This window comes from Ureibacillus xyleni (assembly GCF_900217795.1).
Lineage (GTDB): Bacteria > Bacillota > Bacilli > Bacillales_A > Planococcaceae > Ureibacillus > Ureibacillus xyleni.
Window position 1 is genome coordinate 1 of sequence record NZ_OBMQ01000014.1, and the last position, 57,671, is coordinate 57,671.

Here is a 57,671-nt window from a genome sequence, read left to right on the forward strand (position 1 = left end):
GTATCTAAAAAAAGTATGTCAAGGTTCTTATTGAAATCGAGAAGAACCAAATAGCATCAACTATTGAACCTAATTATTTATGTGCGAAGTTTGAGTTATTTAGAATATGACGAACATCAATATTTTGACGAAGCATTAAGTGAGTTAACGGAAGGAATTAAACTCTTCGAAAAAATGGAAGCTGAAAATCGATTAGAAGAGGTCAATTTTTATCCAATTGCATTAAATAAAAGAGCCGATTTGTTAATAGAAAAACAATTAGTTATGGAAGCCATGCAAGATTTTAGTCATTCAATGTATGTTCAGAAAAAATTTGCGATTAATGGTGAAATTAAAAATAAACTTTGTTATTTTTCAGCTTTAGATGGATATTTTGAAATTCTAAGCCAAATCGAAAATTATGAGCATGTGTTACTAGATATTTGTAATGAATTAATATATATTGTTGATCAATTGATTGAAGATGGTGAATTCAGTATTGAAGATGGTATCATTGATAAAATGTATATTCGACGATACATTATCAATCGGGATGTAGGCGATTTTGAACGAGCATTAATAGATATTAGTGCTGCTATTAATATTCAAAAATTACGATTGGATAAAGGAGTTTTGAGTGTAAAATCCTCATTGGCAGAACTATTCCGTTATAGAGGAAAATTACTCCATATTGAATTCAGAGACCTCGAACATGCTATAAATGACTTTACTGAAAATATTTATTTAGAAAGAACTTTAGATGAACCGAATTTATCTGAATTATGCTACGATTATAGAATACGCGCCAACCTTTATTGGGAACTAGAACAATATGAGAATGCAATTCAAGACTATACAGAAATTATTACAATATGCTTAGATTATTATCAAAAGGAAAAAGAGTTTAATTCAATTTTTTTAACAGAGAGTTTGAATCGTCGAGCAAATTACTATAAAAGTCAAGGTAGAATAAAAGAAGCAATAAATGACTATAGTTTATTGATTAATATTATAAGAAAAAATATCGAAAATAATGATTTCACTGATCTCAATCTTCTTTTAAAAAGCCTGTTAAATCGAGGAAATAGTTTTATGGATTTGGAACGATATCAGGATGCATTTGGAGATTATAGTGAATTGCTTGAACTAGTTTCTGATAATTTATATGAAGAAAATGAAGCAATAGATGATATTTTTGATGTAACAATTCGAGCACTATTAGCTCAAAGTCATGTTTTAGAAAAAATGCAACGACTACCTGAAGCAGTTAAGGTTTTAGACGAGCTAATTGAACTAGTATTGGATATAAATGAAAAAGATCGTCTTAAGGAACTTTTCATTCCATCGTTTAAAAAAGCAGCAATTTTGGAAGAACTAGGCGAATATGCTGAAGCATTAGCCACGTATAATAATTTTATTGAAGCTGTTATTGATCAGGTCACAGAAGATTTGGATTGTTTAAAAGATATAAGCTATATAATTCATTATAGAAGTGCTTTACTTTATCATATAGACGACTTTGAAAATGCTTTAAAAGGAGCATTAAGAGCGGATAAGTATTTCCACTATTTATTAGAAAATGATATTCACATTGATATGGAGATGATCGAAGCGAATCAAGAGATTATCGATAATATTAAAGATTTATCCAAAAAAACAAAGAAGAAAAAGTTTTTATTCTGGTGATTAGCGCGCAATGTACAAGATGCTTTTTAGTCTTGTATGTTGCGCTTTCTTTCGTTTTTGATGATAAAATAGAAGTAATATTAAATTTTTGAGGTTTGGTGATTGGATGAACATTTCTGTAGATGAGTTTACAAGAGTAAAAGAAGAAAACACAAAATTAAAGCAACTAGTAAGAAAGTATCAAAAAAGAATCGCCAATTCAGTCGACAAAAAAGAAGTTGAGTTTATTTTAAACAATCTTATTCCAACTATGGACGAAGAGGTAGCTGGGTACTATGAAATTTTCTCTGAGATGAGCTGTCCTAAATTAACTTATCTTGAGCTGATCAAATTAATTACGCTTTTATTTAAAACTAATAGGGCAGACCTTGCTACTTTTTACTGCCAACAGTACATAACGGAAAAGAATTTAGACGAGGTGAAAGAGATAACTGAAGAGATGCAGGAAGAGTATCAAAAAGTTTTAACTGGGTTAAGTAAAGAGGTTTTAAAAAAGAACTCTACAGAAGTTCATCTAAAAATCTATTTTGAAATCTTCTCCTATCAGCCAAATTTAAAATTAAGCTTTGTTATCTTCCCCCAGTTATTGGAACAAAATATTTACAATCTAACGAATAAGATTTTTGATCTTCGTAACGACTACTGGTTATTAAAACTATTTTTTATTGTTAGTTATTATTGTCCTAAACTGATACAAGAATATTTGGATTACTTAGCGAGCCATTGGGATATAATCAATCGTTGGGTTAAGGAAGAGAATTTACCAACTTGGGAGTTCTATGTAAACCTTGCAAACCACACACAAATGAAGAAAAAGGTAACTGCACTCAAAGAATATTATCAAGCGAAAAGCAATGGTCTAAAATCTCCAGCATTGATTGAACCGGAGCCATCAATATCAAATAATCAGATTGATACAAAGCAATGGGAAAAATGTAGTGAAGTCAGAAAGTATGGATATGAACTTAAAAACAAAACAATAGAACAGCGACGAGTAGCATTACAAACTGCAATGAAACATATCCCACTATCCAAAATCCAATCGCATATTCATTGGCTACTCCAAAATTCCTATAAGAAAAACGGAGTACATGGAGATTTTAGCAAAGCAATCAATGCTTATGAAATGGACTTGGAATATCTTCAAAAATTCTTTTATAAGGATTTATAATAGTTTTTGAATACTTTAAAACTATAGCTTTGGAGGAGAGCAAGAGCATAGGATTTAGTAACGCCGTTCAAATGTGGACGGTGTTTTCTTTTTGTCTTTTGGGAAATCGGACACTTTTATTGGGAAATCGGACGCTTTTGCTGGGAAATCCGACACAATCATTGGGAAATCCCACACTTTAAAATTTGACGGGTAGACTCGGCAAAAAAGGAAACACTATTTTTTTAAGGAAATCAATTTTGTCATACAAAAAGGTGGCTTATTTATGATTTACACAGTAACCCTAAATCCATCCATTGATTATGTCATTGAAGTTGACCAAGTGCATTTAGGTGGTTTAAATCGGACGAAAACCGAAGAAAAGCTCCCAGGTGGAAAGGGCATTAACGTTACGCAAGTGCTCCATCGTTTAGGTGTCCACAGTACGGCACTTGGGTTTATTGGTGGTTTTACAGGAGACTATATCGAACGCTTTTTACAAACGCAACATCTTTCAACAGACTTTATCAAAGTTCATGAAGATACAAGAATTAACGTGAAACTCAAATCCGAAACGGCAGAAACAGAAATCAATGCAAAAGGCCCAACGATCACACCAGAAAATTATGAAGCATTAAAGGGCAAAATTCATAACTTAACTAATAACGATACGCTCGTTTTATCCGGGAGTATCCCGTCTTCATTGCCACCTTCTACATATGAAGAACTTGTAGAAATTTGTTCACGCAACAATACCAGATTTGTCGTTGATGCAGAAGGGGAACTGCTTAAAAAAACGCTTTACTTTAAACCTTTTCTGATTAAACCAAATCATCACGAGCTCGGGCAGTTGTTCAATACAAAGATAACGTCAATCGATGAAGCTGTCCCACATGCCAAGGAGCTCATTACTATGGGGGCACAAAATGTAATTGTGTCACTTGCTGGGGGTGGCGCTGTTTTTGTAAATAACTCGGCAGTATACACAGCAAGCGCACCAAAAGGCGAAGTGAAAAGCTCAGTTGGCGCAGGAGACTCCATGGTGGCAGGTTTTCTTGCAGCCTATGAGCAAACAAAATCAATTGAAGAAGCTTTCCGTTTTAGCATTGCTTCTGGAAGTGCCACGGCTTTTTCCCTCGGGTTATGTACAAAAGAAAAAGTTGAAAGCCTACTACCACAAGTAAAACTGGAAAAAGGAGACTAGCATCATGAAAATCACAGAATTACTCACAAAAGATACCATCGCCCTTTCATTAAATAGTCAACAAAAGGAACCGGTTTTAGAAGAATTAACGAATGTCCTATATTCTGCTGGGAAACTAACAGATAAAGAAGAGTTCAAAAGTGCAATTTTAGCAAGGGAACAGCAAAGTACAACAGGGATAGGAGAAGGGATTGCCATTCCTCATGCGAAAACAAAAGCAGTAAAAGAAGCGGCCATTTGCTTTGGGCGCTCTAAAGATGGAGTCAATTTTGAGTCCCTCGATGGACAACCTGCTTATCTGTTCTTCATGATTGCGGCCCCAGAAGGAGCAAATAATACCCATCTTGAGGCTTTGTCACGACTATCTTCTATCTTACTAATTGAAGATGTTCGCAGACAGCTGTTAGAAGCATCTTCCGAACAAGATGTAATCGACATTGTGAATCGATACGACACGGAAGACGAAGAAGAAGACCAAACGATGGAAGGGAAGCAAAAGTTTATTGTTGCGGTTACGGCGTGTCCAACTGGGATTGCCCATACGTACATGGCAGCGGATTCATTAAGGGCAAAAGCCGCTGAAATGGGAGTAGACATCAAAGTAGAGACAAGAGGTTCGAGTGGTGCGAAAAACGTTCTAACACAACAAGAAATACAAGAAGCTGTGGCGGTTATTGTTGCGGCCGATACAAACGTAGGCATGGACCGTTTTAATGGAAAACATGTCATCGAAACTCCAGTGGCTGATGGAATTCGTAGACCACAAGAATTAATTGAACTGGCATTAAACCAAGACGCTCCTGTATATAAAGGCAGTGGAAATACAACGAACAATGAAACAACGGAGGGCAGAAGAGGAATTGGTTCTACCATTTACAAACATTTGATGAATGGTGTTTCAAACATGCTTCCATTTGTTGTAGGTGGTGGGATTTTAATTGCCATTAGCTTTATGTTTGGGATTCACGCAGCAGATCCGAATGACCCTACCTACAATCCATTTGCTGAGGCATTGAACAAAATCGGTGGAGGTAGTGCTTTTGCTTTAATGATTCCAGTGCTATCTGGTTTTATCGCTAGTAGTATTGCCGATCGTCCGGGTTTTGCTCCTGGTATGGTGGGAGGAATGCTTGCTGCAAGTGGCGGTGCGGGCTTTTTAGGTGGTCTTGTTGCCGGATTTTTAGCTGGATATTTAGTGGAAGGATTAAAAAAACTACTTTCTGGTTTACCTTCATCTATTGAAGGGATAAAAACGATATTGCTTTATCCATTGTTAGGGATTGCACTAACCGGTTTAATTATGTATTACGTCATCAATAAACCAGTAGGCGCATTAAACACAGCGATTTCGGAATGGTTAGCCGGATTAGGAACAGGTAATGCTGTGTTACTTGGAATCGTGCTCGGTCTCATGATGGCATTTGATATGGGTGGACCAGTAAACAAAGCCGCTTATGTATTTGGTACAGGCCTTTTAGCAAATGGTGTATATGAACCAATGGCGGCAATTATGGCAGCTGGTATGGTTCCTCCGTTAGCCATCGCGATTGCAACTACTATTTTTAGAAGAAAATTTACAAAACAAGAACAAGAAGCAGGAAAGGTCAACTACATTATGGGGTTATCCTTTATTACAGAAGGTGCGATTCCATTTGCAGCAGCAGACCCAATTCGTGTCATCCCGTCTCTTATGGTTGGTTCCGCAATAGCTGGAGCACTGTCGATGATGTTTAGTATCGGTTTACGTGCACCACATGGAGGAGTATTTGTTATCCCACTAGTAGAAGGCGGTTGGTTGCTGTATTTACTAGCAATTGTCATAGGCGCAATTGTTTCAGCTATCATTTTAGGAATTGTGAAACGACCAACTGTTGCGAAATAGGAATGAACGATTGTATCCCTGTCGATTATGATATAGAACTTAAAAAATTGGAGGAATCAATATGACTGAAAAAAACTATACCATCACAAGTGAACAAGGAATTCATGCTCGTCCTGCAACGGTAATTGTTGGGGCATTAACAAACTTTAAATCAGATGTCAAAATAGAATATAGAGGAAAACAGGCCAATTTAAAATCAATTATGGGGGTCATGGCACTTGGAATTCCAAATGGGGCATCCATTAAAATTACGGCTGATGGTGAAGACGAAGCACAAGTGATTAAAACAATGGATGACATTATGAAAAAAGAAGGTCTTGCTGAATAAAGGAGAAATTCAATATGTCGATTATGATTGAAGGAATTGCAGCTTCTCCCGGAATATGCATTGCCAAAGCGTTCAAATTGCAACATCAAGAACTCCATGTAGAGAAAAAAAGTATCATAAATACAGCGGAAGAAATACGTCGCTTTGAAATGATGATGGACAAAACAAAAACTGAACTTGAAGGGATTAAAGCAGAAACGAGCCAAAAGCTGGGGGAAGATAAAGCTGAAATTTTTGCTGCACATCTTCTTATTTTAAGTGATCCGGAGTTTATACAACCGATTAAAGATAAAGTGACGAATGATTCGGTAAATGCTGAATTTGCTCTTAAGGAAGTGGCTGCCATGTTTATCGGGTTGTTTGAAAATATGGATAATGAATATATGAGAGAACGGGCAGCAGATATTCGGGATGTTACAAAGCGACTTACTGGACATCTTTTAGGGCAACAGGTAGCTAGTCCAAATATGATTTCAGAAGAAGTGGTCATTATTGCAGAGGACTTAACCCCATCCGATACTGCACAACTAAATCGCCAATATGTGAAAGGGTTTACAACAAATATTGGAGGTCGTACCTCTCATTCTGCCATTATGGCGCGTTCCATGGAAATCCCAGCTGTCGTAGGAACGAAAAACGTGATGGCACAAATTGAAAATGACATGCTCGTGATAGTAGATGGCCTTGAAGGAAAAGTGATTGCAAATCCAACAGAAAAAGAAATCGCATTATACGCAAAGAAAAAAGCGGCATTTGAAAACCAAAAGATAGAGTGGGCAAAATTAAAGAATGAAAAAACCATAACAACAGATGGTCATCAAGTAGAACTTGCAGCAAATATCGGCACCCCAGCAGATGTGCAAGGTGTTCTCGAAAACGGTGGGGAAGCAATTGGACTTTACCGTACTGAGTTTTTATACATGGGACGCTCACAATTACCTACAGAAGAAGAACAATTTAAAGCTTACAAAACGGTGTTAGAAAGTATGGAAGGTAAACCAGTTGTTGTCCGCACGTTAGATATTGGTGGCGACAAAGAACTGCATTACCTTGACTTACCGAAAGAATTGAATCCTTTTCTCGGTTTTCGTGCAATCCGTCTTTGTTTAAGTATGCAAGACATGTTCCGTACCCAGCTACGCGCACTGCTTCGTTCGAGTGCTTACGGAAATTTAAAAATTATGTTTCCAATGATTGCAACATTAGATGAGTTTCGTGATGCAAAGGCAATTCTTTTAGAGGAGAAGGAGCAACTTCAACAAATGGGTGTTCAAGTTGCGGAAAATATTGAACTAGGAATCATGGTGGAAATCCCTTCAACAGCAGTCATGGCAGATGTGTTCGCCAAAGAAGTTGATTTCTTTTCAATTGGTACCAATGATTTAATTCAATATACATTAGCAGCGGACCGAATGAATGAAAGGGTTTCTTATTTATATCAGCCATACAATCCAGCCATTTTACGTTTAATAAAAAATGTAATTGATGCCGCGCACAACCATGGCAAGTGGGTTGGAATGTGTGGAGAAATGGCTGGAGATGAAGTAGCCATCCCGATTTTATTAGGACTCGGACTAGATGAATTTAGCATGAGCGCAACGTCCATCTTAAAAGCAAGAAGCCAAATTTCAACTTTATCTCGTGCCGATATGATGTCAATCGCAGAAAAAACTTTAGTAATGAAAAATGCGGAAGAGGTTAAACAATTTATAACATCCAATGTGTTAAGGGGCTAAAATACAAGAAAGAGAGTACAATTCTCCTGCATTGTGCTCTTTTTCAATTTGTTGGGGAGTATTCCTATTAAACTAATTATGTTAAAATAGATATGGAAGGAAAATACAGATGAGTATTTTCTTATAAATTGACTAGCGGCGGTGAAATTTTAGACAAAGGGAAAGAGGGGATCTAATGAATGCAAAACTAAAAGCAGTAGTAGACGCAATCGATACATACCAACTAACTTATCCTGAAGATGCTTGCGTACTTATTTTCGATACTGAGAAAGTAGTAGGATATAAAGCGGGGAAAACAGTAGATTTAAAGATTAAAGTTGGGGAAACTGTCGAACAACACATAAATACAACAAGTGTCCATGCATTAAAAAGTGGAAAGCATATTCGTGAGGAGCGTGGCCCGGAACTTTTTGGTTTTGCTTATATCGCATCTGCTGTTCCTATTTTCGATAATGGACAAGTGGTTGGTGTGTGTACGGGTGTCATTTCCAATGATACGATTAACGAATTACGACATGTATCGAACGATCTATCTGCTTCTGTTGCAGAAATGTCCGTTACAACTGAGGAATTAACAAATGCAAGTGTTAATGTTTCAAAACAATTAGAGGAACTTTCTCATTTAGCTGAAACTGCAACCCATGACATTCAACAAATTAACTCCATTGTCAAATCCGTAAAAGACATTGCACAAAAATCAAAAATTTTAGGGCTTAATGCAGGAATCGAAGCAGCTCGTTCAGGGGTTCATGGTAGGGGCTTTGCAATTGTAGCAAATGAAATTCAAAAAATGGCTCAAGACAGTAACCAAAGCGCCGACACCATCACGAAAGAACTGGAAAATATTAAGCATTCAATTGAATATATTAATAACTCAACAGCCCAAATTTCATCCTTCACACAGGAATATACAGCCAACATGCAACAAATGAGCCACACATATACTAGCCTTAACATTGTTGGGCAAAAGCTAATGAATCTGAGTAATATTAGAAAATAAAAAATTCCATGTACAGCTACTTTTTAATTTTGGTAGCTGTATTTTTAATGAACCAATGCAAAACCTTTACAAGAAATCCATATCACAGTAGATAAGAATACGAGTAAAACGGAAAAGGAACGCATGTAGGGGGTAACATGCGTTCCTTTCAACGATTTATGCTGCTAAAGATAATGTTGTGTAAGAAATGATTGCTGGTTGAGTTGTTGCTTCAAGTGCTTTTTCAGCTTCTTCTTTAGTTTCAAATTGGAACATACGAACATTGTCATTTTCAAAAATTGTTAGTACCCACATAGTATAGCCTCCTAATATTGTTTAATCTCCAAATCTATTTTGTAAAGGAAAGAATGGCAGAACCTTTGACACTAGCTAGCATATTGTTAGCCTCTGTTTTGCTTACGAATTCAAACATACGAACCGTGTTTTTCTCAAAGATTGTCACTACCCACATTTTCACTCTCTCCTTAAAATGCATACTTTTTGTTATATAACACGTGTTGATTATCAACGTTTGTACTATCTGTGTTATATATCACTTGAGACCATTGTACACCCAAAAAATCGAAAAAGAAAGAGTTAGTGAATTAATTCACATATCGTTCATAATGATTACGTTTCCATAAATTTTTACAAAAACGCCACAATATTTTGTGTGTAGGGAAGATTCGTGGTGCTGGTGTATAATTACTTTAGAATGGGGGCGAATTTATGGCAGGTAAAACTTTAGCTCAAGGATTAATGGCCGCAAGTGGGGAACAATTACGATTAATTTATGTTCTTGCAATGGATACAGGAATTTTAAATATGATCGCAAATAAAACAAAGGATCTTTTCGATAAGAAGGTTGATCATTCGCAACAACAATTGGAACAGAAAATTGATGAACTAAAACATGTGGACGATAATAAATTGCGTTTAGAATTGTTTTTACATATGACGAGAGAATTCGATTTAGCAGGATCACACTACAACACATCTTATGAAATTGAGAATAAATGTGGGGAAGTTTTACAAAAAGCACATGCCTATCAACTAAAGAAAGACAAAAACTATCACAGCTTTGTATCTCGTAATGAAAATTTGCCTGTTGATAGTCAATTAGCATTGTATCAAATGCAAAAAATATTTGAATCGATTGGTGGGGAGCTTGGTAATCTAACTCCCGACCAAGAAGATACTTTTGCGGATCAAATTGAAAAGTTTATTGAATCTCTACCTATAGAGCAGCAAGAAAAAATAAAAGACAAATTAAATATTGATGCTGTTACAAATTCCACGATCAAAAAGGTCATTGCTACACAAGGTAGTGCCGTGTTGTTAGCCGTAATTGTAGAGATTGCTGGATTTGCAGCTTATACAACGTTAACATCTCTAATTGCTGGTACTGCTAGTTTAATAGGGTTAACTTTACCATTTGGCGTTTATATGACGGCAACTTCTGTATTGTCGGTTATTACAGGACCTATTGGATTGATGTTAATTGGTGGGGCAAGTGGAGTGATGATGTTCACACAAAGTAATAAAGTGAAGAAAACATTACTTCAAATGGGGATTGTCCAATTAATGCTCCCCATTTTATTAGACGATTCAAAAGTGTATGGGTATGATTCTTTCATTCAGGAGTGGGAAAAACATTATCATAAGCAAAATCGATTAGTAGAAACTATATCAAAGTATCAAAATGAACATACAAATATGTCCGAAACTTTAAAAACAACTGAAAAAAACATAGCTGAATGTAATCAACAACTTTTGCAGTATAACAATATATATGATCGAATCGTAAACAAAATAGCCAATATGTTAACTCTTGTAAATGAACATGAAATGACGGAATCCTATAAAAATCGAAAATTGCACATCGAGAATTTAGAGTCTGAAATACGGGATAAACAAGATTCAATAAGAAGAAACAAACAGAAGAATGCATTTTTTGATAAGGTAAGCGGCATGTTTTCGAATCTCTCCCATGAAAGTGACATAAAAAAATGTAATAAACAAATCCAACAGTTTAAGATACAACAAGCAATTGAAGTTATTACGATTCGTCCAGAGAATTTGAAGAAAGAATGTAATGAAGCGCAGACGATTATGGGTGAGAGAAAGGCGATTGACGAAAAACTTACTAAGTTAAGAGATCAGAAAATGATTTTAGAAGAGGAAGTATCAAAAACAAATACTCTACTTCGCCAAAATGAACAGGAATTACGTGTTCTTCAAAAAGACATTTATGGTTTAGGTGATATTGTATGATTCAAAATGATCAGTTTTGGAATCATTGGAGGAATGGTGAATTTGAACAGGCTTTAGATTGCTCAGTAAGCAATAAAAAGAAAAGAAAAGGTGCAAAATTATTTGGAAATATTCATCAATCAGAACAAACGGATCTTATTGCTGGAATTAGTGCTGGAGAATTTTTATATGACTTTATCATGATTAATCCAGTGGTAGTTGAAGGTATCGATTTTGCACGTAGCGAGGATTTAAGTTCGCTTTTTTCACTTTCTCAATTTGCAAAATCAATCGACATTGATTTAGCTTCAGGGGATATGGCGCAATTACAAGGATATGTGGCAGAACAAATGATTGCGCAAAAATTAGAAGCAGCTGGATACGATGTGCAGTTTCCCGAGACATCAAATCAAGCGGGTTGGGATATATTGGTTGACGGTGAAAAGTTCCAAGTGAAATGTGGAAGTAATAAAGGGATTGTTGATGAACATCTAGAGCGTTATCCGGATATTCCGGTTTATGTAAATGACGAGTTGATTAAGCATTATGCAGATAACCCAAATGTTTACAGTGCTGGTGTGACGAGGGAAGAAGTAATTGATGCAACAAAATCTACCTTATCCCATGCAGAGGACATGCTTGATTTTGAGCTACCTTGGATTTCAGCAGGCGTTAGTTCTTTCTATAATTTAAGGCGCGTTGTAAAAGAGCAACTACCTTTGCAACTAGCAGCACGGAATGTAGTGATTGATACAACGAGTCGCGCATCATTAGCCGCAGCTGGACAAGCAGCTTTCACATTTGCAGCGAGTGCAATCTTTTCTTCAGGAGCTTTTGTTGTCGTGTTGCCTATTGTAGGAGCTTATGTTGGGCTAAAACAAAGTACACGTGTAACAAATAAAATAAAGAAATTACTCGCAAAACATGAATTTCAACAGTTTGAAACAAGTTTATCTGATTTAGTTGTTGTGATGAAACGACAATTGAATATGAAAACGGCGATTAAAGAAGAAAAGTGGCGGGATGTTCTCCAAAAAAGTAAAAACAATAAACCAATAGAATGTTTGGAAAGTTTTCACCAAGAAAAACTTCAATTTATGCACAATATGAATAAGGAATTAACATCCATTGAGCATGAAATAAAGAAAGATCCGATCCGTACTTTTGAAAGATTAATTGCGGTCTTAATGAAGTCAGGAATTCATGGATACAGCATACAAAGTGAACTGTTAAGCGTTGAAAAAACGATGAGGGAACTGCAGAAGAAGCTATAATACTGTATGAGGATAAATATGTTAACAAATTAGAACACTTGTTTCGTTTTTGTAATTGTTATATAATTCAAATAAAAAGGAACGCATGTACGAATGACATGAGTTCCTTTATCTATTACGCCAACGCATGTAACGAGTGACATGAGTCAAGCGTATCTTTATCTATTAATATATACATTATGGCAAACGATTATACCAATTGTCAAGAAAAGTAGGTGACATCCCTTCCATGAACCCTGACATAACATCATCTGAATTAATCATTTGCTTTGATGAAAGTGGGAAGCAGAGTAGTTAAGAAAATAAATTACAGCCTTTTCTAAAAAATCTACGGGTGTTTGAATTAAAAGATTCAAATAATTTAGAAGAAGTAAATGTTGAGATGAGTAAAAAGTTATTTATAGCAAATAACTTTAATTATTATACAAATTTATAGTTGGTTTTAATACATATGAAAAAATAGATACAGAAAAACACCGTCTTTTTGGAACGGTGTTTTTAGTCTTTTATTGTTCTACGGAAACTTTTATTTTTCGCTTTTATGCAGCTAAAGATAAAGTCGTGTAAGAAATGATCGCAGGTTGAGTTGTTGCTTCAAGTGCTTTTTGAGCTTCTTCTTTTGTTTCAAATTGGAACATACGGACATTGTCTTTTTCAAAAATTGTTAGTACCCACATAGATGGTCTCCTCCTAAAATAGTAATTTATCATCAAAACAAAGTGTTATTAGAATTATTTTGTAAAGGAAAGAATGGCAGAACCTTTAACACTCGCTAACTTTTTGTTTGCCTCTTTTTGGCTTAAAAATTCAAACATACGAACCGTGTTTTTTTCAAAGATTGTCACTACCCACATTTTTATTCTCTCCTTAGAATTGGCCTATTTGTTATATAACACAATAGGCTTTTTAATGGTTGTTTCATCTGTGTTGTATATCAACTTGAGACCATTGTACACCCAAAAAACAGAAAAGGAAATAGCTAGTGAATGATTTCACATATCGTTCATAATGATTACGTTTACATAAATTTTTACAAAAACTCCACACATTTTGGTTAAAAATCTATCGTGACGAGAATTATTGGGCAATTTTTGAATGCATTCAAAACAATCAAAAGGGAAAAATAAAATTTTAACACTGTAACAATATTGGTTTGCCGATTTTAGGAGGTTGATGTCATGTTTGCAGGATGGGAAGGTTTTAAAAAAGGTAAATGGAATGAAGAAGTCGACGTTCGAGATTTTATTCAAAAAAATTATACCCAATATACTGGGGACGATACTTTTTTAGTTGGTCCAACAAGTGCTACTAAAGAGTTATGGCAAAAGGTAATGGAATTGGCTAAAAAAGAACGTGAAAATGGTGGGGTTCTCGATATGGATACAAAAACTGTATCGACCATCACATCTCACGGGCCAGGTTATTTGAATAAAGAAACTGAGAAGATTGTTGGTTTTCAAACAGATCAACCATTTAAGCGATCACTTCAGCCTTTTGGTGGTATCCGAATGGCAGTAGACGCTGCAAATTCATACGGGTTTGAAGTGGACAACGAAATGCAACATATTTTTACGGAATATAGAAAAACCCATAACCAAGGTGTTTTTGATGCCTATACGCCAGAAATGAGAAAAGCTAGGCATGTTGGAATTATTACAGGCCTACCAGACGCTTATGGACGAGGACGAATCATCGGAGACTATCGTCGGGTTGCGTTATATGGTGTGGATTTTCTAATGGAAGAAAAACAAAAAGACTTTAATAACACGTCAAATATTATGTCCAACGATATTATTCAGCTTCGGGAAGAAATGAGTGAGCAATATCGAGCGTTAAAACAATTAAAAGAAATGGCAAAAAGTTATGGATTTGACATTTCGCAACCTGCTACGAATACAAAAGAAGCATTCCAATGGCTTTACTTTGCTTATTTAGCCGCAATCAAACAACAAAACGGTGCAGCTATGAGTTTAGGAAGGGTGTCAACATTCCTTGACATTTATATCGAAAGAGACTTGAAAAACGGTGTTATCACAGAAGAAGAAGTTCAAGAAATTGTGGATCATTTCGTCATGAAACTGCGATTAGTGAAATTTGCAAGAACGCCCGAGTATAACGAGTTGTATAGTGGAGATCCAACGTGGGTAACAGAATCGATTGCCGGTATGGGGAACGACGGAAGATCCCTTGTTACGAAAAACTCTTTCCGCTTCTTGCATACGTTAAGTAATTTAGGTCCTTCACCAGAGCCGAACTTAACTGTTTTATGGTCAGATCGTCTTCCAGAAAACTTTAAAAAATATTGTGCAAAAATGTCCATTGAAACAAGTTCGATTCAATATGAAAATGATGAGATTATGCGTCCTGAATATGGGGATGATTATGGAATTGCTTGTTGTGTATCCGCGATGAAAATCGGAAAACAAATGCAATTCTTTGGTGCCCGCGCAAATCTAGCAAAAGCGTTGTTATATGCAATTAATGGCAACATCGATGAAAATCATAAAATACAAGTTGGTCCTGAAACCGCGCCTCTTACTTCAGAGGTTTTAGACTATGATGAAGTAATGAAAAGATTTGAACAAACAATGGAATGGTTGGCAGGGCTGTATATTAATACACTTAACATTATCCATTACATGCATGATAAATATTCTTATGAAAGCATTGAGATGGCACTACACGATACGCAAATATTGCGAACAATGGCAACCGGAATTGCTGGGTTAAGCTCGGTGGCGGATTCACTAAGTGCTATTAAATATGCAAAAGTAAAACCAATTCGTGATGAAAATGGCTTGGCAGTTGATTTTGAAGTAGAAGGAGATTATCCGAAATACGGAAACAATGATGATCGTGTGGATAGCATTGCAGTACATCTTGTGAAATCCTTTATGACAAAATTGCGCAAACATAAAACATATCGAGATTCCGTTCATACGTTATCAATTTTAACGATTACTTCAAACGTTGTATATGGTAAGAAAACCGGGAATACCCCAGATGGCCGTCGTGCTGGAGAACCATTAGCACCGGGAGCAAATCCGATGCACGGACGTGATACGAAAGGGGCATTAGCTTCTCTATCAACTGTGGCGAAAATCCCTTATGCTTATGCGATGGATGGAATATCGAATACTTTCTCTATTGTACCGAAAGCATTAGGGAAAGATTCGGAAGCTCAAGTGAATAATTTAGTATCAATGCTTGATGGCTATACAAAACAAACAGGTCACCATTTAAATGTGAACGTGCTTAATCGTGAAACGTTAATTGATGCAATGGAACATCCGGAAGAATACCCTCAATTGACGATTCGTGTATCTGGATATGCGGTGAATTTCATTAAGTTAACTCGTGAACAGCAAATCGATGTGATTAATCGTACGTTCCATGGAAGTATGTAAATTAGGGAGCGATGTTGGTGATTGGACGAATCCATTCAATTGAATCTTTCGGTACAGTAGATGGACCCGGAATACGATACGTCATTTTCATGCAAGGATGTTTACTACGCTGCCAATTTTGCCACAATCCTGATACTTGGGATACTAAGGGCGGAAAAGAAATCGAAGTAGATGAATTAATGGCGGATATTCAAACCTATTTACCATATATGGAAAGTTCAAATGGGGGCGTAACAGTAAGTGGTGGAGAGCCACTTCTTCAAATGGACTTTTTAATTGAATTATTTACGAAGTGCAAAGAATTAGATATTCATACGGCAATCGATTCATCAGCAGGATGTTTTTCGAATACACCATTTTTTATGAAGAAATTAGAGAAGTTGCTGCAATTAACGGATTTAATTTTATTAGACTTGAAACAAATTGATAATGACAAGCATAAGAAATTAACAGGACTCCCAAATACGCATATTTTAGAATTTGCCCGTATTTTATCTGACCGGAATGTACCTGTTTGGATAAGACACGTACTTGTCCCAGGAAAAACCGATAATCCAGAAGATTTAAAACGACTATCCGCTTTCATTCAAACGTTGAAAAATGTCCAAAAAATTGAAGTGCTTCCTTATCATAAGCTAGGCGTTTATAAATGGGAAAACCTCGGCCTCAAATACCCACTTGATAATGTAGAACCGCCAAGTGAAGAAGTCGTTAGGCGAGCAATTGACATTTTAAATGCCACACAGTAATGATGAAGCAGGAGATTCGCGTTTTGCGGTCTGCTGCTCTTAATATTTAATGATGTAAATTTATACTTTTTATGTAATAATTACTTTGTAAAAGATATTTATACGTAGCGAAAGTGGGGATCATCATGGCAACAGGAACACATACAGTAGAAATTCCAGTAGAGGTACAAGCAGTTTGGGATTATGTCAGTGATCTTGAAAAATGGGCAACAGCAGTTCCAGCCTATAAAGAACATAAAATCATCAATGACAAGCAATCAGTTTGGACATTTGAAGGTAGCGTAAAAGGGATTAAAAAAACAATCCAAGCACAAGTGGATATTACTGAGTGGAATGAACCTTCAAATATCAAATTTGCATTAAAAGGGTTATCCGATAACTTTACAGGTAGTGGCCATTTTACTGCAGAAGAAGTGAATGGGAAAACAACAATGACTTGTACGGTGGAAGTAAATGCAGGCGGGTTATCTGGGGCGGTTTTAACACCAGTTATTAAATGGGCTGTTCCGAAAGTAGCATCACGTTTAACAGAATCTATCGCGCGTAAAATTGCGGTATTCTCATAGTTATTTAATAATCAAGGGAAAGGGGCTGTTCAAAAATGGACAGACCCTTTCGTTTTGGGTGGCAAGTGATAGCATATACGTCTTTCAAAGCTTCTTTTTCTTCCTTATCAAGACTGGTAGCTTTCTGAATTGTTTCTATATCAAAATTTAAAGCGAGTAAATCCTTAGCTTTAAGACGGGATAGGTAAGCGATTACCTCTACTATAGACATACTTAATTCTTCCCAGACATTAAAAACTTCCGATAAATCGTTATCTTTCGCCGTTCATTTCTAGTTCCTTTGATATCTTTTTGATTTGCTCTAAAGATAAGCCTGTAAGTATAGCTAGGGTTTCAAAGGGTACTTTATTTTTAATCCCTGTATGAATTATTTCTATGGTTCTTTCCTCTGCACCTAGCTCAATGCCTTGTTCAATTCCTTGTTCAATCCCTTGTTCAATGCCTTTCTCAATCCCGATTTTTTCACCCTCATGTCTGGCATGATCATATTTTCCTTCTTCATCAAGAATGTATTTAAGTCGGGATTGATAAGCAATAACATCTTCTTTCGACATACTTAATTCTTGTTTAATAAATTCCAATGAATCATTATTTTTCATCATGTAATTCTAGTTCCTCTGATATCCTTTTGATTTGCTCTAAAGATAAGCCTGTAAGTATAGCTAGGGTTTCAAAGGGTACTTTATTTTTAATCCCTGTATGAATTATTTCTATGGTTCTTTCCTCTGCACCTAGCTCAATGCCTTGTTCAATTCCTTGTTCAATCCCTTGTTCAATCCCTTGTTCAATGCCTTTCTCAATCCCGATTTTTTCACCCTCATGTCTGGCATGATCATATTTTCCTTCTTCATCAAGAATGTATTTAAGTCGGGATTGGTAAGCAATTACTTCTTCTTTCGACATACTTAGTTCTTCCCATACATTAAAAACTTCCAACAAGTCTTTATCTTTCATCGCTAACTCCTCCAATTCTTGATAAATTTCTTCATATACTTTTTGTTTCCGCGCATCGACCATTCCAAGTAATAACAACCATCTTGCCAGTATATCATCTAACGGATTTAATTTTTCCTTATACCATAGAGTTAAAAATTTATTCATCTCAATGAAGTGAACTTCTAGTACATTATCATCAATTGGAACAGGTGTCTTTGTTTCATCTTCATATAAATGGAAAGTATTATGGTAGTTTTCTAGCTCATGAAAGACTGTATAGTTACAAATATTAATGGTAATAGTAGGGAGCAACCTGTGATAACCCATACCTCGAACCATTTGTGATGCGTACAATCTCGACCAATAATATAATGTTCTTTTCACCATATTATGCTGATTTGATAATTGAATTTCAACATTAATGAGTTCGTCATTTTGCGTTTTCACGATAATGTCTAATCGTGATTGCTTATCATTTTCATGCTCCCCACTAAATTCAGTGTTGATGAATGATACTTCTTTTACAGTATTGCGACCTGTGCGCTGTAAAATGGCATTTAAAAATACAACGGTAATATTTTTATTTCGTTCGCTGCCAAATAATTGCTTGAATGCATAATCTACTTTTAAGTCCATTAATTTGTCCAAAGGTATTTTTCGTAACGCTTTTTTACTCATCATTTAGATCACCTCGTATACTATTAATGTAGTTAGTAGTAAATTCTCGAAGTCAATTATTCGTTTACTATATTTTACAAAAAACTGGTGTATCCTGGAATATTTTTTAATGGGGTCAGAGAGGAAAAATTTACAGGCCAAAAATGAATATTGACCTGTAATAAATTAGAACATTTTCATCTGTTCAGATTTAGATTGAGGAAGTGATTTTGTTTCTTTTGTAACGTAGCCCATCGATTGATAGCCTTTCATTCTTTTTTCAAACATGGTTTTTAAAATGGACTCTTTGTGATCAACATAATCAAAAACCTTCACTATGGATTTCTCATTATGAAGGCGATGTAGTCTCCCCACATATTGTTGCAAAGTACCTTTCCAAGATAACGGCATTACTAAAAACAAGGTATCTAGTCGAGTGTGATCAAATCCTTCACCGATATATTTACCTGTTGCGATAACTAGTCTTTCTTCATTGTCATCAAGTTCTTCTAATCTTTTTAGATTTGCCTTTCTTTCCTTAGTGCTCAATTTACCCGTTAAAACTACGATGTTTTTCACAAATCCTTTAAATTTTGATTCAAAATAAGATGCATGTTCCACTCTTTCTGTCAAAATAAGTGGTACAGCTCCATTATCTATTTCACTTAATACATCATCAAAAATTATACGGTTTCGATATTCATCATGTATTAGTTCTTTATAAAGTGATTGAATGTCTTTTTTATTTGCCTCAAGGGAACTTTTAAAGGTTGTAAAACGGGGTAGCAGTATATGTTCAAATGGACGTATTTTCGCTTGATTTTTTCCATCTACCTTATAACGTATTGGCCCTAATTGCATGGTCATAATGGGTTGTAATCCATCTTTTCGTATAGGGGTAGCAGTTAATCCGAAAATATATTTTGCATTAGCTTTTTTTATTACCTGTTCAAAACTAAAAGCAGAAATGTGATGGCATTCATCTACAATAATTTGACCATATTGTGAGATTAAATCTTTAACTTCACCTTTATAATTTAGGCTTTGTATGGTAGCAATATCAATATTTTCTGTTTGCTTACTTTTTCCTCCGCCAATTTGACCGATTTGGTCTTCTTCGATATTTAAAAACTGGGTAAGGCTTTTTTTCCATTGATCTATTAACTGGTTTCGGTGAACGATAATTAATGTATTAATCTTTCTCTCCGAAATTAATTTAGCAGCAACCACAGTTTTCCCAAACCCAGTAGTTGCAGATAAAATGCCAATTGGATGTTCCAATAATGTTTTTACTGCTTGATCCTGTTCAACTCTTAACTTTCCTTCAAAAGATATTGAGATTTTACTACCCATATGTGTGTCATCAATAAAATCAAAATTTATCGATAATTTGCCTAATAGTTTGTCTAGATCGTCTTTACATCCACGTGGTAATATTAAATATTCCTCCGTATCATCATAACATGTAATATTTCTTGGAATACCGTGAGTGGATAACCGTTTTGCTTGGGATTTATAATATTGTGGATTTTTAAATGTTGCTAGTTGAATTAAATGGTTTATAAAAGAAGTGGATAGTCCTTCTTTTTTTATATATAACCCGTTCTTTAGGGTAATTGTGAGTTTAGTTGGTAATTTTGCTTTATCGATATTTTCTTTCACTACATTGCTTGTGTTGATCTTAATGATTGCATTTACTTCTTTAAATTTCATCCTTTTTACACGATATAAATAATCCCATTGATCAGGATAGGGAATAAAATCTTCATCTACAAAAACACTATTGCCATTCTTTCTTGGAACATTCTGTAATGGAAGTGCAATTAAATTACCAAAGCCTGCTTTTGGCAAAGTATCTTGACTTGGGAATAAACGGTCAAAAGAATCCATCCCAATCTCATAACGCTTTTCTAAAGTTTTTGATAGTAATACATTACCAAGCTTACGGGTTACGCTTGCAGGGATTGCTTGCTCAAAAAAGACCCATACATGACAACCATTCCCAGAGCGAGACCGTTCAATATGTGCAGGAACACCCAGCTCTTTACATGTAGTAATAAATGCTAGTACATCTTTTTGCCAACTCTTTTTATCAAAATCAACAGCTAAAAACCAACTCGTTTCATCCTGTAAAATGGGATAGAGACCAATAGTTTGCTCCCCCGAAAGATGATTAAAAATCACTTGATCTGTTAATGGGAAAAATTCTCGATGCTGGCAATTAGCACATTTTATAGTTGGTTTCTGACAAAGGGTAGGGTGCCATTCGTTCTTACAGGCAGGTGAGTAGCCCGTCTTTCCATTTTTTGATTGCCATCTTACTGCAAAAACGTCTGTTCGACCTTTAAAAAGTTCTTTAAATATATTTATTCTTAGCTGAATCTTTTGTAGTTTTGGAGGAGTGATCTCTGTCTTTTGCTGCAAAATAATGTCATCTGGATTGATTTTATGGTAGCTCAAAAGTTCTCTCAATTTTTGATTTTCTATCCTAAGCTGTTCACATTCCAATAATGCGAGCTGAAGTTGTTGTTCAAGGTTTTGCATTGTTCACCCTCAAATTCTTATTTACTAATACGTATTAATATTATACATAACTAAATGGAATTGGAAAATTAAGATATGGAAGCATTTATTATTGGGTAAGTAAAGGTTTATTAGCTTGGTAGATATTCTTTCTGAAATGGCGGATAAATCAAGGTTTTTGACGGATATTTATATTAATTTACACGAGATCAAAAATTGGATTCAGAAAACATAGCGTTTTCAAAATCCAACTTTTTTCTTAATTATTTAAACTTCTATCTTTTCAACAGCAATCTGTCACTTATCGATGAAATTAACATTACTATACTAGCTATGCCTAATAAAATTAACATTAACTGAAAATTCGTTAAAGATAATGATTTTGCGAAATCGATTGAATAGGCTAAAGAAATTGAAGTGAATAGTTTTGAGACACTTGCAATGATTAAAAACTTCATCAATCGGACTCCAGAGATTCCAGCACCAACGCATATGATTTCATCGGGCAAAATCGGGATAATAAATAAAATTAGTAAAATACTCGTTTCATTATTTGATACATAACGTTCGTATTTTAGAAGATGCTTGTCTTTCACAAACTTTCGTATTAATTTTTGTCCGCCGACCTTCGCTATAAAATACATCACAATGATTCCAGCGAGAGTACCAGTAAAACTAATACTTGCCGCTGTTAATGGGCCTAGTACCGCACTACCTGCAGTAACGGTTGCTGCTTCTGGTAAGGGGAGTAGAATGGGTTGTAAAAAGCATATGAAAAAGAAAATAACAGGAGCTATAAATTCATTATTTAGCAATAAATCTTGCATGGGAAACTTCCTCTCAAGTCAATTTATTTAATTAGTATAGAGAGGGAGCATTAAGAATTTACTATTTAATTTCTTAATTTTTCCTTAATTGTTAGTGAGTACTCTCTTAATAAATAAACAGCATATTGAATATGAGCAGTTAGTTGGATGAAATATTAAAAAAGGGGGAATTTATAAATGTGAAAGGAGGATCAAAAATGAACCATAATTTAACTGAACTTGAAGTTGAACATTTACGAAGTTTGATTGGCGGGCATGGGAACGTTGCGAAAAAGTTAGAAGCTTTTGCTCAAGGTTGTACAGATCCTGAGCTCAAAATGTTATTTGAAAGAGATGCACAATCAGCTAAGCAAGCACAACAAGATTTAATGTCCTATTTAAATTAAGGAGGCGCAATATGTTTCAAGATAAAGAAATGGTTAATGATTATTTAGCGGGATTAAATGCCAGTTTAACAGGGTACGCGAATATCATTGCCCAAACGAATAATGCAGAATTAAGACAAACTTTAATTCAATTAAGAAATCAAGATGAGTCTCGTCAACGAACATTATATAGTTATGCCTTACAAAAAGGACACTATAAACCTGCTGCTCCAGCTTCGGAAGAGGTAGTTCAGCAACTTAGAACGGAATTAATGGCTGAGCAACAACAAAATTAATTTTTTCAAAGCCGAAATGTCTCGGTTTTTTTTATTTGCCACAAATGAAGTTGGTTTTGTTTTTCTTAGGAATTTTAATACATATGAAACAGGTGAAAAAAGGAATTTACCGGAAGAATCTAAAGTTCTTCAAAAAAATGTTTCCTCGCTAATAAATTTCAGTTACTTATCATTTTCCCTTCTTACAATATGTTTGAAAGGAAGGAGTTGTTTACATGAAATTAAAAATTATTGGTTTATCTGCTTCTACTTTATTATTCGTTGGAACACTTTCAGGTGGTGTGATGGTAAAAGCTGATGATGATCATGAATATGAAGAACATGAACGTGGTGAACATTATGAGAAATACGGAGACGATGATGATCGTTATAAGTACGAATATGAAGAGGAAGAAGAGTATGAGTACGATGATGACGACGAATATGAATATGATAGCTACACGTACCCAACCGCCTCAGAACAAGAAACATGGAATATTTGGACAAGAACTATTATGGTTCAAAAAGGAAATTTACCTTTCAACGAATCAAAAAACGTGACATTACAATTAGAAAATGACACCAATCGATTGTCTTTCTATGCCATTCCGAGAGATGGAGAAATTTTTATTCCAGGAAGGGTCATTGCAGAAATGTTAGGGGCAGAGGCTACGGTTTATGATGCGAGCCAAATATTAGAAATAACTACTGACAATCAGGAAATAATCTTCCGTGCCAATACAAATGTTGCGTTTGATAACGGCCAAAAAACACCGTTACCTTCTGTTGCATTTTCTTTGAATAACGATATTTACATTCCTATCAGTGTGATTGCAAATGGATTAGGATTTTTAGTGGAATGGCAAGCGGATAATAATTGCTTTATCTGTCGGCCATTAAACAATTAACGAAAACATGAAAGGTGGTATGACTCTTGAAAGACCAAAAGAAAGCAAAATGGATTTTAGGAAGTGCGGGTGTGATGTTATCCGCATTGATGCTGACTCAATTTAATGATGGAACGACGGAAACGAATGCTACCGATATGGAGGAAGTAGGAGTTGCGCTACAACCGGGGGAAAAACTAACAGAACGAGAACAAGAATTGGTGAGTTTAGATTGGACAAATTTTGAAATTGTCTCAATGAATCCACAAAAAACGATGGTTCAAAGTAATCGAAAAACGAGAAAGTCGTAATTTATCCACGAGCGAACGGAGATGAATTAATTGGATACACTTTCACTTCAAATGATGAATACGAACTTTTATATCGCTTTACCAAAAGGTACTTCAAAGGAATGGAAAAAACCAGTAGAAAAATGGTTGCACTATGTGGCTTCAGAATGGTCTAGATTTCGGGAAGATAATGAGTTAGCTAGGCTAAATCAATTGAAAATAGGAGACACCATTGCAATTTCTTCACTTCTTTATGATTGTTTAAAGAAAGCAAATAATTATTTTATACAAACACACGGATTGTTTTCACCGTATTTGAAAAAACAGTTAGAGCAACACGGATACAATCAATCGTTTCCTTTTCAACATGCCGAAAATTTAGAGAAGAACGATACCGGAACTAAACAATCGCCTATCCAATTTTTGAGTAACCATACAGTTTTAAGGACAGATGAACAACAGATTGATTTAGGTGGATTTGCAAAAGGATATATAGTGGAAAAGATTGCAGAGTGGTTACAACAAGAAACGTGCTCTGAATACGGAATGGTTGATGGGGGTGGCGATATGAACATTTGGTCCTCCTGTGACAAGGAATGGACAATTGGTGTGGCCGATCCATATAAAGAAGAGGAAGAAATCAGCTATATCAAAATAAAAAATGGAGCCATTGCAACGTCCAATCGGGTCTATCGAAGTTGGAAGCAAGGGAATGATACAAAGCATCATTTATTGAATGGGCAAACTGGCATCGTGGCGAATACGGATGTACTTCAAGCAACCGTTGTGACGAAATCTTTATGTGATGCCGAAGTTGCATGCAAATTGTGTTTTTTACTTCACGAGAAAGAATTGCAACAATGGCTTGGACAACATCAAATTCCCTCTGCTTGTTTTATCGTAAAAGAAAATGAAAAAGGGTATTGGATTAAAGGAGGAGGAAAAATACATGCTTCTTAGTACATGGGAATGGATTCGGATATGTGGATTTTTAGCGTATTTTTATTTTACGGTTTCGATCATTTTTGGTTTGTTAAGAAAATCGCCTGCTGTAAAGTCCCATAAAAATTTATTATTTCAACTACATCAAAGTGCCGGATGGTTTGGCTTCGCTGCTGTGATAGTTCATATGCTGTTGTTAATAGTCGATCAATATGAACCATATCGTATTGCAGAATTGCTGATTCCCTTTGCATCAGATTATGAGCCTGTTTTATCAGGTCTTGGAACAATTGCGTTTTATCTGTTCTTAATGGTATTTTTAAGTTCGGATCTTTGGTTACGAAAAATGGGGTTTTCTTTATGGAAAAAGGTGCATTTTGCTGTGTTACCAGCATGGGTCATTTCATTAGTGCATGGCGTTTTAATTGGAACTGATACAGTAAATCCATTTATTCTACTATTCTATTGGAGTACGGCCACTTTCGTATTTATATTCTCCTTAATCAGAATCATTAGTGGGCAATATAAGAAAAAAGAAAAGGAAGTAAAAGTTAAACCGGTTGAAGTGTAATCAGTCAAAAAGCGTAACCTATTCAATACGAATAAGTTACGCTTTTTTTTCAAAAGGGAACTCGATACAAAAAGACGTTCCTTTTCCTAATTCGCTTTGTACTTGGATTACTCCATTATGTTCTTCAACAATGGCTTTGGCAATTGAAAGCCCTAAACCCGAGCCGTCCCGTTTTCTTGCAATATCACTACGATAGAAACGATCGAAAATAAAAGGGAGGTCCTCTTTTGAAATACCCATTCCGGTATCTTCTACAAACATTTTAATTGCTGAATCTGTTCTTTTTAGTCTCATGGTAATAGAACCTTGTTGTGTGTATTGGGAAGCATTTTCTAATAAGATATATATCAGTTCATTGATACTTTTTGAGTCTCCTGTAAATTGAATATTCTTTTCAATTTCAGAGTGGAAAGTGACACTTTTGGATAACGTTCTTTCAAATTTCTCACTAATATTTTCAAGCATTTCAGAAAGGTGAATAGTTTCTCTTTTGATTTCTAAACGATTTTGATCATGACGTGCTAAAAAAAGGAGCTTCTCTAAAAGGTCTTTCATTATTTCAGCTTCTTCTTTTAAATCTGTAATTAACTCTTTACCAAATGGGCTTAAGTTTTCTATTTCATCTGCTTCTAATATATCAAGTGAACTATAGAAAATACTTAAAGGGGTACGTAACTCATGGGAAGCGTCTGAAACAAACTTTTTTTGCTTTTCAAAAGTTTGCTGGATCGGAATCATTGCTTTTCCCGCCATAAAGTAACTAATTAAACCAAGAAGTACGGTAAAAACACAGATTAAGACGATAAATAGCCAAATCATTTTTTGGAAAAAGTGATGTTGTGACGTCACCGTTTTGCCTAAAATAATATATCCTTCAAAGGAATTTTGCTGCCCTTTAATCGGCTTAGATAATAAAAGAAAATGATTACTATCCCATTCTAATCTCTTGACCAACTGTTTAGAAACATCCTCTGATTGAAAGAGGGATTCAACCTCTTTGTATAAACCTTTTACTGTTTCATCACCGTGAACAAATGTATGGTCATGCGTATAAATATAATAAAAATATGTTTGATTTGGTTCATAATTAATTTTTTTTTCATGCTCGTCTAAGTGTTCAAAAAGATCATGCGCTTCTTCTGCATAATAGGTTTCAAGTTCGTCCAATTGCTGGTGTTCCATTAACTGAACCAGTGCAAAATAGAGAATAATGAGAAAGCCAATAAAGAATATAAAAAAGCAAATCGCATAAAAAGCGGATAATTTTTTTCGCGTCTGATTAAACATGAGTTTCTCTCACTTTATAACCAATGCCTCTTACATTTTGGATGATCGACTTTTCTTTGCTATCATCGATTTTTTTTCGCACGAGTTTAACTAGTGCATCTAGGTTGTTATTCGTTGTATCGTGGTCATAACCCCAAACATGTGAGCAGATTTGTTCTCTCGTGAGGACGAGACCTTTGTTAATAAAAAGATATTCTAAAAACAAAAACTCATTTTTCGTTAATAAAATCTCTTCATTTCCACGAAAAAGCGTACGTGAGTCTACGTGAAGTTTTAAGTTTTTAACCCCAATCACTTGTTCAATTGGCTTCTCTCTTCTTCGTAAAATGGCACGTATTCTAGCTAATAGTTCTTCCATCTTGAAAGGCTTCACTAAATAATCATCTGCCCCAGCATCTAGCCCTTGTACAATATCAGAACTATCATCTTTTGCCGTTAGCATTAAAATACCACCTGAAAATCCACGTTTTCTTACTTCTTGACACACTTCAATGCCACTGTATTCCGGCATCATCCAATCTAAAATAAGAAGGTCGTATTCCTCAAAGACAGTATTATCTAAGGCATCTTGTCCGTTATCAACTGAATCCACTTGATGATACTCTTTTTGAATAATGTGGACGATGTTTTTTCGTAATCGATTGTCATCTTCTGCAATTAAAATTTTCAAAATGTTCCCACCTTAACATTATTTGATTCATTATAAAAAACAAAGATGAAAAAACACTGAAAAATTGCCATTTTTTATTAGTATAATGGATAAACTAACCAACTCACAGGAAGAAAATTGAAATTTTTAGTACTATAATGAGTATTTCATGTTCAAGTAGATACTAAAAGGGAATTTGTAAGATGCGCGGCTCAATAGAAGAATCCATTTTGATGATTTTAAAGTGGATTCTTCCGGGCTTTTATGAGAATAAAATATAAAGAAATACAGTGAATAATGTAATCACAATAAGTAAAATATGAGCTATTCGAATACTTTTACTTTTTTTATATAAAATCGTACCAACGATGCTCGCAATCCCTAAAACGATAACGGCCCCTAACCTGGTAACTCCTCTTAGGTACATCACAATTCCATGAACGATACATAGAACGAAAGCAATTAGGCCAATTAATATGTGGTTTCTCCCTAAGAGCCTAGCAAGAAATAGATAAGATTTTTTTATTCAAGAATTTTTTAATTTGTCCCGACCAGAGTGCTTCTTCTTTCTAAGAATACATTATCTTTCCAAACTCCATCCCTTTTTCCGATCTTTTCTCGAATACCAACCAATCTAAATCCATTTTTCATATGTAAATGGATACTTGCTTCATTTTCTTTAAAGATTTTTGCCTCGAGTGTCCAAAATCCGTGATGTTCTGATTTTTCTATTAAATTTTGAAGAAGTAATGTTCCAATGCCTTTACCCTTAGCTGCTGGATGAGTATAAATACTTACTTCTCCTACGCCTGAATATACTTCTCTTGTTGAAACAGGTGTGAGCTTACACCACCCTAAAATAGTTGACCCTTCTTGTGCAACGAAAGAACATCCACGATTTGCATTGCCTATCCATTTTTCAAAAGAGGAGGGGGCTTGTGTTTCAAATGTTGCGATTTTCGTTGCAATGCCTGCTTCATAAATAAATTTCACTTGGTCCCAATCATCTTTCGTAACTTGACGTATACCGATATCCATTGTAATAATCCTCCAATTGTGGAATTTAATTTTATTTTTGCATTAAGTACTTGCAAATTGCAAGTAAATTATTTATAAATATACTAAGAGGTGACAAGATGGAAAACAAACGTGAGATCTTTCATGTACTAACGAGGAGATTTGGCTTACTAGATAAAAACTGCTGTTCAGTAGGGAGCTTTGAAATTTCTACGATTCAAAGTCATATCCTTTATGAAATTGACAGACAACATGAGCCATCTATGCAGCAAATTGCCCAAATCTTAACGATGGATATCACTACGTTTAGTAGACAAATTCAAACATTAGTTAACATGGATTTAGTAAAGAAAACTCCATCATCTCAGGATAAACGGGTCTCAATTTTGAGCCTTTCTGTACAAGGAAAATTTGTTGCTACAAGTATTGATCATGCAATGAATGTATATTTAGACGAGGTATTTTCCCATATGGACGAAAATGAAAGAGAAATGGTGATTCGTTCGATTAAATTGTTAAACGAAGCAATGTCAAAATCCTCTGTTTGTTGTACACCGTTATATTAAGCAAGAGAATTCTTGCTTTTATTTTAATGAATACTTGCAATTTGCAAGTAAATAATTTTAAATTGGAGGACTTTATTATGGAGAAATATGCAAATGAATTACCGATTGCTATTATTGGGGCAGGACCAGTTGGATTAGCTGCTGCAGCGCATTTAGTTAACTGTGGACAAAAATTTATTCTATTAGAATCAGGTGTGCGGGTTGGAAGTAATATTCTAGAATGGGGACACGTACGTTTGTTCTCACCGTGGCAATATAATATTGATAAAGTAGCGAAAAAACTATTAGAACAAACTGGATGGATAGCACCAGCAGCAGAAACTCTTCCGACAGGTAAAGAGGTAGTTGAATTGTATTTAGAACCATTAGCAAAGTTACCACAGATAAAAGAACATCTGTTGTTAGAATCAAAAGTTGTATCAATCAGCAAAAAGGGATTAGATAAGATGAAAAATGCGGGAAGGGATGATGCAGCTTTTGTTTTATACATTGAACAACAAGGTTTAACAAAAAGAATGGAAGCAAAAGCAGTTATTGATGCAACAGGAACATGGTCACATCCTAACCCTATTAATGCCGATAATATTTGGACGTCAGAAGAACGGAATTTACAAAAACATATCTTCTATGGCATTCCTGATATTGGAGGTAGTCAACGAGAAAGATATACCGGAAAAAGAGTAGCTGTAGTTGGGGGAGGACATTCAGCAATTAATACAATCATAGAGCTTTCCCAATTAGAAAATGAAGTTGAGGTTTATTGGGTGATGAGAAAGAATAAAGTTGAAGATGCTTATGGTGGTGAGGAAAAGGATGCGCTTGAAGCGAGAGGGGAATTAGGTAGAAAAATTCACCAATTGGTAGATGATGGTAAGGTAAAAGTTTTGACACCATTTAAAATTCACCAATTAAGTTATACGAATGAAGGCATTGAGTTGATAGGGGAAAATAGGGAAGGTGAATTTAAACTCTCTGGCATTGATGAAATCATTACAAACACCGGAAGTAGACCTGACTTTTCTTTTCTACGTGAAATTCGGTTAAGTATCGATCCAGCAACTGAAAGCGTAGAAGCTTTATCACCACTAATAGACCCGAACCTTCATAGTTGTGGAACAGTACGTCCTCATGGTGAAGAAATATTAAGACAGCCTGAGAAAAACTTCTACATCGTTGGCATGAAGAGCTATGGCAGAGCACCAACTTTCTTAATGGCAACAGGTTATGAACAAGTCCGTTCGATTGTTGCTTTTTTAGTGGGCGATATCGAATCATCCAAAAAAGTAGAACTACAATTACCAGAAACGGGTGTTTGCAGTATTAACTTAATTTCAAAAACATCATCTTGTTGCGGATAATAAGTCACTGGATTTTTTCAGTGGCTTCTTTTGTTCGTTCTTGAAAATAGGAACGTTTGTTTGTATAATTAATTTATCTAGAAAATTTCGACAGTTGATAATAACCAGAACTTTTTAGGGGGATATCATATGCCGAGAAAAAAGGGAATAACAGATGAATTCATTATTCAATTGTATAATAGTGGAAAGCCTTACAAGGAAATTATGGTGTTAACAGGCCTATCTGATCGTGCTATTTATAATGTTTTGAAGAAAAATCATGTAACCCTAAAACATAAACAATATGGTGGACAACCTAGAAAACATAAAGTAAATGAAAACTTCTTTAAGGTTTGGTCACACGAAATGGCATGGGTACTAGGGTTGTTCGTGACAGATGGTACAGTAAATAGAAGCCATCATACCATTTACTTTGCTCAAAAAGATGAAAGGATATTGCGTGTCATTGCAAGATATATGGAAGCAGATTTTGTGTTAGCGCCATTTGGGAAAACTAGAAACGTACCGTTATTAGTTATAAATTCTAAGGAAATAAAACAAGACCTTACTTTTATGGGGATAACCTCAAATAAATCTCTAACATTACCATTTCCAAAAATCCCAGAGGAATATTTACCGTCTTTTATACGAGGTGTGCTTGATGGAGATGGTTATGTCGATCCAAAAGGTTATATGATGAACATAACAAGTGCTAGTAAAAAATTTGCTTCAGCTTTATTAATGATTTTTCAAAGCTGGGGTTTAAAGTCTTATATAAAGGAGCAAGTAAGTAAGAATGGCAATGTAATTTTTAGAGTTTGTATAAATGGGAAAAATGATCTTATTAAATTATCTAAAATCATTTATCAAAATGCTAATGATGAAGATTTCCATATTTATAAGAGAGTTTATTTAACACAGCATTCTAATGAGCCTTATATTGCTGATGTTACTAGGATGTTTAATGGCAAGTTTATTCATAAAGCTAAACAGGAAATCAAATGTAGAATAAATAAAGGAATTCTAATGGAAGTAAAAAATCTCGCAAAAGAAAATCAGCAGTATATTAATCATCTAATTCAACCGGAAATACAAAAGATTTTAGAATCAGATCAAATCGTTAAACTTAAAAAATCTAAACATCGAATAGAATTTAGAACAACATTTGAAGGTGAATTTATTGAGGAAATGAAACGTATTGCAAGAAAACATAAAGTAAGTATGAACGATATTATGGAAATGAGTATGGTAAACTTAATCCAACGAAGAGGGTCCGGATAATGGAACCTTTTTTCTTTTTTAAAAATTCTAGTTTACATAATATATCTTATGCGAAGTTAAATCTCGTTTCAAAAGTATACTTATAATAGTGAGACAAAACCTATTTTTTTGCAAAGTCCTAACTTTTTTCATTACGTTTCTTATGCAGATAATTTAAATTTTAAATTGTCTACCATGTTTATTTAATATTTTTTAATTCATACAACCGATCCACATTACAACCCAAATCTAATTGCACGTCTTAAATAACACTTTTTCTTCTATAAATTGATGAAAATTTTCCCGTCAACTAAAAAATTTTAAATTTTCTTTAATATCAAAAAATTATCCTTACCCTTTGTACTATAACAACTATTTCGTAGGACTAAATATTATTGGCGTATATCATTCTAAACAATCGAGACATTATATTTCTAAAAGTTGTTTTAGATTTTCTACTTTAAGTATTTTATTTGTTAATGTTATTTTAATAGTGTAATAATTGGGGTAAATTCCCTTCTGTTTTATGTAGTTTTTTTCTCCTTAAACCTTGATAATTCTAGGCTTTCCACAAATTTGGAAATCTGTTGTCAAGGGATTTATTTGGAAAAATAGTATTGAATTATATAATACTGTCCACTACAATATGGATTAATGACGGGGGTGGAAAAGAAATAAAACGCCTAAAGTAGAATAATAATTCATAAGGGGGAAATTTTATGGCAAACGTAGGAACGTTAAACAAACCCGTAGAAAAAGAAGTAAAACCAGTAGTAAATAATGTTAAATTTAAGGAAATTAACTACAAGAAGATTGATCAAATGGAATCATTCAATAGTTTTGTTAAGAAGAAGAATACCTTTTTATTCGGTGTTACAGCTGCTTTCTTATCACTTTATATCCTATTACCAATCTTAGCGTTCACACCTGTATTACAACAGAAGTGGATCGGTAACATTACAGGTGTATGGGTATATGCAGCTGCCCTATTCGTAATGACAGTTATGTTATGTATGCTTTACACAAAAATGGCACCGAAGTTCGATAAGATCGCAGCAGAAGTGTTAGCTGAATATGAAAGAGACGGTGGCAGGTAATGAATTTAGTAACAATTGGATTTTTCTTAGGAATTGTTGGATTAACATTAATCGTTACATATATTGCTGCAAAAAGAACTTCTTCTGCAAGTGACTTTTATACAGCGGGTGGCGGACTTAAAGGATGGCAGAATGGATTTGCAATTGCTGGGGATTATTTATCAGCAGCAGCGTTTTTAGGGGTTTCAGGAGCGATTGCCTTAACAGGATTTGATGGTTTCTTCTTCTCTGTTGGGTATGTAGTAGCAAACTTAGTTCTTCTATATGTTATTGCTGAACCAATGAGAAATTTAGGACGTTATACATTAGCAGATATGTTAACTGCTCGTTTTAATGAAAAGCGAATTCGCGGAGTTGCTGCAACAGGTACAATTATTATTGTTATCCTATATATGATTGCTCAATTAGTTGGAGCAGGTGCACTTATTAAATTATTATTTGGTATCGAATATTGGATGGCTGTATTAATAGTTGGTGTAATGATGACGACATACGTATTATTCGGTGGTATGACGGCAACATCATGGGTACAAATTATCAAAGCTGGATTATTATTATTTGGTACTACCCTTCTTGCCTTTTTAGTTTTCTCGAAATTTGATTTTAGCTTAATTAAAATGTTTGATACAATTTCAACTCAGCATGGCGATCAGTTTTTAGTGCCAGGAATGAAATATACATCTTCAATTGATTCTGTTTCTATGATGATGGCCCTTGTATTAGGAACATCAGGTTTACCACATATTTTAATGCGATTCTTTACTGTTAAAGATGCGAAAACAGCTCGTTCTTCTATTTCTTGGACGACTTGGATTACTGCAATCTTCTTCTCTTTAACAATTTTCCTTGGTTTTGGAGCAATGCATTTTGTAGGAATCGATGCAATTAAATTAGAAAATGCTGCGGGTAATACTGCTGCCCCACTTTTAGCTGAATTTTTAGGTGGGAATATTCTTTTATCATTTATTGCAGCAGTTGCTTTTGCTACGATTTTAGCGGTAGTATCTGGTTTAGTTTTAACAGGAGCTTCAGCAATTTCGCATGATATTTATGGAGAAATTTTAAAAGATGGTAAGTTAACAGAAAAACAACAAGTAATTGCTGCTCGTATTGGCTCTATTTCAATTGCTTGTGTATCAATTGTTTTAGCATTATTTGCGCAAAGTCTAAATGTTTCATTTTTAGTTTCTTTTGCATTCTGTATTGGTGCATCTGCGAACTTACCTGTAATCCTTTACACAATCTATTGGAAAAAGTTCAATTCTAATGGTGCCGTAGCTGCGATTGTTACTGGATTAGTTTCTTGTTTAGTGTTAGGTGCTATGGGTCCAAATGTTTGGAATCCAGTTGAAGGTGCAGCAATTTTAGTTGGTGAGCCATTATTAAAATTATCTGTTCCTGCTATTATTACAATTCCTTTAGGATTCCTTGCAGGTTACTTAGGTACGGTTCTAACTCAACACAAAGTAGAAGCAAAAAAATCTAAAGAAATCTATCAAGAGATCCGTGTTAAAGCGAACACTGGGGTTTCTGTTTCAGATGTTTCCCATTAATTAATAGAATATTAATAGTTTTGAAGAGAAGTCTAATTAGTTTTTAGACTTCTTTTTTTTATAAAAATTATTATTTTAGACTTTCTATAATACTTTTAATTACTTTCATAATTTTATATTCACCATTTTAATTGTGGTAATGATTAACTTTTTTTACTTATCGAAAAATACTATTTTTTCTCTCTAATTCATATAAATCATTTGTCAAGGGTCCAAAAAATGGCTCTAAATCAACGTTCGTAGGTACATGTCATTATATTTCATTCGTTATTTTTCTATAACCTGTTTTAAATTTTCTCGTAAAATTCAAAAATTATAGAATTTTTTTTAGATAATTTTATAAAAAACTATTGCAATTTTGTGAACGATTAAATAGAATGAAAATTGTAAAATCTATTAAATAGAATTTTACGAACACGAAGCAGGAAAATTAAACAAAAACGGGGGTATGTTTATGGCGAATAATCAAAAAGTAAATATTGATTATGACAAAATCGCTGAAATGGAATCGTTCAAAAAACTGACGAAAAAGAAAAATTCCTTTTTATGGACGATGACAGTGATCTTTCTTGCCGCGTATATGTTATTACCAGTATTAACATCTTATACGCAAATTCTACACCAAAAAGCTGTTGGGGAAATCACATTTGTTTGGTTCTACGCTGCAGGACTATTCATCATGACTTGGGGACTTGCTCACCTTTATGTTGGAAAAGCTAACTCTTACGATAAAGATGCAAAAGCGATTATCGAAGAGTACGAAAGAGGTGTTGGCAAATGAGTGTAACAGCTATTATCATGTTCGTTGCCATCGTGGGTTTAACATTAGTTATCACATGGTGGGCATCAAAAAGAACAAGTACTGCAAGTGACTTCTACACTGCAGGTGGTGGATTAAAGGGTTGGCAAAACGGACTAGCTATTTCAGGTGACTATTTATCTGCGGCATCATTCTTAGGTATTGCAGGGTCAATCGCATTAACTGGATTTGACGGATTCTTCTTCTCTATCGGATACTTAGTAGCTTATTTAGTGGTATTATATATCGTTGCTGAGCCATTACGTAACCTTGGTCGTTTTACTTTAGCTGACATCATTTCTGCTCGTTTTGATGCGAAAAAAGTTCGTGGTACAGCTGCTTTAAGTACTATCGTAATCGTATTATTCTACATGATTGCACAACTTGTTGGTGCAGGTGCACTTATTCAATTATTATTAGGTATCGATTACTGGGTTGCAGTTCTTCTTGTAGGTACAATGATGACTATCTACGTATTATTCGGTGGAATGACTGCTACATCTTGGGTACAAATTATTAAAGCATGTTTATTAATGCTTGGTACAGTAATTATCTCATTCTTAGTATTAGCGAAATTCAACTTTAATATTTTAACAATGTTCTCTCATATGACTACAGCAACTGACGCTGGAGCAGCTTATTTAAATCCAGGATTAAAATATACTAATGGTATTGATACAATTTCAATGTTAATCGCATTAGTATTAGGTACAGCTGGACTACCACACATTTTAATGCGTTTCTTCACAGTAAAAGACGCACAAACTGCTCGTTCATCTGTAATTTGGGCTACTTGGATTGTAGGTTTATTCTACGTATTAACTATTTTCTTAGGTTTCGGTGCTGCTGCATTCGTAGGTAAAGAAACAATCGTTGCAGCAAACGCAGCTGGTAACATGGCTGCCCCACTTCTTGCACAAGCTTTAGGTGGAGATATTTTATTCTCATTCGTTTGTGCCGTTGCATTCGCGACAATCTTAGCCGTAGTAGCTGGTCTTGTACTTTCAGGTGCTTCTGCCCTATCTCATGATATTTACGGTGAGATCATTAAAAAAGGTAAAGTTACTGAAAAAGAACAAGTTCTTGCAGCTCGTACAGGTTCAATCATTATCTCAGTAGTATCTATCCTTTTAGCTTTAGGTGCTCAAACATTAAACGTTGCCTTCTTAGTATCATTAGCATTCTGTATTGCAGCATCTTCAAACTTACCAGTAATCATTTACACAATCTACTGGAAGCGCTTCAATACAACTGGTGCTGTAGCAGCAATGTTAACTGGTTTAATTTCTGCATTAGTTTTAGTAGCAGTTTCTCCAAACGTTTGGAATCCAGAAGCAGGAAAAGCAATCTTTGTTGGGGAGCCATTAATCTTCTTAACAAACCCAGCACTTATCTCAGTTCCACTTGGATTCATCGGTGGATGGTTAGGTACAATACTTTCTAAAGAATCTAACGCTGCGAAATACCGTGAAGTTGAAGTTAAAGCTCAAACTGGTATTTCTGTACAAGACGTTTCTCACTAATTAAAAACTAACCTCGAGTTATCTCAACTCGAGGTTTTTACTTTTCCCCTCCCCTTTTTCCATTTAAAATATTATGGAGGTGACTTTATGAGCAATTCGGATGCGAAGAAAAAACGTTTAAAGCTTTTAAGGCAGCAAGGTAAAGATGTAACTATTTCTAGAGGGAATGTTAGTTTTAGTATGCATGAACGGAAAACGAAAACGAAATTAGAAACGTTAGAAAAGAAAGATAAGAAATATAAAAAGCAATTCCTTGATGAATAGTAATTCATTAGGAATTGCTTTTTCGTTGTCTTCCCTATTTTCTAGACAAAATTAATATTGTACCTAATATGAAAAGTGTTCCGAGCCAATCGATCCAACTAAATGATACGCCAAGGAAGATTACAGCTGTGATTGCTGCTGAAAGAGGCTCTGCACAAGCAAGAAGGCTCGTTTCGGATGCTGATAAATATTTTAAGCTTTCTAAATAGCTATAAAATGATAGGACAGTACCACATACAACAACAAACAAAAAGGCAAAGTTTGTAGACCAGTACCATTCGCCTTCAAATTGCCAAGGGACGTGTACGAAGCTAAACACTACGCCACCAATGACCATTCCCCATCCAACAACGATTAAAGCTCCCCAGCGTCTTAATAGGGTGATTGGTTGAATCGTATAAAAGGCTAAACCAAATGCAGAAATAATCCCCCAGAGGAATGCTTCAGTTGAGATCGATAATGTTTGAATATTGCCGTGTGTAACAAGTAAGAATGTTCCTAAGAGTGCTAGAATTATAGCAAAAATTTCTTTCTTGTTTGGTAATCGTTTTGCTTTAAGTACAAAATATCCTGTAACTAGAGCAGGTCCTAAATATTGTAGGACAGTAGCAGTAGCGGCATTTCCATGTTTGATGGCAGCTAAGTATGTGTATTGAACACCGATCATCCCAACAACCCCAAAGATAATTATTGCTAGAATGTCTGCCTTGGTAGACCATATGCCAAAGATCCGCTTCCCTTCCCGTTTATAGGCAATTAGTATAAGTAGGAGGCCAGCACTTAATAATCGAACAGTCGTTAGCCACTCTGTACTTATATGTAAGCGTTGGAATAGATATTGTGAAACAGTACCGGATATACCCCAAAATAATGCGGCAGTTAGGACAAGTATTATCCCCTTTGTTCGATCTTGAATTACCATAAGAACCCCCTTTTCCCCAAAAGTCTTCCCATATATTGCAATATGAATATAGTATATCAAAAGGCAAGTTCTAGCAATCTATTAGAGTGCAGAAAAGAAAACGCAAGAATGGGTGGACTTGCCGTCATTCTTGCGTTTTATTATTTAAGATTCGTTATTTAATTTTGGTATAATTTTAACAAGTGATAAATTACCATCATTTGTAATATCAATTTTTAAAGAACCATTTGAATAGCGATCTGCTTTTGAGAGATCTGTTACTTTTACCTGCTCCTGTACACGTTTTTCTGTTTCTAAGAGCACTGTGTCACTTGTAGATACTACTTTTACCGTGTAGATGCGATGTGGATTTGATTTTAATTCTTTTAAGGTAACCACTCCACGTTTTGCACGGCTACTCTTTTCGATTTCGGAAACGTTCATTCGCTTAATTGCTCCGCGATGTGTGACGATAATAACATCTTCTTCACCGCTTTTTAAAACATTTACAGCTGCTAGGATATCGCCTTCTTTTAGGTTCATCCCTTTCACTCCACCTGTTTTGACCCCGGTAATAGGCAATTCCTCGAGGTCGAAACGAATGCTATAGCTTAAATAACTTGTTAATAGGAGTTCCTTATCTGTATCAGAATTAATTAAGCTAGCATGAACCATCGCATCATTTTCTTTAATATTCATTGTTCGAATTGGTTTTGAATATCTAGTTACAGAGTAGTCTGCAAGTTTCGAGCGTTTAATTTGTCCTTCTTTTGTTGCTGTCAGAATATATAGATTTTCCTGATCAAACTTATCAACGCCAATCACTTCAATAATTTCTTCATCTTTATCAATTGGTACAATACTTGATATATGTTGACCCAAATCTTTCCAACGTATATCTGGCAATTCGTGAACCGGTTGATAAATATAGTTTCCTTTATTAGTGAATAAAAGGATAAAGTGTTGCGTATTCACTGTTTGCTCGAACAATAGGTAGTCTGATTCCTTCATTGCAAAATCCTGACCGTTTGAGGCAGCATGAGAACGCGTGCTTGTTCGTTTTACATAACCATCTTTTGTAACCGTTACAACCACTTCTTCACTCGGTACTAATACATCAAGCGTTAACTTAATTTCTTCAATTTCTGCTTCAATTACTGATCGTCTTGGTTCTGCAAACTTTTTACGAATTTCGGTAAGTTCAGACTTAATCACTTTAATAAGCTGTTTTTCATTAGCTAGAATATCATTTAATTTTGAAATGGATTTTTCAAGCTCCTCTTTTTCAGCTCTTAATTCTGTAATATCCGTATTCGTTAAACGATAAAGTTGTAAGCTTACAATAGCTTCGGATTGAATTTCAGTAAATCCGTATTGTGTTTCGATATTTTGTTTCGCATCGCTTTTATTTTTAGATGCACGAATTGTTGCAATTACCTCATCTAAAATGGATATTGCCTTCATTAACCCTTCAACGATATGTAAACGATCATTTGCCTTTTGAAGGTCGTACTTAGAACGCTTCGTTACGACATCCTTTTGGTGGGCTATATATGAATCTAACAATAATGGTAATGTCATCATTGTCGGGCGTCGATTGTGAATGGCAATCATATTAAAATTGTAATTCACTTGAAGTTCAGTTGTTTTATATAAATAGTTTAATATTCCTTGAGCCTGAATGTCCTTTTTTAGTTCAATAACAATTCTTAGTCCAGTACGGTCCGATTCATCGCGAATGTCCGCAATGCCTTCCAAACGCTTATCTACACGTTGCTCATCAATTTTTTTCACTAAGTTTGCCTTGTTTACTTCAAATGGCAGTTCAGTAATGACGATTTGCTCTTTCCCGCCTTTAATTGATTCAATCTCAGTTTTAGCACGAACAATGATTTTACCCTTACCTGTTTCGTAAGCTTTCTTTATTCCATCGATACCTTGGATAATTCCACCTGTTGGGAAATCGGGACCTTTTAACACGGTCATTAATTCATCAATCGTGCAGTTGCTTTTATCAAGACGCATGAGTACTGCATCTAGAGCTTCTGTTAAATTATGAGGTGGAATATCGGTTGCATAACCAGCAGAGATCCCGGTAGAGCCATTAACTAAAAGGTTTGGGAATCTTGATGGTAATACAGTAGGTTCCATATCTTGATCGTCAAAGTTTGGTACGAAATCTACTGTTCTCTTTGTTATATCTCGTAACATTTCAGCAGCGATAGGAGAAAGGCGTGCTTCTGTATAACGCATCGCAGCAGGTGGATCTCCATCGACAGAACCGTTATTCCCATGCATTTCGATTAACATATGGCGCATTTTCCAATCTTGACTTAATCGCACCATAGCTTCGTATACAGATGAGTCTCCGTGGGGATGGAAATTACCAATTACATTTCCGACTGTTTTTGCTGATTTTCGGAATGGTTTATCATTGGTATTCCCCTCATTGAACATTGCGTATAATATACGGCGTTGTACTGGTTTTAATCCATCACGGGCATCAGGCAATGCACGGTCTTGAATAATATATTTACTATAACGACCGAACCGATCGCCCATGACTTCTTCTAGTGGTAATTCTTGGAACGCTTCAGTTGACGTCATACTTCTAATTCCTCCTCATGTTGGATGAATTCGCTTTCTAATATATTTAAATCATCCTCCATACCAAAATCAACGTTGGACTCAATCCACTTTCGTCGGGGTTCTACTTTGTCTCCCATTAATGTAGTAACACGTCGCTCAGCACGTGCACCGTCATCAATTGTAACGCGGATTAGAGTACGAGTTTCAGGGTTCATGGTTGTTTCCCATAATTGGTCTGCATTCATTTCCCCTAACCCTTTATAACGTTGAATAATGTAGCCTTTTCCAACTTTTTTTATCGCGGTTTGTAATTCTTTTTCAGTCCAAGCATATTCAATAATTTCTTTTTTGCCTGTCCCTTTTGAAATCTTATAAAGAGGTGGCAATGCAATATATACTTTTCCTGCATCAATTAATGGACGCATATATTTATAGAAGAAAGTGAGTAGTAACACTTGAATATGCGCGCCGTCCGTATCGGCATCGGTCATAATGATGACTTTATCGTATGCCGCATCTTCAACAGCAAATTCAGGACCTACACCTGCACCAATTGTATGAATAATTGTGGCAATTTCTTCGTTTTTCATAATATCTGAGAGCTTTGCTTTTTCTGTGTTAATAACTTTACCACGTAATGGCAAAATTGCTTGGAATGTTCTGTCACGGCCTTGTTTTGCAGAACCGCCCGCAGAATCACCTTCCACCAGATAAAGTTCATTTTTTGCAGCATTTCGAGATTGAGCAGGAGTTAATTTTCCTGATAATAATGTGCTGGATTTTTTCTTTTTACCATTACGAGCATCTTCACGAGCTTTTCGTGCAGCTTCACGTGCTGATTGTGCTCGAATTGCTTTACGAACTAATGAAGCTGATAAGTCAGCATTTTCTTCTAGAACGTATAACATTTGTTCAGAAACTACCGCTTCTACAGCATAACGAGCTTCTGTCGTACCAAGCTTACCTTTTGTTTGGCCTTCAAATTGCAATAAGTGCTCAGGAATTCGAACAGAAACGATAGCAGATAAACCTTCACGAATATCTGTACCTTCTAAGTTTTTGTCTTTTTCTTTTAGGAGTCCTACTTTTCTTGCATATTCATTAAAAACCCGCGTCATTGCAGATTTGGCACCGGTTTCATGGGTACCGCCATCCCGTGTACGCACGTTGTTTACAAAGGAAAGAATGGTTTCTGTATATCCATCGTTAAATTGAAATGCGAATTCTACTTCTATTTCATCTTGAGTACCTTCTACATATTTAACAGGATGAATGACATCTTTTTCTTCGTTAAGATATGCAACAAATGCTTCAATTCCATTTTCATAGTGGAATACGTCTGATTGGCCTTCCCCACGTTCATCAACCAACTCAATTTTTAACCCTTTTAGTAAAAAGGCAGATTCACGTAAACGTTCAGCTAATGTTTCGTAATTGTATTTTGTACTTGAGAATATTTCTTTATCTGGAAGGAAGTGTACGAGTGTACCAGTTTCTTTTGTTGTGCCTATTACTTCTAGTGTTGTGGCAGGTTTACCACCGTGTTCAAAACGTTGGCGGAAGATTTGTCCTTCCCGGTGAATCGTTACTTCTAAAAACTCAGAAAGTGCATTTACTACCGAAGAACCTACCCCGTGAAGCCCTCCACTTGTTTTATAGCCACCTTGTCCAAATTTACCTCCTGCATGAAGGATGGTAAAAATGACTTCAGGAGTTGGTTTCCCCATTTTATGCATACCAGTTGGCATACCACGTCCGAAATCTCGAACACTGATTGAATTATCTTCATGGATTTTTACAATGATATGTGAACCAAATCCAGCTAGAGCTTCATCCACCGCGTTATCGACTATTTCATATACTAGGTGGTGAAGGCCGCGGCTGTCTGTGGAACCAATATACATCCCCGGTCTTTTACGAACAGCTTCTAATCCTTCTAATACTTGAATGGCATCGTCATTATAAGCGATCCCTTGTTGATTAATTGCCAAATCAAATCCCCCTCCAAAAATACAAACATCCGTTCTCTATTTATACTAATCGTACTGTTATTAGGTTCTTCTGTCAATATTTCGCATACTGAACAAGCTTTTATATTGTAACAGAGAAAAGTCAAGTTTCACAAACAAACTTTATATTAACTAATTATTTACATATCAGTAAATTATAATATATCATAGTTCTTTTATTCATGATAATTTTCACTTTTTCCTTCAAGTTCATTCACATTCTTTTAAAAATTATTTAGTATGATAAATGTAACGAATTTCAATTACAAATGAAAATTATCTTTCGGACGGGTTCAAAAAAGAGTAAACTGTTATTACATTTATTAGTATTAGAAAGGAACAAAATATGATTAATGCAATTATAATAATTTGTGCTTATGTAATTGGTTCAATTCCATCTGGCTTATGGATAGGCAAAATCTTCTATAATACAGATATACGAGATCATGGAAGTGGTAACTTAGGGGGGACAAACTCTTTTCGTGTTCTTGGTAAAAAAGCAGGAATTGTTGTAACATTATTAGATATATTAAAAGGAACAGCTGCTACTTTACTTCCACTACTTCCCTTTTTTGCAGACACAACAATCCATCCATTAATTTTAGGTGTTATAGCAGTAGTAGGCCACATGTTTCCTATATTTGCAGGCTTCCGTGGTGGTAAGGCCGTCGCAACTTCTGGTGGCGTTCTATTAGGGTATGCGTGGCCCTTATTTCTAGTTTTAATTATAGGATTTTTCATTTCGTTAAAATTAACGAAAATGGTTAGTTTATCATCAATGATTGTTTCTGTAATTGCGGTGATTTATAGTATTATCTACATGATCGTCACTGGGGATTATGCTTTATTAATTTTAGTATTACTTTTAGCCGGATTTATTTTCTACCGTCATCGGGCTAATATTAAACGAATAAAAGATGGTACTGAACCGAAAGTGAAATGGATATAAGAGCTCGTCTGAAAGGATGTCTTTAAATTGAAACTAAATATTACTAAAGAAGCAATTGATTGGTTTAAAAAAGAGATGGAAGCAACAAACGGAGACTATATTCGTTTTTACGCAAGATATGGTGGTTCTTCCCCGTTTCATGAAGCGTTTTCGTTAGGAATGAATCGTGAAGAACCGATTGATATCGGAGAAGAAACGGTTGTGGATGGAATTCATTTTTATATTGAAAAAGATGATTTATGGTTTTTCAATGAGCATGATTTACACGTAAAAGTGGATGCTACTTTAGATGAGCTGGCATATGAATATATTAAAGGATGAAAAACGGGAGCCATTTTGTGCTTCCCGTTTTTTTGTGATTATAAATCCGCTGTTTCCACCAATCTTTTAATCATACTGTAAATATTTATTGTCTCAATCTCGAGTTCCATTTGTTTGTTCATAAAAATAACTAAACCATTTCCCTTCTCTCGATTGTATAAGGCAATCGAAAAAATACCCGGATCTGAACCCGTATGACCGATGATGTTGCCGTTATTTAATTTTTTCATAAACACATCTTCTAAAGTAGAATAACTCCATCCTAACGCCTGTTTTCCTTCATTTGAATGGGGTTTCAACATTTCTTCTATTGTTTCAGGTTGAAGGATTTTGTCATCAGTTTCTTCTATTGACATACTCGTTAAAAACTTACTAAATTCGATGACGTTTGTTTTCAGCGACCCATCAGGATAGGTAGGAAATGAATAATGGGGTAATTCTTTTCCATATTCATAAGGGGATGCAATATTATCTGTCTCAATATTTTGATGCTTCCATTCTGTGTTTTTCATTCCGATTGGTTTAAAAATCGTTTCTTTCACATATTTATCAAAGGGCATGTTTGTAGCCTTTTCGACGATGAAACCTAACAATCCATAGCCAACATTACTATATTCGAATGTTTCGCCAGGTTTATTTTCGGTGAAATTCGTTTCTTTCGAATACCATTTGCCGTTTTTATCAAGATATTCTTTTACAAATTGTTCTAAAGTGATGTTGGAATCTCCACCTCCACTTTCAATTGTATATAACTCGTCCAATACATCCCAATTATCTTTAATACTTGAAGTATGATCCAATAACATCCGAATTGTAATCGTTTCATTTGGGAAATGGGGGTTTTTCAATTGGAATGGTAAATATTTATTCACATCATCATCTAAATCAATAAATTTTTCTTCATGTAATTTTAACACTGTCGTTGCTGTTACGACTTTTGAAAGTGAAGCGATTTGAAATAAGGTTTCATCGTTTACTTTCATATTTTCATTGGCATAGCCATATTGTATAGTTTGATCGATTTTATTATCTTTTATAATCGCGATGGATACACCTTTCACACTTGTCTTTTCCAGTTTGTTTGTAACAAATTCCTCTAAATTAGAAGGATTGGAAAAATCAACTTTTACAAAGACTACAGCAGTGCCTACAACAATAATGGCTAGTAATATGCTTAACATTATTTTTACTATTTTTTTAATCAGAACAATTCCTCCCTTTACTCCTCCCTATCTTTAACGCTATTTACCGCAAACTTGTTTCATTTTACCATTTGAGGGAAAAATTTTGGGGCGGATGTTACAATCTGGTTTTTAATCCGTTTTTATATGTGGAAAGACAAAGGCCTTCGTCAAACCAATTTAAACTAGGAGGAAATAGAAATGATTAAAAGAACAATTTTAGGCACTGCCCTAGCATTAGGAATATCAACTGTAGGCTTCGTTCAACTTGCAGATCAACCATTCAAAACTGTGGAGGCAAGTGAAATCGAGCAACAAATTCAAAAATCATCCCTTCAAGAAAGATTAGATATGCTGGAGTTAAGCGTGCTTCCAACTTCATCTGAAGAAGCAATTGCTAACTTTGCAAAGGCAGTAAAATTAAGAAACGGCGCGTTACAATATGCTTTACTTTCTGAAAATGAAAAAGCAAAAGTGACGAAAAAATTCGAGGAAAATCACTGGGTCACTGGTGGTTCAAGTCCATGGGTAGAAACGTATCAAGTGGTTAGCGAAAAGGAATTAAAAGCTGGAACTAAGATGGAGTATGTGGTGGAGTTCCACTTATTCACTTCAACTGGTAAAGCAGGAACAGATCAAGCTCGACTTACTGTGGAGAAAAATGGCAATAACTGGTTCATTACAAATATTGAGCCTACATCAAAAAAATCAGTGGGCATTTGGAAAACATATGATGAAATGAATGTAATGGATCTTGAGGAGCAGCTGAAATCAATGGAAACTTATAATAGTTCAAATGGCTATAGTTTCCTACTACCTAGTGAAATGATGAAAAAATTAACGATTAAGGAAGGCACTTGTGAGAATGAGGAAGGAAAACCGGCATGTACTTCTTTCTATTATAAAGATGAAAAACAGAAACAAGATATATTCCTATTCTCGCTTATGTATTTGACTAAGCAGCAAGCAAAATCTGCTTACTATCAGGATCATCCATTTTTAAAGTTTGCAATGAATAACGACAAAAAAGGAACATTTTACATTGTAGAAACTAGTGAACATCCATATGGAGATGCCGAGAATACAGCTGAAGGTAAAGAATGGAGTTATTTGTATCATTCACTTGGGGAAAGATTAAAAACGTTAGTGCCAACTTCAAATTAATAACAAGGTTACGGGAGCGGTGAGTACATTTCACCCTCCTTTTTTGTTGTAGCGTTTCAGTGATGGACGATGATAGGTATAGTCTTCATAGTGAGCATGAATACGATTTTACCGGATTTCCCCAACGATTATTATCTTCATAAGGGGCATGAATACAATTTTATTAGATTCCCCCGCTAATTTTAATTCATTATTGGAGATGAATACTATTCTTCATTATTTCCCCTACTTATCATCAACGGATTAAGCTTAGTTCTATCCAATACATAAATCGATTTTGCTATCCATTATATAAAAAATTATTATGAAAGGATTGATTACTACGATTTTAGGGATTATTGGGAAAAAGAGTTTATGAATTAGAAAGAGCCAAAATAAAACCCCATAACCTAAAACAGTTATGAGGCAAAATGATTTATTTAATTGGTTCCAAATTTTGAATGTCCACCGGTTGTAACGTTCTATATTGGTCATGCACGGTATCGACCATCATCGTTTCTCCATTCCAATACTGAATATAGGCATTTGCAATTTCGAATGTTTGTTGTTCGAGATCCACTACATAAACAAACGGTGTCTCACTTGAATCTGGGAAGAGATTTAATGCAAGGTATTTCCCATTTGGACTTTGAATCATGCTCTCTAAAAGAACTTTCGGTTGGTTGATTCTTAGTAAAAATTCTAGTTTTTCACGTTGAATGTCATAAGACCATATACTAACGCCGGATGTTTCTTCGCCCATTTCCTGCACACCAAAATAAATGACATTCTTTTTGCTGTTATAGTAAGTAGAGCTTAATCGATAATTTCCACTTTTGATTTGGTTTTTGTCTAGTTGATTTATTGAAATTAAATCTTTTGTTTCCCCATTTTGAGTTATTTGTAGTGTTTTCATATCATCTGAAGAAACCAACAAAGTGTTAATTTCCGAAACGTCTTCAATTTTATAACGCCCGTCAACTTTATTTAATCTGAATTCATATTGATCGATACTAGTGTAAGGTAAATGACTATCAGAACGAGTGACTTCAACTTGAACGAATTCGTCTTTAACTGATATAATTTGATACCCTGTGATTCTTGGATTTGACACAGTTAGGAATTCAGGAGGTGACACCATTAAACTTTTAGCGTAATCATCATCACGCACCATCAATGCTTGCATGAACTGATCCACTGTTTCTTCCGACGAAAGCGATTCCGTTCCTAATCCAATTTTCATCACAGTTGTTTCTACGATTTCAGTATCGTACAATCGATCTTTCACTAAGTATATTGTGTTGTCTTCTCCCCAAACTGGTGTGCGATATTCGTATAATGGTAAATCAACCTCTCTTTGAAGAAGGTTTGATGTTAATTGTTTCTTTGTTTCAAGATCAGTATCTGCAATCCAAACTTGATCAAAGTCATTTTCCTTTTTAATGTAGGCTATATAATCCCCGGACATACTGATTGATGGAGAATGACCTTGGTCAACAATCGTTTTCTCGTTATTTTTTAAATTTTCTTTTATAATATTTCCCTGTTCCTCGTAAAGCTTAAATTTATCGGTCTCAACTGTTGGGCTACTCTTTACTGCTTCCGTCTTTGTTAATCCTTTTTCAGATAAAATAAATGATTCTCCATTCTTCATTGTGACGTAGATGTTCCCGTCATTTTGAATCATTGTGTGAATATTTCCTCGAGCTACGTCAACAAAAGAGATGGCATGTGTCACGAGGAGTTCGTTAGCATTCACCGGTCTAGATTGTAAAGAAGTTACAATGATTGATAAAAACAATAGTGCAGCGGCAACGGTAATACCATAAACCCTCGTTGGCTTTCTTTTACGCTTCTTTTCAAAGGACTTTCTTAGCGTTTTTTTTAGTTGTTGGTCTACCGGGATAAAGTTTTTTGCTTCTCGCAGCAGCCTTTCAACTTTTTCCTCATCCATTATGTTTCCCCCAAACATTTCGTTATTAGTGATTTTAATTTTTTCGTAATTCTAGCGGTTTTGACCCGGATTGAATTATCGGGTTTATTCAGCAGGGTCGCAACATCTTTAAATTTTAGTTCTGCAAAATATCGTAAATTAATAATCTCTTGGTCTTCTTCTGGTAAATAGTGGATTGACTTTTGTAGACAGGACATTTCATCCGCCACTTCAAGTGAATCTTCAAATGGCACAGGTGTCATATACAGTTCTAAATCTTCAACAGGAACCCCCTTCTTTTTTCGGTAATAATCGACAATCGAATTACGGGCAATTGCAAATAACCAGGCTTTTTGGTTTTGAATCGTGTATGCATCATATTTTTCATAACATTTCCGAAAAATTTCGCTCACAATATCTTCTGCATCCCACTTATTTCCCGTTTTGACGTAAACATAACGATAAACTTCATTAAAGTATTGATCGTACATATTTAGGAAGCCATCTTCCATACATACCACTCCTGTATTTGATAATAAGACGTGTAAAAAATCTTAATTGCAACATATTGATAAGAAACTTTTGTTAATTGAATTGTAATCGAACCCAATTATATAAGTCGTTAGAATAAGGCAAATGTAACAGTATTTATAAAAAATTTTTTTCATAAAAAAAACTGCCGAAGAAAGAAACTTCGACAGTAATGCACGATTATTTAAAACGTTTGATATTTACAGCTTCATTTGGTAAATCCAGTGCATTTACAAGGCTGTTATAGGCATCAATAATTTCTGGATAAATTGTTTCGACTTGATCGACATTTACTTCTCCGTCAAAGTCATAACGTGCCGGGTTAAATTCTGCATTAAATGTTTGCAAATGTAGTAATAGATTTTGCATTTCTTGGGAATCTCTTATTGCAGGATCCATATTTGTATGGACTTGTAATGAATGTTTGTTGGCAGTATAGCGTTCAATTAAAGTAGCACGCTTTTTGCCATTTTTATGAGCAATGTTTTTCAGCTCTTTTGCACAATCAATTACATTTTTTGCTTGTTGAACTATCAATTCTTTTGGTTCCATTAAGATTACGACCTTTCTAAAAATCTTTCTATTAAATTATTTACTCGACATTATTTTATCATTTTTTCGCCTGAGATATCATTTATGACGCTTTGTGTCTAAATTTCACTATTTTCCAGGTAATTAAATTTCCCATTATTTCAGCCAATGCTGGGGTATGCTCAAGTGTTGTGGCAATTTAGTTTGTTTATCCCCATTCGCTGCATTTACTTGTGCTTGGGTAAGGAATATGCTGCCCGTTAAATTAGCATTACTTAAGTTTGTATCCCGAAGATCAGCTCCTAAAAAGTCGCAGTTTCTCAAGTCTGCATTACTCAAATTTGCCGCGATAAGGAAGGATCCTCTAAAATTACTACCTTTTAAATTTTTACCTTTCAAATTGGCACCAAATAGATTACCTGTGTTTTTTAATTGAGTTTTTTCATTTCCCCGGACTAGAGAACTGATCTTTTCAAGAATATTTGAAACATGTGCTCTATGTTGAGGGATATCTAATTCAAGGATATATTTTGGGCTAAGTTCGGTAAGTGCAACTATATCTTCCATTACTTTTACGATTTCGTTATGTAAGGGTTGTGTTTTTTTTAAGTTTAGCCCTTCTTGTAAGTAATAAAGCATTTCGTATAGTTGTTGCATTTTAGGAAATACATTGAACATTTCGTTTGCGATTTCGGGATGTTTGCGCCAATCTTGGCCATGGAACGTATCTTGGGAGACATGTTGACCAGCCCCAAAGCATTCATAAACTGTACATCCTTTAAATCCTTTATTTCTTAAATCGCTATGTATGCGACAACGAAAATTTTCATCTAAATTATTACAAGGAGTGCCCCCGTCTTTATTTACAGCAAAATCTGCGGATTGCGCATATGGTAATGCTACGCAGCACAATCCAAAACAATTTTGACAATCTGCTTTGTAAACATCAATAAGTTGATTATTTAATAGTTTATTCGACAATTTTATTCTCTTCCTTTTAATTGAAGTTGTTTCCTATGCTAATTTATTGCATCAACAATAAAATTACAAGGAATTTTATTACATTTGTGAATATAAATTTAAAACTAACGAACGTTAGTGTATAATAAATTATGTAAGGAGGCAAGTTTAATGACACAAACGACGAAAGAAAAAATTTTTTTTACAGCCCTCGATTTATTTTCTAAAAAAGGGTTTAGTGGGGTTTCCATTCGTGAAATCACAAGAGAAGTGGGTATTAAAGAGAGCTCGTTGTATAACCACTTTAGCAATAAGGACGAAATATTAGCGTCAATCTTAACTCATTTTCGAGGCGACTTTTCCAAAACATTGCCACCAATTGAGATGCTTGATCACATTTTACAAAGTAGTACTGTCGAACAGTTTCTTAAAGCAGGCCATCGAAATTTTAAAAATTTCATGGAAGATGAAAACCGTGTAAAAATGTGGCGAGTATTACAAATGGAACAATTCCGTACCCCTCTAGCCCGTGAAGTTATTTTAGAAGATTTGTTTAAAACGACCATTCGTTTCCTAGAAATTGTTTTCCAAAAGTTAATCGACTTAAAAAAAATACGAGAATATGATCCAAAAACATTAGCCATCGAGTACCAGTATCCGGTTTTTTCCCTACTTACGGAATATACTATTTTAAAATTTGATGGTAAGGATACGAGTGAAGTAGAGTCAAGATTAGACAATCATATCGAGTTCTTTTTAGAGTTAATTACGATTAAATAAACATAGGCAAACTCAAAATTTGAGTTTGCCTAATGTTTTTACACAACCGAAATACCTAAAGAGGCTAATAATACATAAATCACCATTTGTAAATCCATTACGTAATGTGCAATTAGAAGTGGAGTTATATTTCTTGTCTTATGAAATATAATGGCAACAACAAATGCTAATGGTATAAACGCCAATAAACGCCACGAAATGTATGCCCCACCTAAAACAATTGGTAGCGGTCCATGTTGAAGCGAAAGAAATAATGCTGGTAAGATAATTGCTAAAGCAACACTTCCCCATTTTTTCTCGATTCTAGGAAATGCATAGCCAAAGTAAGTTGGTAGCTCAACTAGAGCATTACTTAGCGGGAACAATATTAACGCGATGATTGCAGCTCCTAAAGGAAGTGCTTGCATCATATTTGCAGGTGGTTGCATCGTTCCAAAAACTAAATAAGAAACGCCATATAATCCAATTGCTGCAAATGGAAAACTAATTAATAAATACAGTAGCCCTTTTAGTACATCTTTCCCTAATTTTTCCTTCTTAAAGTGTAGAATTGTGTTGTACGACTTATCTTCTTTATTAAGTAAATATTTTAAAACGATAAAACTAGCAACATTCGCTAAGATTGCTTGGTATGGCCACCACTTCTCTGCTTCTTTCATTGCATCTGAAGATCCTAGTAAATTAAATATAAGAATCATAACAAGACCAAAAACAAGGAAAAAAATCGTCCTCATACATAATGTAAATAAAATAGCTTTATTCCCCATAATATCCCCTTCTCATTTTGTACTAACGTTCGTTAGTTATATCATATGCTAACGAACGTTAGTTTTCAACCGTTAATTAACAAAAAATAAAAAAAGACTGCAATATTTAGCAGTCTTAGATTTTCCCATTTTTTCTTGCTTGCATTTCATCTTGAATTTCTTCTTTCATTGCAGCAATGGACGTTCTTCTTCTTTCATTTTTTTGTTTTAGTCTTTCACGCTCTTCTGGATCTGCAAATTCCATACTAATCTCAGCCTCATGAAGTTTGTGTTCAGTATTTTCCACCATTTCTTGTAATCGTTCAACATTATTATGTCGGTTGTCTGGTTTGGGCATTTATGAAACCTCCAAAATTCTTTTTCTCGATTTAGTTTGTTTTAATTTTATTTCGGTATACTTTAATTATGATGTTTTAGGAGGTTTTTATGAAAGTTTCAGGAAATACAATTCTTATTACTGGTGGTGCATCTGGCATCGGTTTAGCATTGGCACAACGTTTTATAAATGCAGATAATACGGTTATACTTGTTGGACGACGTGAGGAAAAATTACGGGAAGTTCAATCAAAGTACCCATCTGTTCATATTAAGGTTTGCGACGTTTCACTTGAAGGGGACCGCATCGAGCTTTCCGAGTGGCTTCGCAAAGAATTTCCTTCCCTGAATGTACTAATCAATAACGCAGGCATTCAACAGCAAGTCAATTTGTTAAAAGCAAAACAGAATTGGAGTTACTACCAAAAAGAAATCACGACGAATATAGAAGGACCAATTCATTTAACGATGCTTTTGATTCATCAAATCATAAAACAAGCGCATGGAACAATTATTAATATTTCTTCTGGATTAGCTTTAAGACCTGGAGTTTGGGTACCAATTTACAGTGCAACAAAAGCAGCCATTCACTCTTTTACAGTGTCGTTACGTCATCAATTGGCAGATACAATTGTAGAAGTCGTTGAAGTATTCCCACCTGCAGTCAATACGGATTTGGGTGGAGTTGGTGTTCATACGACAGGTGCCCCTTTGGATGATTTTGCAGACTCTGTATTTAATCGATTGTTGAAAGGTGATTTAGAGATTGGCTATGGGGATTCTGAAAAGCGACTTTCAGCAACAAAACTAGAAATTGATGAAGGTACAAAGCAGGCGTGGGAAGGTTTCATAAAAAAGAATCCAAATTTTTAAGGAGAAGAATTGTTAAAATTCCTCTCCTTTAAATTTGTTCTTTTAAAATATTTCGTAAATGCTCAGCTGAAACGAATGCTTTTTCGTCTTGAGGCATTTCCCCCGGTTTACTCGCCCGCCCAATTAAATATCCTTCAAATGAGGTATTAAAAAAGTTGAAAATATATTGAAACTGCTGAATTAATGGTAAACCTTTTATGTAGGGATTATCTCCACCTACTGCAATAACATATGCTTTTTTCTTGGCCATATCAGCTCGGAAATTCGGAAAGTTTTTATCTCGCAATGTTTGTGACCATCGATCGATAAATAATTTCATCGTTCCCGACATGCTATACCAATAGATTGGCGTTGCAAAAATGAAAATATCGTGTTTCATGACTTGTTCAATGATTTTATTATAATCATCGTCCACCTCTTGAAAGCCCTTTTCAGAATGGCGTTCGTCTACAATAGGAAGAATTTTATAATGACGTAAATAGATTTTTTCCACAGGTATATCTTTTATCACTTGCTCCGTTAGCATCTCCGTGTTGCCATTTTCTCGTGTACTACCGTAAATTACCACTATGGACATAACAATCGCTCCTTTATATATAGGTTATTCAAATGGATGAAACATTAAAACAACCTGAGCATGATTAAAAAATTTAAGCATGTATATGATAAAAAAGAGCAATTATGTTAGATTGTTCAAATGGATGAAACATTAAAACAACCTGAGCATGATTAAAAAATTTAAGCATGTATATGATAAAAAAGAGCAATTATGTTAGATTGTTCAAATATACGAAACGAGGAGAATTAAGATGACTTTTCAAAATGTAACGATTGCTGGAAGTGGTGTTTTAGGGAGTCAAATTGCATTCCAAACTGCCTATAAAGGGTTTAAAGTTTCCGTTTATGATATTAATGACGCAGCGATTGAGAATGCAAAAAATCGTTTGATGCAATTAAAAGAGCGATATAAACAGGATTTAGGAGCGAGTGATGAGGCTGTAGAGTCGGCATATAATCGAATGTCATTTTACACAGATTTAGCACAAGCCGTAAATGATGCGGATTTAGTCATTGAGGCGGTCCCAGAATTGGTAGAAATCAAGACGAAATTTTATCAACAGTTGGCTCAAGTGGCACCAGAAAAAACAATTTTTGCGACGAATTCATCGACACTGCTTCCAAGTCAGTTTGCAGATGCAACAGGAAGACCCCAAAAGTTTTTAGCTCTTCATTTTGCAAACGAAATTTGGGTAAATAATACAGCAGAAATTATGAAACATCCAAATACAGATCCAGATGTATTTGAAGCAATTGTGGATTTTGCAAAAGCCATTGGAATGGTTGCCTTGCCATTACAGAAAGAACAGCCTGGATATATTTTAAATTCCTTGTTAGTACCGTTTTTAGAAGCTGCACAAATGTTATTAGTGAAAGGCATAGCGGATCCAGAAACAATTGATAAAACGTGGATGATCGCAACAGGTGCTCCTAAAGGGCCTTTTGCCATTTTAGATGTGGTTGGCATTAACACCGCTTATAACATTGCCTATGCGAAAGGACAAGCTGGCAATGAACAATCGAGAAAGGTTGCCGAGTATCTAAAAATGGAATATATCGATAAAGGAAAACTTGGTACTGGAACAAATGAAGGATTTTACTCTTATCCAAATCCTAAATATTTAGAACATGATTTTTTAGCGGATTAATATTATCTGGGCGGCAACTTCACCGCCCTCACTTTTAATAAAGCATATCCAGAACACGAGGGTCGATTAAATTTGTATCAACTCTTAGGTCTTCTGCGTCCCTTCCATATTGCCAAGCCCAAACATTCGCATCGCAATCTGGCATTACTGGTTTAAATGGTGGCGCATCTTTTGCTTTTGTGAGCCCTATTTCTGGTTCTGCACTCCAAAGAATTGCTTGCACTGCTACTTTTTTGTCTTGGTCTACTGCTTCACAATAAGCTTCAGAAAACTTCCCTTCTGATGGATAATAGTAGAATCCTGGTTTGTAATCCGTATTGTATAAATAATCTACATACCCTCGAATCCACGTACTATCAACTTCAAAGGACCGATCTATGTTTACAAAAATCGGTGTTCCCTTGCTTATGCCTAATCGTTTCGCCTGATATGCAGCATTCATCGCGACAACTTTTGCGTGATTTTCCCCTATTGCTCTTTTGAAATCGTTATAAATAGGCATAAGTTTAGTACCATTATGATGAAGTAACTGAATCTCATCCTTCGTTAATCCTTCTGCTGCACCCTCAACCCGTGTCAAATATCTTCCCCAATAATCTGGTTTTCCGTATTTTTGACGTACTGCATTGTATAACTCTTGTGTTACGTTTTGAGAAGAGTCTACACCCCAATGATAAGTAACCACCTGCGTACCTCTTTTCTATTAAATTTTGTTCATGAAATCTGACAAGTCTAATCACCGTAAATTTTGAAACATATAATGTTTACTAGACATGTGACCTAATTTTTCAAATCTCCATCTATTTATATGAAATATTGAAGGAGTGTGTGATAAATGAGCAAAGGATGGACGAAAAACGACATTGGTGATTTGACGGGTAAAGTAATAATTGTAACAGGAGCAAATAGTGGTTTAGGCTATGAAACGTGTTTAGCCCTTGCAGAAAAAAATGCTAGCGTAGTCCTTGCTGTACGGAACTTGAATAAAGGACTCGAGGCAATTGATAAAATAAAAGCAATTGTTCCACATGCAAACTGTCATGCAATGCAATTAGATTTAAATGATTTGGCGAGCATTCGCGAATTTGTTCATCAATTTAAAGCAAGGTATACTTCACTTTCGATTTTGATTAATAATGCGGGCATCATGGCTTCATCTTATCAGCAAACGAAAGATGGATTTGAATCGCAAGTAGGTATTAATTATCTTGGTCACTTCGCATTAACTGGGCTATTATTAGATTTATTAATCAAAACGCCTAATTCCAGAGTTGTCTCTGTAGGCTCTCTCATTGCACATAAGACAAAACCGCAGTTTCATAACTTTAAAGGTTCAAAAAGTACGAAACCTCTTAAGTATTATGGAGAAAGTAAACTAGCTTGTATGATGTTTGCAAAAGAGTTACAGTATCGTTTTCGATTAAGTAATATAAGTACGAAAAGTATTGCGAGTCATCCAGGGATCTCTCAAACGAAACTATTTGCAAGGGGTTCGCGAAAGTTATCGAAAAAACTAATGCGGGTATCGTTAAATTTTGTTGGGCAACGGGCTGAATCAGGCGCTTATCCGATTCTCTATGCAGCGACAGATCCAAGTATCCGAGGCGGGGAATATATTGGTCCAGATGGCCGAGGTGGAAGTAAAGGAGAGCCAACAGAGCTTGAAATACTAGATGAATTATATAGTGAACATGTTGCAAGTAATTTGTGGAAACTTTCTGAGACGTTAACAGGAGTTAAATATAAATTTAAGTCAAAGTAAGTTAAAATGTTATCAGTAGAAAGTGATGCTAAGTGCACAAAACATAAAGTCAAATGCACAAAACGTGATCCAAGTGCACAAAACATAAAGTCAAATGCACAAAACGTGATCCAAGTGCACAAAACATAAAGTCAAATGCACAAAACAAGTTACCAAATGCACAAAATGTCTTAGAAAGGACCTCAACTCAAAATGGAAACCGTCATAAAGAATGAGTCCATAAAATCTTTCCAATCGACCATTAGAAAAACTGAAAAAGCATTAGCACAGATGACTGAAAAGAGCGCAAATACGAATTTAATAAAGAAACGACTCAAAGCTTTTAACATTGGCCTCGCAGTATTGGAGACCCTTTGGAACGATATACCACATCATTATACCCAAGAAGAAATAGAGGAAGCTCGCAACGTTTTAGCCGGTTTATTGCCGTCAATTGAAACAATTTACAGGAAGTCAAAAGTAGGAAGTCCTCAAAAAACGCTTCTAGAAAGAAGAATAAAGGCGATGGAACTAGCTGTAGAAGAGATTGATAGACATATAAAACCATGTAAGTAGCCTGCTTAGTGAGCTACTTACATGGTTTTTATTTACGTGTATATACAATTTTCCCGGCTACAACGGTTTTCACTGCTTTCGCCTGTACCATGTCTTCAGATGATCCGTCAAATAAATCACGGTCAAAAATGGAAAAATCCGCGTCATAGCCTTTTTTAATTAACCCACGTTCATGTTCTTTGCAAATAGCTTGGGCACTACCGTACGTATACATTCGGATGGCTTCAAAGCGGGAAAGTTTTTCGGAAGGAAGATACCCTTCATGGTTATCCCCTACTTTTTTACGCTCAACTGCGGCATAAATAGATAATAAAGGATCAATTTCTTCAATTGGTGCATCGGTTCCAGCAGCACACATAAAACCACGGTCTAATAACTTTTTCCACGAATATGCATATTCGAGTCGCTCTTCCCCGAGGCGATGGATGACCCATGGAAAATCAGAAGGAACAAAGGCAGGTTGTAAGTCTAAAACTACGGGCAGTTTCGAGATGCGTTCCACCAAATTCTCATTTAACACCACACAATGGATAAGACGATCTCTTTTACCTTTTGGTGCAGGATATTTTTCAATGGCTTTAATAATTTGTTCTGCACCTGCGTCTCCTATTATGTGAACAGCAATTGCTTCATTATACTGACGCGCGAGTTTAACTAAATTCTCGATTTCTTCATCAGTATGAATTAATAATCCTTTATTGTTTGGTTGGTCGGCATATGGTTCCAATAACGCAGCAGTTGCACCACCTAAAGCCCCGTCAGTAAAAATTTTCATTGCACCTGGTTCAATAAAAGGTTCGTCAAATTCCACATTTGCTTTCATCATTTCTTCAAAAACAGCATTATGACGTAATAAATTAACACGGAAATGTTGTTTTTCCCCTATTACTCTTTTATACGCAGTTAAGGGATTTTTGAAATGCCCGAAGTAGCTCATATCCTCTGAATGTCCACCAGTTAACCCCTTTGACAACATGTCATCGATGGCGATATTAAGTTCGTCCACTAATGTTTCAATATAACTTTCCCCTTCACGAGGAATCGACT

The 57,671-nt window shown here is 35.2% G+C and carries 59 protein-coding genes (1 of these 59 running past the window's edge); 34 read left to right on the forward strand and 25 right to left on the reverse strand.

From position 1 onward, the window contains the following. The first annotated feature begins 81 nt into the window (after window positions 1–81). The 7 genes from CRO00_RS16350 to CRO00_RS16380 all read left to right on the forward strand — a co-directional run bounded on the left by CRO00_RS16350 (window position 82) and on the right by CRO00_RS16380 (window position 8,965). The gene (locus tag CRO00_RS16350) at window positions 82–1,665 is read left to right on the forward strand and encodes a tetratricopeptide repeat protein (protein ID WP_161946715.1); all 1,584 of its coding nucleotides are present in this window, start codon (window positions 82–84) and stop codon (window positions 1,663–1,665) included. Between the two features lie 88 nt (window positions 1,666–1,753). Further along, entirely contained in the window at window positions 1,754–2,836 is a 1,083-nt protein-coding gene (locus CRO00_RS16355; protein ID WP_161946716.1) for a hypothetical protein, read from the forward strand. 265 nt (window positions 2,837–3,101) lie between these two features. Beyond that, on the forward strand, window positions 3,102–4,019 hold the full coding sequence (gene pfkB / locus CRO00_RS16360; RefSeq protein ID WP_097074746.1) for a 1-phosphofructokinase: 918 nt from the start codon (window positions 3,102–3,104) through the stop codon (window positions 4,017–4,019). A gap of 4 nt (window positions 4,020–4,023) precedes the next feature. Next, window positions 4,024–5,901, forward strand: a complete 1,878-nt coding sequence (locus CRO00_RS16365; protein ID WP_097074747.1) for a PTS fructose transporter subunit IIABC — start codon at window positions 4,024–4,026, stop codon at window positions 5,899–5,901. Window positions 5,902–5,962: 61 nt separating this feature from the next. After that, window positions 5,963–6,229 (forward strand): phosphocarrier protein HPr, encoded by a 267-nt coding sequence (locus CRO00_RS16370; RefSeq protein WP_097074748.1) that lies wholly within the window; start codon window positions 5,963–5,965, stop codon window positions 6,227–6,229. A gap of 14 nt (window positions 6,230–6,243) precedes the next feature. Then, window positions 6,244–7,965 (forward strand): phosphoenolpyruvate--protein phosphotransferase, encoded by a 1,722-nt coding sequence (ptsP, locus tag CRO00_RS16375; protein WP_097074749.1) that lies wholly within the window; start codon window positions 6,244–6,246, stop codon window positions 7,963–7,965. A 175-nt stretch (window positions 7,966–8,140) separates the two neighbouring features. Next, window positions 8,141–8,965: a methyl-accepting chemotaxis protein gene (locus CRO00_RS16380; protein WP_097074750.1), complete on the forward strand. Its 825-nt coding sequence runs from the start codon at window positions 8,141–8,143 to the stop codon at window positions 8,963–8,965. A 156-nt stretch (window positions 8,966–9,121) separates the two neighbouring features. Here CRO00_RS16380 and CRO00_RS20345 read toward each other — a convergent pair whose 3' ends face one another. Both CRO00_RS20345 and CRO00_RS20580 read right to left on the reverse strand, forming a co-directional pair. After that, on the reverse strand, window positions 9,122–9,259 hold the full coding sequence (locus CRO00_RS20345; RefSeq protein ID WP_202615696.1) for a hypothetical protein: 138 nt from the start codon (window positions 9,257–9,259) through the stop codon (window positions 9,122–9,124). A gap of 34 nt (window positions 9,260–9,293) precedes the next feature. Further along, window positions 9,294–9,416 carry a hypothetical protein gene (locus tag CRO00_RS20580; RefSeq protein ID WP_272914323.1) on the reverse strand — a complete coding sequence of 41 codons (123 nt, stop codon included), beginning with the start codon at window positions 9,414–9,416 and terminating at the stop codon, window positions 9,294–9,296. A 257-nt stretch (window positions 9,417–9,673) separates the two neighbouring features. Here CRO00_RS20580 and CRO00_RS16385 point away from each other — a divergent pair, with 257 nt between their 5' ends. Both CRO00_RS16385 and CRO00_RS16390 read left to right on the forward strand, forming a co-directional pair. Next, complete coding sequence (locus CRO00_RS16385) at window positions 9,674–11,218, forward strand: phage tail tape measure protein (protein WP_097074751.1); 1,545 nt, start codon at window positions 9,674–9,676, stop codon at window positions 11,216–11,218. Beyond that, the gene (locus CRO00_RS16390; protein WP_097074752.1) at window positions 11,215–12,471 is read left to right on the forward strand and encodes a hypothetical protein; all 1,257 of its coding nucleotides are present in this window, start codon (window positions 11,215–11,217) and stop codon (window positions 12,469–12,471) included. The genes CRO00_RS16385 and CRO00_RS16390 overlap by 4 nt, the downstream gene beginning before the upstream one ends. Window positions 12,472–13,010: 539 nt before the next feature. Here CRO00_RS16390 and CRO00_RS20350 read toward each other — a convergent pair. Next, window positions 13,011–13,148, reverse strand: a complete 138-nt coding sequence (locus CRO00_RS20350) for a hypothetical protein (protein WP_202615697.1) — start codon at window positions 13,146–13,148, stop codon at window positions 13,011–13,013. A gap of 54 nt (window positions 13,149–13,202) precedes the next feature. After that, window positions 13,203–13,325 (reverse strand): hypothetical protein, encoded by a 123-nt coding sequence (locus tag CRO00_RS20585; protein WP_272914324.1) that lies wholly within the window; start codon window positions 13,323–13,325, stop codon window positions 13,203–13,205. A 324-nt stretch (window positions 13,326–13,649) separates the two neighbouring features. Between CRO00_RS20585 and pflB the strand changes: the two genes are divergently transcribed. The 3 genes from pflB (at window position 13,650) to CRO00_RS16405 (ending at window position 17,193) form a co-directional block, all read left to right on the forward strand. Then, the gene (pflB, locus tag CRO00_RS16395) at window positions 13,650–15,878 is read left to right on the forward strand and encodes a formate C-acetyltransferase (protein ID WP_097074753.1); all 2,229 of its coding nucleotides are present in this window, start codon (window positions 13,650–13,652) and stop codon (window positions 15,876–15,878) included. A gap of 14 nt (window positions 15,879–15,892) precedes the next feature. After that, window positions 15,893–16,627 carry a pyruvate formate-lyase-activating protein gene (gene pflA, locus CRO00_RS16400; protein ID WP_097074754.1) on the forward strand — a complete coding sequence of 245 codons (735 nt, stop codon included), beginning with the start codon at window positions 15,893–15,895 and terminating at the stop codon, window positions 16,625–16,627. A 125-nt stretch (window positions 16,628–16,752) separates the two neighbouring features. Continuing rightward, a complete protein-coding gene (locus CRO00_RS16405; protein ID WP_097074755.1) occupies window positions 16,753–17,193 on the forward strand; it encodes an SRPBCC family protein in 441 nt (146 codons plus the stop codon). 4 nt (window positions 17,194–17,197) lie between these two features. Here CRO00_RS16405 and CRO00_RS16410 read toward each other — a convergent pair whose 3' ends face one another. From CRO00_RS16410 to CRO00_RS16430, 5 genes are all read right to left on the reverse strand, one after another. Next, on the reverse strand, window positions 17,198–17,404 hold the full coding sequence (locus CRO00_RS16410; protein ID WP_097074756.1) for a hypothetical protein: 207 nt from the start codon (window positions 17,402–17,404) through the stop codon (window positions 17,198–17,200). A 40-nt stretch (window positions 17,405–17,444) separates the two neighbouring features. Continuing rightward, window positions 17,445–17,795 carry a hypothetical protein gene (locus CRO00_RS16415; RefSeq protein WP_097074757.1) on the reverse strand — a complete coding sequence of 117 codons (351 nt, stop codon included), beginning with the start codon at window positions 17,793–17,795 and terminating at the stop codon, window positions 17,445–17,447. After that, a complete protein-coding gene (locus tag CRO00_RS16420; RefSeq protein WP_097074758.1) occupies window positions 17,782–18,810 on the reverse strand; it encodes an Rpn family recombination-promoting nuclease/putative transposase in 1,029 nt (342 codons plus the stop codon). Before CRO00_RS16420 ends, CRO00_RS16415 begins: the two co-directional genes overlap by 14 nt. 162 nt (window positions 18,811–18,972) lie before the next feature. Beyond that, a complete protein-coding gene (locus CRO00_RS16425; RefSeq protein ID WP_097074759.1) occupies window positions 18,973–21,330 on the reverse strand; it encodes a TOTE conflict system archaeo-eukaryotic primase domain-containing protein in 2,358 nt (785 codons plus the stop codon). 254 nt (window positions 21,331–21,584) lie between these two features. Next, window positions 21,585–22,136 carry a TVP38/TMEM64 family protein gene (locus tag CRO00_RS16430; protein WP_097074760.1) on the reverse strand — a complete coding sequence of 184 codons (552 nt, stop codon included), beginning with the start codon at window positions 22,134–22,136 and terminating at the stop codon, window positions 21,585–21,587. A gap of 197 nt (window positions 22,137–22,333) precedes the next feature. Between CRO00_RS16430 and CRO00_RS16435 the strand changes: the two genes are divergently transcribed. The 6 genes from CRO00_RS16435 (at window position 22,334) to CRO00_RS16460 (ending at window position 25,466) form a co-directional block, all read left to right on the forward strand. After that, window positions 22,334–22,522, forward strand: coding sequence for a hypothetical protein (locus CRO00_RS16435; protein WP_097074761.1), 189 nt, complete (start codon window positions 22,334–22,336; stop codon window positions 22,520–22,522). An 11-nt stretch (window positions 22,523–22,533) separates the two neighbouring features. Next, window positions 22,534–22,797, forward strand: a complete 264-nt coding sequence (locus CRO00_RS16440) for a spore coat protein (RefSeq protein ID WP_097074762.1) — start codon at window positions 22,534–22,536, stop codon at window positions 22,795–22,797. Between the two features lie 215 nt (window positions 22,798–23,012). Beyond that, window positions 23,013–23,684 carry a copper amine oxidase N-terminal domain-containing protein gene (locus CRO00_RS16445; RefSeq protein ID WP_097074763.1) on the forward strand — a complete coding sequence of 224 codons (672 nt, stop codon included), beginning with the start codon at window positions 23,013–23,015 and terminating at the stop codon, window positions 23,682–23,684. A gap of 26 nt (window positions 23,685–23,710) precedes the next feature. Further along, window positions 23,711–23,974, forward strand: a complete 264-nt coding sequence (locus tag CRO00_RS16450; RefSeq protein ID WP_097074764.1) for a hypothetical protein — start codon at window positions 23,711–23,713, stop codon at window positions 23,972–23,974. 30 nt (window positions 23,975–24,004) lie between these two features. Beyond that, window positions 24,005–24,913, forward strand: coding sequence for an FAD:protein FMN transferase (locus CRO00_RS16455; RefSeq protein ID WP_097074765.1), 909 nt, complete (start codon window positions 24,005–24,007; stop codon window positions 24,911–24,913). Then, complete coding sequence (locus CRO00_RS16460) at window positions 24,903–25,466, forward strand: ferric reductase-like transmembrane domain-containing protein (protein ID WP_097074766.1); 564 nt, start codon at window positions 24,903–24,905, stop codon at window positions 25,464–25,466. Before CRO00_RS16455 ends, CRO00_RS16460 begins: the two co-directional genes overlap by 11 nt. Before the next feature lie 36 nt (window positions 25,467–25,502). On the opposite strand, the gene CRO00_RS16465 is transcribed toward CRO00_RS16460, so the two are convergent. From CRO00_RS16465 to CRO00_RS16475, 3 genes are all read right to left on the reverse strand, one after another. Then, window positions 25,503–26,648 (reverse strand): sensor histidine kinase, encoded by a 1,146-nt coding sequence (locus tag CRO00_RS16465; protein WP_237658455.1) that lies wholly within the window; start codon window positions 26,646–26,648, stop codon window positions 25,503–25,505. 97 nt (window positions 26,649–26,745) lie between these two features. Continuing rightward, the gene (locus CRO00_RS16470; RefSeq protein WP_097074768.1) at window positions 26,746–27,423 is read right to left on the reverse strand and encodes a response regulator transcription factor; all 678 of its coding nucleotides are present in this window, start codon (window positions 27,421–27,423) and stop codon (window positions 26,746–26,748) included. A 516-nt stretch (window positions 27,424–27,939) separates the two neighbouring features. Beyond that, the gene (locus tag CRO00_RS16475) at window positions 27,940–28,440 is read right to left on the reverse strand and encodes a GNAT family N-acetyltransferase (RefSeq protein WP_202615698.1); all 501 of its coding nucleotides are present in this window, start codon (window positions 28,438–28,440) and stop codon (window positions 27,940–27,942) included. A gap of 98 nt (window positions 28,441–28,538) precedes the next feature. Between CRO00_RS16475 and CRO00_RS16480 the strand changes: the two genes are divergently transcribed. The 8 genes from CRO00_RS16480 (at window position 28,539) to CRO00_RS20355 (ending at window position 36,818) form a co-directional block, all read left to right on the forward strand. Beyond that, complete coding sequence (locus CRO00_RS16480) at window positions 28,539–28,985, forward strand: MarR family winged helix-turn-helix transcriptional regulator (protein ID WP_097074769.1); 447 nt, start codon at window positions 28,539–28,541, stop codon at window positions 28,983–28,985. Window positions 28,986–29,011: 26 nt separating this feature from the next. After that, the gene (locus tag CRO00_RS16485; RefSeq protein WP_097074770.1) at window positions 29,012–30,343 is read left to right on the forward strand and encodes an NAD(P)-binding domain-containing protein; all 1,332 of its coding nucleotides are present in this window, start codon (window positions 29,012–29,014) and stop codon (window positions 30,341–30,343) included. 129 nt (window positions 30,344–30,472) lie between these two features. After that, window positions 30,473–31,603, forward strand: coding sequence for a helix-turn-helix domain-containing protein (locus tag CRO00_RS16490; protein WP_097074771.1), 1,131 nt, complete (start codon window positions 30,473–30,475; stop codon window positions 31,601–31,603). Window positions 31,604–32,301: 698 nt separating this feature from the next. Further along, entirely contained in the window at window positions 32,302–32,679 is a 378-nt protein-coding gene (locus CRO00_RS16495; RefSeq protein WP_097074772.1) for a DUF485 domain-containing protein, read from the forward strand. Continuing rightward, window positions 32,679–34,232 (forward strand): solute symporter family protein, encoded by a 1,554-nt coding sequence (locus CRO00_RS16500; RefSeq protein WP_097074773.1) that lies wholly within the window; start codon window positions 32,679–32,681, stop codon window positions 34,230–34,232. Before CRO00_RS16495 ends, CRO00_RS16500 begins: the two co-directional genes overlap by 1 nt. Before the next feature lie 454 nt (window positions 34,233–34,686). After that, window positions 34,687–35,013 (forward strand): DUF485 domain-containing protein, encoded by a 327-nt coding sequence (locus CRO00_RS16505; protein WP_097074774.1) that lies wholly within the window; start codon window positions 34,687–34,689, stop codon window positions 35,011–35,013. Then, window positions 35,010–36,554: a solute symporter family protein gene (locus tag CRO00_RS16510; protein ID WP_097074775.1), complete on the forward strand. Its 1,545-nt coding sequence runs from the start codon at window positions 35,010–35,012 to the stop codon at window positions 36,552–36,554. The genes CRO00_RS16505 and CRO00_RS16510 overlap by 4 nt, the downstream gene beginning before the upstream one ends. A gap of 87 nt (window positions 36,555–36,641) precedes the next feature. Continuing rightward, a complete protein-coding gene (locus CRO00_RS20355) occupies window positions 36,642–36,818 on the forward strand; it encodes a hypothetical protein (protein WP_202615699.1) in 177 nt (58 codons plus the stop codon). Between the two features lie 34 nt (window positions 36,819–36,852). On the opposite strand, the gene CRO00_RS16515 is transcribed toward CRO00_RS20355, so the two are convergent. From CRO00_RS16515 to parE, 3 genes are all read right to left on the reverse strand, one after another. Then, entirely contained in the window at window positions 36,853–37,740 is an 888-nt protein-coding gene (locus tag CRO00_RS16515; RefSeq protein WP_097074776.1) for a DMT family transporter, read from the reverse strand. Between the two features lie 144 nt (window positions 37,741–37,884). After that, complete coding sequence (gene parC / locus CRO00_RS16520; RefSeq protein ID WP_097074777.1) at window positions 37,885–40,326, reverse strand: DNA topoisomerase IV subunit A; 2,442 nt, start codon at window positions 40,324–40,326, stop codon at window positions 37,885–37,887. Continuing rightward, window positions 40,323–42,299, reverse strand: coding sequence for a DNA topoisomerase IV subunit B (gene parE, locus CRO00_RS16525; protein WP_097074778.1), 1,977 nt, complete (start codon window positions 42,297–42,299; stop codon window positions 40,323–40,325). The genes parC and parE overlap by 4 nt, the downstream gene beginning before the upstream one ends. Before the next feature lie 364 nt (window positions 42,300–42,663). Between parE and plsY the strand changes: the two genes are divergently transcribed. Together plsY and CRO00_RS16535 are read left to right on the forward strand one after the other, a co-directional pair. Next, window positions 42,664–43,266, forward strand: coding sequence for a glycerol-3-phosphate 1-O-acyltransferase PlsY (gene plsY, locus CRO00_RS16530; protein ID WP_097074779.1), 603 nt, complete (start codon window positions 42,664–42,666; stop codon window positions 43,264–43,266). Between the two features lie 27 nt (window positions 43,267–43,293). After that, window positions 43,294–43,587 carry a HesB/YadR/YfhF family protein gene (locus tag CRO00_RS16535; protein WP_097074780.1) on the forward strand — a complete coding sequence of 98 codons (294 nt, stop codon included), beginning with the start codon at window positions 43,294–43,296 and terminating at the stop codon, window positions 43,585–43,587. 38 nt (window positions 43,588–43,625) lie between these two features. On the opposite strand, the gene CRO00_RS16540 is transcribed toward CRO00_RS16535, so the two are convergent. Next, a complete protein-coding gene (locus tag CRO00_RS16540; RefSeq protein WP_097074781.1) occupies window positions 43,626–44,768 on the reverse strand; it encodes a serine hydrolase domain-containing protein in 1,143 nt (380 codons plus the stop codon). Between the two features lie 201 nt (window positions 44,769–44,969). On the opposite strand from CRO00_RS16540, the gene CRO00_RS16545 reads away from it, so the two are divergent. Then, entirely contained in the window at window positions 44,970–45,932 is a 963-nt protein-coding gene (locus tag CRO00_RS16545; RefSeq protein ID WP_097074782.1) for a hypothetical protein, read from the forward strand. Between the two features lie 415 nt (window positions 45,933–46,347). On the opposite strand, the gene CRO00_RS16550 is transcribed toward CRO00_RS16545, so the two are convergent. From CRO00_RS16550 to CRO00_RS16565, 4 genes are all read right to left on the reverse strand, one after another. Next, complete coding sequence (locus CRO00_RS16550; RefSeq protein ID WP_097074783.1) at window positions 46,348–47,865, reverse strand: hypothetical protein; 1,518 nt, start codon at window positions 47,863–47,865, stop codon at window positions 46,348–46,350. Next, window positions 47,865–48,356: an RNA polymerase sigma factor gene (locus tag CRO00_RS16555; protein ID WP_097074784.1), complete on the reverse strand. Its 492-nt coding sequence runs from the start codon at window positions 48,354–48,356 to the stop codon at window positions 47,865–47,867. Before CRO00_RS16555 ends, CRO00_RS16550 begins: the two co-directional genes overlap by 1 nt. A 199-nt stretch (window positions 48,357–48,555) precedes the next feature. Next, on the reverse strand, window positions 48,556–48,927 hold the full coding sequence (locus tag CRO00_RS16560; protein ID WP_097074785.1) for a hypothetical protein: 372 nt from the start codon (window positions 48,925–48,927) through the stop codon (window positions 48,556–48,558). A gap of 135 nt (window positions 48,928–49,062) precedes the next feature. After that, window positions 49,063–49,887 carry a pentapeptide repeat-containing protein gene (locus tag CRO00_RS16565; protein WP_097074786.1) on the reverse strand — a complete coding sequence of 275 codons (825 nt, stop codon included), beginning with the start codon at window positions 49,885–49,887 and terminating at the stop codon, window positions 49,063–49,065. A gap of 150 nt (window positions 49,888–50,037) precedes the next feature. Between CRO00_RS16565 and CRO00_RS16570 the strand changes: the two genes are divergently transcribed. Beyond that, the gene (locus tag CRO00_RS16570; protein ID WP_097074787.1) at window positions 50,038–50,646 is read left to right on the forward strand and encodes a TetR/AcrR family transcriptional regulator; all 609 of its coding nucleotides are present in this window, start codon (window positions 50,038–50,040) and stop codon (window positions 50,644–50,646) included. A gap of 38 nt (window positions 50,647–50,684) precedes the next feature. Here the strand turns inward: CRO00_RS16570 and CRO00_RS16575 are convergent, their stop codons facing one another. Both CRO00_RS16575 and tlp read right to left on the reverse strand, forming a co-directional pair. Next, window positions 50,685–51,413: a CPBP family glutamic-type intramembrane protease gene (locus CRO00_RS16575; protein ID WP_097074788.1), complete on the reverse strand. Its 729-nt coding sequence runs from the start codon at window positions 51,411–51,413 to the stop codon at window positions 50,685–50,687. 115 nt (window positions 51,414–51,528) lie between these two features. Beyond that, window positions 51,529–51,750, reverse strand: coding sequence for a small acid-soluble spore protein Tlp (gene tlp / locus CRO00_RS16580; protein ID WP_097074789.1), 222 nt, complete (start codon window positions 51,748–51,750; stop codon window positions 51,529–51,531). An 89-nt stretch (window positions 51,751–51,839) separates the two neighbouring features. Here tlp and CRO00_RS16585 point away from each other — a divergent pair, with 89 nt between their 5' ends. Then, on the forward strand, window positions 51,840–52,601 hold the full coding sequence (locus CRO00_RS16585) for an SDR family oxidoreductase (RefSeq protein WP_097074790.1): 762 nt from the start codon (window positions 51,840–51,842) through the stop codon (window positions 52,599–52,601). Window positions 52,602–52,629: 28 nt separating this feature from the next. On the opposite strand, the gene CRO00_RS16590 is transcribed toward CRO00_RS16585, so the two are convergent. Next, the gene (locus CRO00_RS16590; RefSeq protein ID WP_097074791.1) at window positions 52,630–53,178 is read right to left on the reverse strand and encodes a flavodoxin family protein; all 549 of its coding nucleotides are present in this window, start codon (window positions 53,176–53,178) and stop codon (window positions 52,630–52,632) included. 232 nt (window positions 53,179–53,410) lie between these two features. Between CRO00_RS16590 and CRO00_RS16595 the strand changes: the two genes are divergently transcribed. Then, window positions 53,411–54,307 (forward strand): 3-hydroxyacyl-CoA dehydrogenase, encoded by an 897-nt coding sequence (locus CRO00_RS16595; RefSeq protein ID WP_097074792.1) that lies wholly within the window; start codon window positions 53,411–53,413, stop codon window positions 54,305–54,307. Window positions 54,308–54,341: 34 nt separating this feature from the next. Here CRO00_RS16595 and CRO00_RS16600 read toward each other — a convergent pair whose 3' ends face one another. Further along, the gene (locus CRO00_RS16600) at window positions 54,342–54,992 is read right to left on the reverse strand and encodes a glycoside hydrolase domain-containing protein (protein ID WP_097074793.1); all 651 of its coding nucleotides are present in this window, start codon (window positions 54,990–54,992) and stop codon (window positions 54,342–54,344) included. Window positions 54,993–55,142: 150 nt separating this feature from the next. Here CRO00_RS16600 and CRO00_RS16605 point away from each other — a divergent pair, with 150 nt between their 5' ends. Both CRO00_RS16605 and CRO00_RS16610 read left to right on the forward strand, forming a co-directional pair. After that, window positions 55,143–56,069: an oxidoreductase gene (locus CRO00_RS16605; protein WP_097074794.1), complete on the forward strand. Its 927-nt coding sequence runs from the start codon at window positions 55,143–55,145 to the stop codon at window positions 56,067–56,069. A gap of 192 nt (window positions 56,070–56,261) precedes the next feature. Beyond that, on the forward strand, window positions 56,262–56,624 hold the full coding sequence (locus CRO00_RS16610) for a hypothetical protein (protein ID WP_097074795.1): 363 nt from the start codon (window positions 56,262–56,264) through the stop codon (window positions 56,622–56,624). Between the two features lie 28 nt (window positions 56,625–56,652). Here the strand turns inward: CRO00_RS16610 and CRO00_RS16615 are convergent, their stop codons facing one another. Beyond that, window positions 56,653–57,671: the 3' portion of an amidohydrolase gene (locus CRO00_RS16615; protein WP_097074796.1), read on the reverse strand. Its footprint extends 562 nt past the window's final position; the window shows 1,019 of its 1,581 coding nt (coding positions 563–1,581); its start codon lies beyond the right edge, outside the window — the gene reads right to left on this strand; it ends in the stop codon at window positions 56,653–56,655.

What these genes read in the sequence shown, in the direction of transcription:
- pfkB (WP_097074746.1), top strand. Translation starts at nt 3,102, where the DNA reads ATGATTTACACAGTAACCCTAAATCCATCCATTGATTATGTCATTGAA.
- CRO00_RS16365 (WP_097074747.1), top strand. Translation starts at nt 4,024, where the DNA reads ATGAAAATCACAGAATTACTCACAAAAGATACCATCGCCCTTTCATTA.
- CRO00_RS16370 (WP_097074748.1), top strand. Translation starts at nt 5,963, where the DNA reads ATGACTGAAAAAAACTATACCATCACAAGTGAACAAGGAATTCATGCT.
- ptsP (WP_097074749.1), top strand. Translation starts at nt 6,244, where the DNA reads ATGTCGATTATGATTGAAGGAATTGCAGCTTCTCCCGGAATATGCATT.
- CRO00_RS16380 (WP_097074750.1), top strand. Translation starts at nt 8,141, where the DNA reads ATGAATGCAAAACTAAAAGCAGTAGTAGACGCAATCGATACATACCAA.
- CRO00_RS20345 (WP_202615696.1), bottom strand. Translation starts at nt 9,259, where the DNA reads ATGTGGGTACTAACAATTTTTGAAAATGACAATGTTCGTATGTTCCAA.
- CRO00_RS20580 (WP_272914323.1), bottom strand. Translation starts at nt 9,416, where the DNA reads ATGTGGGTAGTGACAATCTTTGAGAAAAACACGGTTCGTATGTTTGAA.
- CRO00_RS16385 (WP_097074751.1), top strand. Translation starts at nt 9,674, where the DNA reads ATGGCAGGTAAAACTTTAGCTCAAGGATTAATGGCCGCAAGTGGGGAA.
- CRO00_RS16390 (WP_097074752.1), top strand. Translation starts at nt 11,215, where the DNA reads ATGATTCAAAATGATCAGTTTTGGAATCATTGGAGGAATGGTGAATTT.
- CRO00_RS20350 (WP_202615697.1), bottom strand. Translation starts at nt 13,148, where the DNA reads ATGTGGGTACTAACAATTTTTGAAAAAGACAATGTCCGTATGTTCCAA.
- CRO00_RS20585 (WP_272914324.1), bottom strand. Translation starts at nt 13,325, where the DNA reads ATGTGGGTAGTGACAATCTTTGAAAAAAACACGGTTCGTATGTTTGAA.
- pflB (WP_097074753.1), top strand. Translation starts at nt 13,650, where the DNA reads ATGTTTGCAGGATGGGAAGGTTTTAAAAAAGGTAAATGGAATGAAGAA.
- CRO00_RS16405 (WP_097074755.1), top strand. Translation starts at nt 16,753, where the DNA reads ATGGCAACAGGAACACATACAGTAGAAATTCCAGTAGAGGTACAAGCA.
- CRO00_RS16410 (WP_097074756.1), bottom strand. Translation starts at nt 17,404, where the DNA reads ATGTCTATAGTAGAGGTAATCGCTTACCTATCCCGTCTTAAAGCTAAG.
- CRO00_RS16415 (WP_097074757.1), bottom strand. Translation starts at nt 17,795, where the DNA reads ATGATGAAAAATAATGATTCATTGGAATTTATTAAACAAGAATTAAGT.
- CRO00_RS16420 (WP_097074758.1), bottom strand. Translation starts at nt 18,810, where the DNA reads ATGATGAGTAAAAAAGCGTTACGAAAAATACCTTTGGACAAATTAATG.
- CRO00_RS16425 (WP_097074759.1), bottom strand. Translation starts at nt 21,330, where the DNA reads ATGCAAAACCTTGAACAACAACTTCAGCTCGCATTATTGGAATGTGAA.
- CRO00_RS16430 (WP_097074760.1), bottom strand. Translation starts at nt 22,136, where the DNA reads ATGCAAGATTTATTGCTAAATAATGAATTTATAGCTCCTGTTATTTTC.
- CRO00_RS16435 (WP_097074761.1), top strand. Translation starts at nt 22,334, where the DNA reads ATGAACCATAATTTAACTGAACTTGAAGTTGAACATTTACGAAGTTTG.
- CRO00_RS16440 (WP_097074762.1), top strand. Translation starts at nt 22,534, where the DNA reads ATGTTTCAAGATAAAGAAATGGTTAATGATTATTTAGCGGGATTAAAT.
- CRO00_RS16445 (WP_097074763.1), top strand. Translation starts at nt 23,013, where the DNA reads ATGAAATTAAAAATTATTGGTTTATCTGCTTCTACTTTATTATTCGTT.
- CRO00_RS16460 (WP_097074766.1), top strand. Translation starts at nt 24,903, where the DNA reads ATGCTTCTTAGTACATGGGAATGGATTCGGATATGTGGATTTTTAGCG.
- CRO00_RS16465 (WP_237658455.1), bottom strand. Translation starts at nt 26,648, where the DNA reads ATGGAACACCAGCAATTGGACGAACTTGAAACCTATTATGCAGAAGAA.
- CRO00_RS16475 (WP_202615698.1), bottom strand. Translation starts at nt 28,440, where the DNA reads ATGGATATCGGTATACGTCAAGTTACGAAAGATGATTGGGACCAAGTG.
- CRO00_RS16480 (WP_097074769.1), top strand. Translation starts at nt 28,539, where the DNA reads ATGGAAAACAAACGTGAGATCTTTCATGTACTAACGAGGAGATTTGGC.
- CRO00_RS16485 (WP_097074770.1), top strand. Translation starts at nt 29,012, where the DNA reads ATGAATACTTGCAATTTGCAAGTAAATAATTTTAAATTGGAGGACTTT.
- CRO00_RS16490 (WP_097074771.1), top strand. Translation starts at nt 30,473, where the DNA reads ATGCCGAGAAAAAAGGGAATAACAGATGAATTCATTATTCAATTGTAT.
- CRO00_RS16495 (WP_097074772.1), top strand. Translation starts at nt 32,302, where the DNA reads ATGGCAAACGTAGGAACGTTAAACAAACCCGTAGAAAAAGAAGTAAAA.
- CRO00_RS16500 (WP_097074773.1), top strand. Translation starts at nt 32,679, where the DNA reads ATGAATTTAGTAACAATTGGATTTTTCTTAGGAATTGTTGGATTAACA.
- CRO00_RS16505 (WP_097074774.1), top strand. Translation starts at nt 34,687, where the DNA reads ATGGCGAATAATCAAAAAGTAAATATTGATTATGACAAAATCGCTGAA.
- CRO00_RS16510 (WP_097074775.1), top strand. Translation starts at nt 35,010, where the DNA reads ATGAGTGTAACAGCTATTATCATGTTCGTTGCCATCGTGGGTTTAACA.
- CRO00_RS20355 (WP_202615699.1), top strand. Translation starts at nt 36,642, where the DNA reads ATGAGCAATTCGGATGCGAAGAAAAAACGTTTAAAGCTTTTAAGGCAG.
- CRO00_RS16515 (WP_097074776.1), bottom strand. Translation starts at nt 37,740, where the DNA reads ATGGTAATTCAAGATCGAACAAAGGGGATAATACTTGTCCTAACTGCC.
- parC (WP_097074777.1), bottom strand. Translation starts at nt 40,326, where the DNA reads ATGACGTCAACTGAAGCGTTCCAAGAATTACCACTAGAAGAAGTCATG.
- plsY (WP_097074779.1), top strand. Translation starts at nt 42,664, where the DNA reads ATGATTAATGCAATTATAATAATTTGTGCTTATGTAATTGGTTCAATT.
- CRO00_RS16540 (WP_097074781.1), bottom strand. Translation starts at nt 44,768, where the DNA reads ATGTTAAGCATATTACTAGCCATTATTGTTGTAGGCACTGCTGTAGTC.
- CRO00_RS16545 (WP_097074782.1), top strand. Translation starts at nt 44,970, where the DNA reads ATGATTAAAAGAACAATTTTAGGCACTGCCCTAGCATTAGGAATATCA.
- CRO00_RS16550 (WP_097074783.1), bottom strand. Translation starts at nt 47,865, where the DNA reads ATGGATGAGGAAAAAGTTGAAAGGCTGCTGCGAGAAGCAAAAAACTTT.
- CRO00_RS16555 (WP_097074784.1), bottom strand. Translation starts at nt 48,356, where the DNA reads ATGGAAGATGGCTTCCTAAATATGTACGATCAATACTTTAATGAAGTT.
- CRO00_RS16560 (WP_097074785.1), bottom strand. Translation starts at nt 48,927, where the DNA reads ATGGAACCAAAAGAATTGATAGTTCAACAAGCAAAAAATGTAATTGAT.
- CRO00_RS16570 (WP_097074787.1), top strand. Translation starts at nt 50,038, where the DNA reads ATGACACAAACGACGAAAGAAAAAATTTTTTTTACAGCCCTCGATTTA.
- CRO00_RS16575 (WP_097074788.1), bottom strand. Translation starts at nt 51,413, where the DNA reads ATGGGGAATAAAGCTATTTTATTTACATTATGTATGAGGACGATTTTT.
- tlp (WP_097074789.1), bottom strand. Translation starts at nt 51,750, where the DNA reads ATGCCCAAACCAGACAACCGACATAATAATGTTGAACGATTACAAGAA.
- CRO00_RS16585 (WP_097074790.1), top strand. Translation starts at nt 51,840, where the DNA reads ATGAAAGTTTCAGGAAATACAATTCTTATTACTGGTGGTGCATCTGGC.
- CRO00_RS16590 (WP_097074791.1), bottom strand. Translation starts at nt 53,178, where the DNA reads ATGTCCATAGTGGTAATTTACGGTAGTACACGAGAAAATGGCAACACG.
- CRO00_RS16595 (WP_097074792.1), top strand. Translation starts at nt 53,411, where the DNA reads ATGACTTTTCAAAATGTAACGATTGCTGGAAGTGGTGTTTTAGGGAGT.
- CRO00_RS16605 (WP_097074794.1), top strand. Translation starts at nt 55,143, where the DNA reads ATGAGCAAAGGATGGACGAAAAACGACATTGGTGATTTGACGGGTAAA.
- CRO00_RS16610 (WP_097074795.1), top strand. Translation starts at nt 56,262, where the DNA reads ATGGAAACCGTCATAAAGAATGAGTCCATAAAATCTTTCCAATCGACC.